This is a genomic window from Aquimarina rhabdastrellae (assembly GCA_947387485.1).
Lineage (GTDB): Bacteria > Bacteroidota > Bacteroidia > Flavobacteriales > Flavobacteriaceae > Aquimarina.
In genome coordinates, this window is sequence record CANDNT010000020.1 from 1 (window position 1) to 57,671 (window position 57,671).

General features: G+C 31.8%; 39 protein-coding genes (1 of these 39 running past the window's edge). 13 read left to right on the top strand and 26 right to left on the bottom strand.

The genetic code is table 11. From position 1 onward, the window contains the following. From ACYEKI_RS18895 to ACYEKI_RS18905, 3 genes are all read right to left on the bottom strand, one after another. Positions 1 to 5,766, bottom strand: a 5,766-nt coding sequence (locus ACYEKI_RS18895; protein ID WP_459212776.1) for a LamG-like jellyroll fold domain-containing protein, incomplete at its 3' end; no start/stop codon positions are given. 10 nt (positions 5,767 to 5,776) lie between these two features. Beyond that, positions 5,777 to 6,382 (bottom strand): hypothetical protein, encoded by a 606-nt coding sequence (locus ACYEKI_RS18900; RefSeq protein WP_459212777.1) that lies wholly within the window; start codon positions 6,380 to 6,382, stop codon positions 5,777 to 5,779. Positions 6,383 to 6,588: 206 nt separating this feature from the next. Further along, on the bottom strand, positions 6,589 to 7,722 hold the full coding sequence (locus ACYEKI_RS18905) for a hypothetical protein (RefSeq protein WP_459212778.1): 1,134 nt from the start codon (positions 7,720 to 7,722) through the stop codon (positions 6,589 to 6,591). Positions 7,723 to 8,345: 623 nt separating this feature from the next. On the opposite strand from ACYEKI_RS18905, the gene ACYEKI_RS18910 reads away from it, so the two are divergent. After that, positions 8,346 to 8,981 carry a Crp/Fnr family transcriptional regulator gene (locus ACYEKI_RS18910; protein WP_459212779.1) on the top strand — a complete coding sequence of 212 codons (636 nt, stop codon included), beginning with the start codon at positions 8,346 to 8,348 and terminating at the stop codon, positions 8,979 to 8,981. A 4-nt stretch (positions 8,982 to 8,985) separates the two neighbouring features. Next, entirely contained in the window at positions 8,986 to 9,597 is a 612-nt protein-coding gene (locus ACYEKI_RS18915) for a Crp/Fnr family transcriptional regulator (RefSeq protein WP_459212780.1), read from the top strand. A 62-nt stretch (positions 9,598 to 9,659) separates the two neighbouring features. Here ACYEKI_RS18915 and ACYEKI_RS18920 read toward each other — a convergent pair whose 3' ends face one another. Beyond that, complete coding sequence (locus ACYEKI_RS18920; RefSeq protein WP_459212781.1) at positions 9,660 to 10,832, bottom strand: metallophosphoesterase; 1,173 nt, start codon at positions 10,830 to 10,832, stop codon at positions 9,660 to 9,662. 211 nt (positions 10,833 to 11,043) lie between these two features. Here ACYEKI_RS18920 and ACYEKI_RS18925 point away from each other — a divergent pair, with 211 nt between their 5' ends. Together ACYEKI_RS18925 and ACYEKI_RS18930 are read left to right on the top strand one after the other, a co-directional pair. Further along, the gene (locus ACYEKI_RS18925; RefSeq protein ID WP_459212782.1) at positions 11,044 to 11,865 is read left to right on the top strand and encodes a sensor histidine kinase; all 822 of its coding nucleotides are present in this window, start codon (positions 11,044 to 11,046) and stop codon (positions 11,863 to 11,865) included. Next, complete coding sequence (locus ACYEKI_RS18930; protein WP_459212783.1) at positions 11,862 to 12,560, top strand: LytR/AlgR family response regulator transcription factor; 699 nt, start codon at positions 11,862 to 11,864, stop codon at positions 12,558 to 12,560. Before ACYEKI_RS18925 ends, ACYEKI_RS18930 begins: the two co-directional genes overlap by 4 nt. Positions 12,561 to 12,613: 53 nt before the next feature. Here ACYEKI_RS18930 and ACYEKI_RS18935 read toward each other — a convergent pair whose 3' ends face one another. From ACYEKI_RS18935 to ACYEKI_RS19025, 19 genes are all read right to left on the bottom strand, one after another. Then, positions 12,614 to 13,393, bottom strand: a complete 780-nt coding sequence (locus tag ACYEKI_RS18935) for a class I SAM-dependent methyltransferase (protein ID WP_459212784.1) — start codon at positions 13,391 to 13,393, stop codon at positions 12,614 to 12,616. Positions 13,394 to 13,429: 36 nt separating this feature from the next. Beyond that, on the bottom strand, positions 13,430 to 13,822 hold the full coding sequence (locus tag ACYEKI_RS18940; protein WP_459212785.1) for a group III truncated hemoglobin: 393 nt from the start codon (positions 13,820 to 13,822) through the stop codon (positions 13,430 to 13,432). Positions 13,823 to 13,898: 76 nt separating this feature from the next. Next, a complete protein-coding gene (locus ACYEKI_RS18945; RefSeq protein WP_459212786.1) occupies positions 13,899 to 16,118 on the bottom strand; it encodes a nitric-oxide reductase large subunit in 2,220 nt (739 codons plus the stop codon). Positions 16,119 to 16,120: 2 nt separating this feature from the next. Continuing rightward, positions 16,121 to 16,846 (bottom strand): iron-sulfur cluster repair di-iron protein, encoded by a 726-nt coding sequence (gene ric / locus ACYEKI_RS18950; RefSeq protein ID WP_459212787.1) that lies wholly within the window; start codon positions 16,844 to 16,846, stop codon positions 16,121 to 16,123. 74 nt (positions 16,847 to 16,920) lie between these two features. Further along, complete coding sequence (locus ACYEKI_RS18955) at positions 16,921 to 17,358, bottom strand: RrF2 family transcriptional regulator (RefSeq protein WP_459212788.1); 438 nt, start codon at positions 17,356 to 17,358, stop codon at positions 16,921 to 16,923. 77 nt (positions 17,359 to 17,435) lie between these two features. Continuing rightward, positions 17,436 to 17,876, bottom strand: coding sequence for an SRPBCC family protein (locus ACYEKI_RS18960; protein ID WP_459212789.1), 441 nt, complete (start codon positions 17,874 to 17,876; stop codon positions 17,436 to 17,438). A gap of 54 nt (positions 17,877 to 17,930) precedes the next feature. Continuing rightward, positions 17,931 to 18,419, bottom strand: a complete 489-nt coding sequence (locus ACYEKI_RS18965) for a hypothetical protein (protein WP_459212790.1) — start codon at positions 18,417 to 18,419, stop codon at positions 17,931 to 17,933. A gap of 41 nt (positions 18,420 to 18,460) precedes the next feature. Continuing rightward, on the bottom strand, positions 18,461 to 19,021 hold the full coding sequence (locus ACYEKI_RS18970; protein ID WP_459212791.1) for a hypothetical protein: 561 nt from the start codon (positions 19,019 to 19,021) through the stop codon (positions 18,461 to 18,463). 40 nt (positions 19,022 to 19,061) lie between these two features. Beyond that, a complete protein-coding gene (locus ACYEKI_RS18975; protein ID WP_459212792.1) occupies positions 19,062 to 19,550 on the bottom strand; it encodes a hypothetical protein in 489 nt (162 codons plus the stop codon). Positions 19,551 to 19,558: 8 nt separating this feature from the next. Beyond that, a complete protein-coding gene (locus tag ACYEKI_RS18980; RefSeq protein WP_459212793.1) occupies positions 19,559 to 20,533 on the bottom strand; it encodes an SH3 domain-containing protein in 975 nt (324 codons plus the stop codon). Position 20,534: 1 nt separating this feature from the next. Beyond that, the gene (locus ACYEKI_RS18985) at positions 20,535 to 20,945 is read right to left on the bottom strand and encodes a hypothetical protein (protein ID WP_459212794.1); all 411 of its coding nucleotides are present in this window, start codon (positions 20,943 to 20,945) and stop codon (positions 20,535 to 20,537) included. Positions 20,946 to 20,981: 36 nt separating this feature from the next. Next, complete coding sequence (locus ACYEKI_RS18990; protein ID WP_459212795.1) at positions 20,982 to 21,371, bottom strand: hypothetical protein; 390 nt, start codon at positions 21,369 to 21,371, stop codon at positions 20,982 to 20,984. Positions 21,372 to 21,413: 42 nt separating this feature from the next. After that, complete coding sequence (locus ACYEKI_RS18995; RefSeq protein ID WP_459212796.1) at positions 21,414 to 21,626, bottom strand: hypothetical protein; 213 nt, start codon at positions 21,624 to 21,626, stop codon at positions 21,414 to 21,416. An 18-nt stretch (positions 21,627 to 21,644) separates the two neighbouring features. Next, positions 21,645 to 22,031, bottom strand: coding sequence for a porin family protein (locus ACYEKI_RS19000; RefSeq protein WP_459212797.1), 387 nt, complete (start codon positions 22,029 to 22,031; stop codon positions 21,645 to 21,647). A 216-nt stretch (positions 22,032 to 22,247) separates the two neighbouring features. Next, positions 22,248 to 31,244, bottom strand: coding sequence for a LamG-like jellyroll fold domain-containing protein (locus tag ACYEKI_RS19005; protein ID WP_459212798.1), 8,997 nt, complete (start codon positions 31,242 to 31,244; stop codon positions 22,248 to 22,250). A gap of 12 nt (positions 31,245 to 31,256) precedes the next feature. Continuing rightward, positions 31,257 to 31,907 carry a hypothetical protein gene (locus ACYEKI_RS19010; protein WP_459212799.1) on the bottom strand — a complete coding sequence of 217 codons (651 nt, stop codon included), beginning with the start codon at positions 31,905 to 31,907 and terminating at the stop codon, positions 31,257 to 31,259. A gap of 209 nt (positions 31,908 to 32,116) precedes the next feature. Continuing rightward, complete coding sequence (locus tag ACYEKI_RS19015; RefSeq protein WP_459212800.1) at positions 32,117 to 33,235, bottom strand: hypothetical protein; 1,119 nt, start codon at positions 33,233 to 33,235, stop codon at positions 32,117 to 32,119. Between the two features lie 325 nt (positions 33,236 to 33,560). Continuing rightward, positions 33,561 to 34,631 (bottom strand): hypothetical protein, encoded by a 1,071-nt coding sequence (locus ACYEKI_RS19020; protein ID WP_459212801.1) that lies wholly within the window; start codon positions 34,629 to 34,631, stop codon positions 33,561 to 33,563. Between the two features lie 574 nt (positions 34,632 to 35,205). Next, the gene (locus ACYEKI_RS19025) at positions 35,206 to 35,622 is read right to left on the bottom strand and encodes a cyclic nucleotide-binding domain-containing protein (RefSeq protein ID WP_459212802.1); all 417 of its coding nucleotides are present in this window, start codon (positions 35,620 to 35,622) and stop codon (positions 35,206 to 35,208) included. A gap of 681 nt (positions 35,623 to 36,303) precedes the next feature. Here ACYEKI_RS19025 and ACYEKI_RS19030 point away from each other — a divergent pair. The 8 genes from ACYEKI_RS19030 to ACYEKI_RS19065 all read left to right on the top strand — a co-directional run bounded on the left by ACYEKI_RS19030 (position 36,304) and on the right by ACYEKI_RS19065 (position 45,309). Then, complete coding sequence (locus ACYEKI_RS19030) at positions 36,304 to 37,326, top strand: helix-turn-helix domain-containing protein (RefSeq protein ID WP_459212803.1); 1,023 nt, start codon at positions 36,304 to 36,306, stop codon at positions 37,324 to 37,326. A gap of 503 nt (positions 37,327 to 37,829) precedes the next feature. After that, positions 37,830 to 38,615 carry a glycosyltransferase gene (locus tag ACYEKI_RS19035; RefSeq protein WP_459212804.1) on the top strand — a complete coding sequence of 262 codons (786 nt, stop codon included), beginning with the start codon at positions 37,830 to 37,832 and terminating at the stop codon, positions 38,613 to 38,615. Further along, positions 38,599 to 40,050, top strand: a complete 1,452-nt coding sequence (locus tag ACYEKI_RS19040) for an ArnT family glycosyltransferase (RefSeq protein WP_459212805.1) — start codon at positions 38,599 to 38,601, stop codon at positions 40,048 to 40,050. Before ACYEKI_RS19035 ends, ACYEKI_RS19040 begins: the two co-directional genes overlap by 17 nt. Beyond that, entirely contained in the window at positions 40,037 to 42,511 is a 2,475-nt protein-coding gene (locus ACYEKI_RS19045) for a TonB-dependent receptor (RefSeq protein WP_459212806.1), read from the top strand. The genes ACYEKI_RS19040 and ACYEKI_RS19045 overlap by 14 nt, the downstream gene beginning before the upstream one ends. A gap of 16 nt (positions 42,512 to 42,527) precedes the next feature. Then, positions 42,528 to 43,262 (top strand): hypothetical protein, encoded by a 735-nt coding sequence (locus ACYEKI_RS19050; protein ID WP_459212807.1) that lies wholly within the window; start codon positions 42,528 to 42,530, stop codon positions 43,260 to 43,262. Between the two features lie 27 nt (positions 43,263 to 43,289). Further along, positions 43,290 to 43,970: a YceI family protein gene (locus ACYEKI_RS19055; protein WP_459212808.1), complete on the top strand. Its 681-nt coding sequence runs from the start codon at positions 43,290 to 43,292 to the stop codon at positions 43,968 to 43,970. Between the two features lie 14 nt (positions 43,971 to 43,984). Next, on the top strand, positions 43,985 to 44,566 hold the full coding sequence (locus ACYEKI_RS19060; protein WP_459212809.1) for an RteC domain-containing protein: 582 nt from the start codon (positions 43,985 to 43,987) through the stop codon (positions 44,564 to 44,566). A gap of 155 nt (positions 44,567 to 44,721) precedes the next feature. After that, positions 44,722 to 45,309, top strand: a complete 588-nt coding sequence (locus ACYEKI_RS19065; RefSeq protein ID WP_459212810.1) for an HD domain-containing protein — start codon at positions 44,722 to 44,724, stop codon at positions 45,307 to 45,309. 314 nt (positions 45,310 to 45,623) lie between these two features. Here ACYEKI_RS19065 and ACYEKI_RS19070 read toward each other — a convergent pair whose 3' ends face one another. The 3 genes from ACYEKI_RS19070 to ACYEKI_RS19080 form a co-directional block, all read right to left on the bottom strand. Beyond that, positions 45,624 to 54,542: a LamG-like jellyroll fold domain-containing protein gene (locus ACYEKI_RS19070; RefSeq protein ID WP_459212811.1), complete on the bottom strand. Its 8,919-nt coding sequence runs from the start codon at positions 54,540 to 54,542 to the stop codon at positions 45,624 to 45,626. A gap of 10 nt (positions 54,543 to 54,552) precedes the next feature. Next, on the bottom strand, positions 54,553 to 55,167 hold the full coding sequence (locus ACYEKI_RS19075) for a hypothetical protein (RefSeq protein ID WP_459212812.1): 615 nt from the start codon (positions 55,165 to 55,167) through the stop codon (positions 54,553 to 54,555). A 206-nt stretch (positions 55,168 to 55,373) separates the two neighbouring features. Further along, on the bottom strand, positions 55,374 to 56,504 hold the full coding sequence (locus ACYEKI_RS19080) for a hypothetical protein (protein ID WP_459212813.1): 1,131 nt from the start codon (positions 56,502 to 56,504) through the stop codon (positions 55,374 to 55,376). 572 nt (positions 56,505 to 57,076) lie between these two features. Here ACYEKI_RS19080 and ACYEKI_RS19085 point away from each other — a divergent pair. Further along, positions 57,077 to 57,671, top strand: partial view of a hypothetical protein gene (locus ACYEKI_RS19085; protein WP_459212814.1) — the 5' portion only. The gene runs 11 nt beyond the window's last position; the window shows 595 of its 606 coding nt (coding positions 1-595); it begins with the start codon at positions 57,077 to 57,079; its stop codon lies beyond the right edge, outside the window.

Genomic DNA, 57,671 nt, shown 5'->3' on the forward strand with positions numbered 1-57,671 from the left:
TGCATATTCTAATAAGACTTTAAAATCTTCATCTACCTCATCATTTACAACCTCTGGAATTCTAAATCTAAAATCTAACTCATTATTATCACCTCCATTTACTACCCAATCGTCTGCTGGTAAATCTGGTTCAATCTCACTTATACAAGCACCACTAAAATGCGCTGTCAAAAATATTTCATGGAAAGGCACTACACCAACTTCTTCATATTCATCTACTCTATAAGCTTGGTATACCCCTCGCTCACATTCTGTAAAAATCTGAATACCTAAATCTTCATAAGAAATATTTTCTGGTGCATCTAATCCTCTAGCAATACGCAATTGTGCTGTAATCTCTTGTGTATAACCTGTAGGTGAACTTGAATCTGGTCCAAAAACAAATTCTGATCGTGTAGTAGGTTCAAAAATAGGCGATTCGTTCAAGAAAATTTGTGCTCCTTCATTATTACTAGCAGCATTTATCCCTACAAAAACTCTATTATTGGTATTTAATACATCTGATCTTCTTGTATTACGTAGGGTTAAAGTGTATAAAATAGATTCATCTCCTGTACCAAAACCTACAGTTTTATCCACATCTAACTGTACTCCATCAATAGGCACTGTTCCTGATTCAAATGGACAACGGCTATCTCCTGCTACCGTTAAAAACATAGGGGTATCATATACAGGATCTCTACGTACTCTTACATTAAAATTATCTCCTGCATCATCATCTGTTAAGGTAAAACTATCAACTCTTGTATTTTCATTTTCTGTACCATCACTACCACCTACTACTCCTGTAATAGATAAGTTTGTGGTTAAACCTACTGTGGCTCCTAGTATATTATGTCTAGTTCTAAACTCTGTATTTACTCCTCCACTTACATTTCCTGAGTTTTGCTCACTATCGTTTACAGCTCTAGTTAATTCATAAGTAATTGATGTTCCTGACGAAAAGGAAATTTCGCTATCTATATCAGGAACATTACCTGCTGCATTAGACACTCTTCTTATATCACTAGTCGTATCTTCAAAAGTATCTCCATCATTAAATTGATTTAGAAATTCTGATCTACTAGGCCTTCTAATGATTTCTTGCCATTCTTGAGCTTCTATAAAATATCGTACTAGATCTACATCTGCATCTTCTGGACTAGGATCAAAATTAAATCCATCGATAGTTAACTGCAAATCAATTGTATTTCTTGCCGCTACACTTTCTGCTGTAGGAGGAAATAACTCATCATGTCGCTCTATAAATAAACGTTGTAAATCTGGTATAATATCATCTTCTATTTGCTGTCTCGTAAAAGCAAATGGAGTGGCTTCATCTGCTGTCATCGCCATTCTATCTGTATCGATATCTACAGTACAATTAGTCACCGTTAAGGTACGTCCTGTTCCAAAAGTTAATACTTGCGAAGTACCTATAAATACATCTGCATCCTGCCCCACATAAGTATCAAATGTAGGAGTAGAGATACTTCTTGATACAGATACACTATTACCGTTTCCTGTTGTTCTTCGATAGGTTGAATTTACACTACCCCCAATAGAAAAACCTGTTTCACTCTCTACAAACCTAGAAGACACTCCTGTCGCTAACCCAGCTCCTGCAGGTGCTACAACTGCTAAGTTGATCTGTGATGTCTCTAAAGAAACTCCTGCTGGCATACCTACAACACTAGTTGCCGTATCAAATCCTCCTTCTACTGTTTTTGAATACGTATAGGTAGCTCCCTCTGAAATAGTAGCTGAACTACCATCCCCTGGTGGATCATGTAATACATATCCTACAGTAGGATCTATTAATGTAAAATCACTATTCCCTCGTTGCGAACCTGTCACATATGCTCTTTCATTTGCATTTATATTTCGTCCATCATGAGATACCGCTACAGTAAGTTTGTTAAGATATGGAGCTACAAAATTTGGGATATTTGTAGTCGTCGTTGCAAAGTTTGCAAATCCTAAATCATTTGAATTGATACTTAGATTTCCTGACAGCATACTTCCTCCTATAGCTACTGTTGCGTCTTCAACAGGACAAGTATTTGATCCATATCGTTCAAATACATTAACTGTAAATATCATCCCTACTCCTGCTGGAACCGTATAAATAACTCCATCGTCATCGCTACATGAAGCGGTTACTAATCGCTCATCCAGTTGTGCTTGAGTCAACATTAACGTTTCTCCAATGATCTGTGCTAATTCTCCTTCTCTTAATTGATAAAAAGTAGTTTCTACTTCAATAGGATTTCTAAATTGGAAATCATAACTTAGATTACCTCTTCTCAAATCCAAAATTGGAGACTGTACTTGTCTTCCTGTATCTTCATTTGTTAAACTTACAGTATATTGCCCTGGTACTAAATCATGTACTTCAAAAACAGTATTATCTCCATTAAAGTTACTTCTATCAATCACTCTTTCATATGTAGGAAAAGCAATATCTGTACGTGTGATTGTTCCGCTCCATTCTCCTACTCCATAATTACATGGTACTACAATATTCCCTACAAAAGATCTTCGTGTTGTATTTTCAAAATTAACACTAGATACAGCATCTGTTACATTAAACACATATTGACTATCATTTATAGGATCTATTAAAGGAGCTACTTCACCTTCTCCTATCGCTCTATATCCATATTCAAATCTTCTAAAGTATCCTGAAGTTGACATATTATCAAAAAATGCGCCCCCTTGTAATACCAAAAATTCATTATCTCCAGACCCTTCATTTACAGCCAAATTAACTGCTCTTTCTCCTCTTTCATGCTCAAAAGAATACGATAAGGTTAATTCATCATCATCTGTAAGTACATCTCCATTTCTAATAGCTTCTAATATTCCAGGACTATAAGCATCTGTTCTATATTCTAAAATATCCATATTAGCTCTAGAGAAATTAATTCTAGGTTCAGTTCCTGTACCTACATTTTGTGCTCCTAGATATACCTTATCATTAATCATCAAGCCATTGTATAATGCAGTACGATAGTTATTATTTACTTTTAATGCTACCGTATTGGTATTAGGGTCTGCACTTATAGCAAAAAAGGCATATCTAGAATTACGCTCTATTGTTGCATTTAATATATCTGTGTCATTAATTACTAGATATACATGTTCATTATTTCTAAGTTCTAATCGTAACGCTCCCCAATGTAATATGGTTTGTATTGGGTTAAATGTTTCTCCTATACTTTCTTCTACTAGATCTGGTAATACAAAACCTGACCATGTAAAGCTATCGGTATCATTTAATACAATATTAGAACTACTTTCTACATAACCTGTACTTCCATCAAAATCTAAACTTGTTTGATCTGCATTTGTAGCATCATCATCTAAATCTGAAATTATATTTTGTGCTACTCGTATAGTACGTCTTCCTGGCGTAGCTGTGATTACATACACTCCATCTGCATTAGTTCGTACTTGTGCATTCGGATCTGTACTTGTTACTAAATTACCATTCACCTCTATACCTGTACCTTGTAATGAAGGAATATCAAATAGTTCTGCTGGATTATCAGTATCTGGAACACGGTATACGATACGTCCTGAAATTGGTAATGCCGAATTATCTGTAAAATTAGCCTGCTTATCCTCTGGTGTTAATGATCGCTCTATTTCTCGTACTTCATTTTCTGGCATAAAATCACCATTAGGTCTTGACGGAGTAATTCTATAGAATAATCCATTTCCAATTCCATCTATACCTTGCCTTCCTGCATTGATAGTAGTTATCCCATAACGTCCATCCATATCGGTATATGCTCCATAGGTAATTGGTGCTTGAGCTGCTGCTGCTAAACGTATTAATTCTCCTCTGCTACCATCTGCTAATAATCTTACACCACCTGATAACCTTCCTCTGGTTGTAATTGCCTGATTATATATAGTAGTAGCATCCGGTAAATCTAATCGATAATACGCTAATAAATTCTCTTCTTCCCCTGTAATGATCAAATTCTTATATCTTCCTATTTCAATAGTTGATCGTCTTCCTTTCCATATACGGATTTCATCTAACTGATAGGTATTATTTACAGCTGCATTAAAAGAAAATTCAGAACTTCTATTTAATCCTACTACAAATGGATTTGTTGTAGTCACATTTGCTGTAAACTCACTTGCCCCATTAGTTGGAGCAATTCCTCCATCAATATATAAAGCTCCTCCTTCTGGACTAAACGTAAATGCATAATGATGCCAATCGGTATCATCTGGTTTCGTTGTGGTTAAATACGTAATTGTATTCGCAGGATTAGTAGGATTTAACGATTGCACATTAATTGATGTATTGGTAATACGTATTTCTCCTACATCTAATTTAAATACAATATTTTCTCCAGAGCTAGAAGTTAGGGTTCTATACCAAAACTCTATAGTACCTCTTCCTGCTGCTTGCTCAAAAATAGTTACATCGTTAATTCCTATTGGTGAAGATGTATTGGGTCTAAACTCTAAAGCACTTCCTGGAGTATCTCCTGTTACTGGTACTGCTGTTACTAATGCATTTTGAGTAGCTACACTAAGAGGCGTTTGGATTTCACCTTCTACTACACCATTTGCAAAGACTAATCCATTATCTACTCCTGGATTACCTCCTTGGTCTGGTGTTACTGTATACTCATATAATTCATTTGGTAATACATTATCATCAAAAAAAGGTACAAAAGTCGATACTGGAAAATTTGCAGCTACCTCTTTTGTAGCTATTCTACTAGGTAAACTATTAGGATCTGCTAGATTTCTTCTTTCGATCGTATAACTAGTAATATCTCTAAGATGCGGCCAACGTAAGGTGATTCCATCTCTTCCTCCTGATACTGCAGTAAAATCTGCTCCATTTCCATCTGTTGCTTGTAACAATACATCATCCAAACCAAAAATAGGATGATCTGCCATAGTCGTTAACTCGGCTAAACGAACTCCACTAGTTCCAAATACTCTACTTGATACACGTGCACTTTGTGTTTGTATTACTGGATTAGTTACTAGTGTCATTCTATTCGTCCACGTTGTAGCTTCTAATTGAGGTAAATTATTTAATGGCGCTTCTACAAAACTATCATCTACATAAGCAATTACTAATCCTGCATTTGCTAAAGTATTTAAGTTTGTAGCATTTTCATTAAAAAAGGAACGAAAACGATTTTCTTCTATTTGTATTTGTGTTCGTCTACGATTCCAGGCTCTAAACTCTGCTATACTCAATTGATCGTGAGCCGCTATGGTAAAATATAAATACTCAGGTTGAATACTCGCTTCATACTGCATTACTGTTTGCTGTATACCGTCTATATAAATACGTAAGTTTTGTTGCGTTTGAGTCGCTCCTGGAGCAAAAGTCAATGCTATATGGTGCCATTCATTATCTTCTAAGCGAGAAGAAGCAGCTAATTCAATATCTGGAATTACAGCATTTCCTATTGTTAATTGTAATTGATCTCTTGATCCCATTACAGTAAACTCATCACTTCCTTTTTTTAAATTGGATAATCGCCATGGTTCATAAGTCTCATCTGTATCTTCTGCCCCTTTTGATGCCATGACCCAAAACTCTATCGTAGCTTGTCTAGCTATTCCCCCATTAAGCAATTCTGAGGTTAATTGTGTTTTAGTATCAAAATGAGTAGTATATCCATTTCCTCCATTAAGCATTAGTACTGGAGGCCTTTTTACTTGGGCATGAATATTAGTTAAACCCATATATATTGTCATAACCCATAACAATATATACTGTATATAATTCTTTTTCATATATTGTTATTTAGAATACATTAGTTACTCGTTGTAATCTATATTTAAATCTTCCTGCTACGGTTTCATTATCTATCACCCTAGTTAATCTTTGTCCAGAAGTATTTCTAAAAAATGTAACTGTAGGAGTTGTACCATCTATTGGAGTTTGTAATCCAAATTGTCTAAAATTCCCTACTTCTATAGATATAATCTCTGTATCTTCTTCATCTTGCATTACAAGCTCCCAACAATATAACCGTATATCATCTTCTGAAGTCAACTTTTCAAACGTTACTGGTTCATTTACATTTGCTGGAGCAAAAGTTGGATTTCCAGCTCTTTTCAAAAAATAATTTGGAGCTTTTGCAGATGCAATCAATACTATCCCTGTTCTACCTTCTATAGGCTGTAGTATAAATGATTGCAAAAAGCCATCTGTACTATTTAACTCTTCATTAGAAATAGGAGTTAATTCTGCTGCATTTGTTTCTAGATTATGATGTAACACATACGTATTACCATCACTTTGATCCTGACAGACAAATCTATATAGATAGGTCTCATTATTTTCTTGTGCTACTACACTAGTACATCCCAGTAATAATAACACCATAAATTGATATATTCTTTTCATTTTTTATTTTATTTACCTTAGATAAAGACAACAGTTATTCTGCCCATTGTTTATTTCTTTTTAAAACAATGAGAAGACCTACTAATTTAATCGTCTTATTCTATAGGATATTGATGTTCGATATATTATATTCTCGATATAATTGTCTCGTTTAAAAAAGCGAAACAATCACTCGAACTGACAAATCAAACATTCTTTTTTGATTTTTATTTATTCATTGCTGCTTCTAACGCTTCAATCTTTTTCATCAATTGTTCAATCTTTTTTTCTTGATTGATCGTATGTAATGTCAATTCTTCTACTTTTTCTACTAAAACGGTATTGATTTGGCCTACGTTCATTCCTTCTGCTACTACTTCTGCCTCAGTAGGCATATTAGGTAAGTGTTTATTTGCTTTAATATATTGTGCTACTTCTTTAAGCGGCATTAACTTATAATCTTTTGCAAATACATAATCAGGGAATGTTGTTACATTTAAACGTACTTGATCTGTTGTAATCACACCATCTTGAATACGAGTCATTTCATTTCCCCTTTGATTTAAGAACACAATTCTATCATCACCTGTATTGTTATTATCAGGTTGAAATCTTAGCATTCCGTTAGAGCTAATCAATCCTCCATCACTTCCAGAGCGACGTAAAAATAACTCTCCATCTTGAACTTTTGCCATTTCTTCATTCGATGAATTTCTAAAGCTAATTTTATCTTCTGCCTCGTTATTTACACCTGGACGTAATTCTAATGCACCTGAACTTCTATATCTTCCACTAGCAACATAAATAGCTCTTCCCCCATTAATTTCTATACCTCCTCTAGCTTGTGATCCACTTCGACCTCCTACATATAAATTTCCTGTAACAGATAATTCATTAGAAAAACGTGAAGGTCTTAATACCTCTAATCCATCATCATACGACATATTAGCTATAGTTCTTGTACTATTATTTTTACTCACCCTAAAACGGATAGGTTCGTTTGTATTATTTCTATCACTGTTTGAATGTATATCTAATCCTCTAATACTATGTAAATTTGCATAATCAGCATTATTTAATCCTCTAATTTGTAAACCTGCTCTATTAAATTCTGCAGTATAACTTCCTGCGGAGTTATTATCTAATCGTCCTATTACAAATCGTATAGCTTCTTGATTTCTATCATTATTATTATCAGCTCTAATAATCACTCCATCATTTTGGTTAATATCTTGTCCCCAACTTGGACTATTATTAACTTGACTTCCTTCTGCCGAATACGATCCTGATTGTGCATGTAAACCTAGGCCTCCTAGACCTAACATTAAACATGTTAATGCTGTGATTTGTTTCTTTTTCATTTTTTTTAGATTTTTTAAATTATTTAATCTCTCTATTTTTTTGAGATAGTGCGCTAAATTCAAAAAAAAAGATGGGTAAAAACCCGATCTAAATCACATTGGAAACTTATTTAAAGTTTTTTCATTTGAAAAAATCAAGCTGATTAACTGCTAAAAAACAACACCTTATATTTTATATACAAAACTCATTATTCTTATTTTTTAACGTTTTGTATTGTTTTCTTTAACAATTCATTTATATTTATGCAAATCCTTTTTATTTAATCACTTATAACTTTTGACTATTTTATAAGGCTTATTTAATTTTATTGAAAATTTTGTTAATCATTTAAGCAACAATTTCTTATCATTTATAAAATCATGCTATGAATTTATTATCTATACACATACTTTTACATACCATTACTTGACAACTTAATTTGATACTTATATAGTCCTAACTTTTTATCTAATACCCTCCATAACACAACAAAATAGTTCAAGCCCTTATAGAAAATATACTCTATGGTACTTTTTTCATATAAACATAGGCATATCATTTTTCTATGTACTAAGAAATGAATTGCTAAACCTTGCTTGTTTTTATTTAATCAATCATTTAGCATTAAGCTTTATTAAATTTTATGGATAACTCTACTGTAACACTCTTCAATCATATTGCTATCGAACAAGGTTTTAATTCTGCTTTGTTACAGCATGGAAATAAACAATATTTTAAGCCTAATGATGTTGTATTATCATCTGCTACATCTTCATCTTATATTGGTTTTATTACAAAAGGTCTTGTAAAAGTTACCCTTCAGGCTTCAGAAAAGCAATTCTTTTTATTTTACCTCAATGCAAAAAATAATTTTATCATCAATGATATTGACATCATGCTAGGGACGCCTATCCTTACATCTTATATAGCTATGACTGATGTTGAAATTTATTGGGTATCAAAATCTATTGTTGATAGGTGGTACGTTGACTATCCCATGTTTAAAGATTTTTCTTTTTTAACCATGCAAATCAATATGGACTCAATATTGTCCAAATTAGCAACTATTAATTCTCTTGTATTAAAAGATCGCTTATTTAATTTTTTAAGAGAATCTGCATTGCAACTAGAATCAGATACTTTTAAAGTTTTAATAAACACACTTGCCAGTGATTTAAATGCTAGTGTACAAGCTATATCTAGGGCTCTTAATCAATTAGAAAAAGAATTTAAAATAAATCGAAATCATAAATACATCACTATTTGTAATTATTATTAATATCATGCCTACTTATTTCCCCCCTTTGTTTCCTGATGAGTTAATTAAGAAATTAATTTCTATGGGGCATTGTAAATCTTATGCTCCCGGAGAAATTATTCTTACTGGTAAGCAAAAACAAAACTTAAACTATTTTATGATTGATGGTCTCGTTAAGGTCTATCTAGAAAAAAATGGTAAGAAATTCTTTATTTCTTATCAAAAAGATTCTGATTTTAGATTACTTAACACGATTTCGGCGATCTCTAATCGTGCTGAGAATTTTTCTTTTAAAGTAGTACATCCTTCAGAAATTCTCATTTTATCGAAAAAGCAAGTCTTTGAGTCTTTTCATGATTATCCCTCTTTTAAAAAACACATTTTTGATTGTTATCAAAAAGAATATCAAATGATCATAGATAATTTAAAATTCACTTTAAGTTCCTCTTTAATCGATCGCCTATATGATTATCTCAAAGTAAAAGCTGCTTTTCTTAATGATTATAAAGTCCCATACACTACTCAAGAAATTGCTGAAGATTTACAGTTTTCAAGACAATCTATTACTAAAGGATTAATGGAACTTGAACAGCAACAAAAAATTATCCGTAATATTAATACTATTATCATGCTATAGTTTATGGCTTATAAAAAAAGAAGCTTACATTAATAGTAAGCCTCTTTTTAAACCGTTTCTTATCATATCTTTTCTCTATCTCCATTATCAAGAATTCTATAATACTTCTCATTTTCTATAAGTAATCCTTCAGATCTTCCTTTAGGCCATTCATGTTGATAATCTTTAGGATGCTTTACATCTATTCCTATTATTTTTCCGTTATAGCTTCTTTTTACTTTCGATTGTATCGTGTGTCCTACTACTATTGTTTTTGCTTTAAATGATGTTATAATTTCATCTATCTGTTCTTGATCTAATTCATCTTTAAAATATCCTCTATACCAACAAATTCCTTTACGATTAGAGGTTATCAATTGTGTCAAGTTTTTGTCTCCTGTAGGATAATACACTTTATCATAATATGCACTATTAATTGCATTAATTTTTTCTATATCAACAGTAAATGCAGCTATTTCTGGATGGATTCCTCCATGAGTAAAAATGTTACCGTTAATAACTTCTATCGTATTTTTACTCACTAGCCATTTTCCTAAAAATGATGTTGCATTATACAATTCATGATGTTGTTTGCCCAAAATAGCTGCTGCTGCATAATACTTTTGGGATGCTGCTCCAAACATATCTTGCATATTCTTTAATTCATGATTCCCTAAAATATAATGCACTACACCTCCATGCTTTTTTGCTTCTTGTTCTAATTTATAGATAAACCACAATACCTGTGTTGTTGAATTCCCTCTATCCACAAAATCTCCTACTAATACTAAATGTCCTTTCTCAAAAATCCAATTCAACTCTTTATCTATAACTTTATTATAAATCAAAAAATCTCTAAAAGCTTTAAACCCACTTTCTATATCTGATACTGCTATGATAGGATTATCATCATTATAAATAGCTTTAGGTTTTTCTATTTTTGACGTAATGGTTATATCAAATGTTGATTTTTCTAAAGGGAAATAACATTGTGCCTTTATGTCTTCTTTTATATTATATTTTTCTTTTTCGATATAGAATCCATCGTTTTTATTTCCTCGAATATAATTCACACTTAAAATACTATCATTTTGATAAAACACATATGGACCATCTTTATCCAAAATCCTCATTTTAGGATCATCACTATAATGTATTGCTCCTCCTATATTTACTATAACTATAAGTCCTATGCTCATTAAAATAAAAACAGTTGCTAATACATGTTTTATATATCGTAAGATTCTTTTTTTCATGATATAAATTTTCTTATTAAAATACAGGGCAAACGTATCCTTATCCTTCTTTTTATTTTAATATTTGTGATCTATGTCTTTCTATATGAGATACACTTATACTTATTTTATGTGAACTACTTTTATCCCAGTTAAATTAATTTTAATCCCGCTGTTACGGTTGTTCGTCAACATATTTTGTCAACTTTATTTCTCCTCTTAATTTTGTTGTATGATTTCAAGTATTCTAAAAAACAAAAAACAAATCCTACTTACTATTGTTTTAATTTCTGCGATGATTCCTGTAGGTATTACTAGTTATGAAATAATCACCACAGACAAAAATTCTGTACGATTCTTTGAAGGCTATCCCACTGCTATTAGTATTACCATCTTTTCGTATTACCTTTTACTAATTCTCATTGGATTAATCTGGTTGGTGCGATATCTAATTTCTTTTTTTAGATTAAGGAATGAAATTGTTAAAAACGAATTACGTCATTTACAGAATCAAGTAAATCCTCACTTTTTTTTCAATATACTCAATAGCTTATATGGCTTAGTAGACAAAGACACCGACAAGGCTAAACAGCTTATCATTAAATTATCTGATATGATGCGTTATAGTATTTATGACGGTCAACAAGATACCGTGACAATTGCTCAAGAAATTGATTATTTAAAAAATTATGTTGCACTTCATCAAATGAGGTATCATAAAGCTGTAAATACTGCTTTTGATATTACAGTAGAAAATGATCAATTAAAAATAATGCCTTTAATGTTTATCATCCTTGTAGAGAATGCTTTTAAACACGGTGTAGAGCATTTGAGAAAAGATGCTTTTATTACTATCAAATTGCATGCTACTCAAAATTCATTATCTTTTGAAGTTGAAAATAATTTTGACAAAGAGGAAGTCTCTTCACAAAACGGACTTGGCTTATCTAATTTAAAGAGAAGATTAGATTTAGTATATCCTAAGAAGCATTCTTTATCTTCTAGTAGTACCAAAAATATTTACAAAGCACATTTAACGCTACAATTATTATGATTACTTATTTAATTATTGATGACGAGCATATCGCTCATGATATTATAAAAGGATATGCTGATCTGTTACTTAATTTAAAACTAGAAAAGCATTGTTATGATGCTATTGAAGCTATTGAATATCTAAATAATCATACTGTAGATTTAATTTTTTTAGATCTTAATATGCCTAAATTAAAAGGGTTTGATTTTTTGAAGTCTTTATCTTCTCCTCCCAAAATTATCGTTACTACTGCTTATAAAGAACATGCTCTCGAAGGTTATGAATTAAATGTTATCGACTACCTTTTAAAACCTTTTAGTTTTGAACGCTTTGTAAAAGCTGTTAATAAACTTTCTAATGTATCAGAGAAAACAACTTCTATTATATCTAATGAAGTAACACCTGATCAAAAAACTATATTTATTTACACTAATAAAAAGTATATTCAAATAACTCTTGATGCTTTATTGTATATTGAAGCTGCTGGTAATTATGTCAAAATATTTATGGATGATCAGACAATTACCATTCGTGAAAAAATATCGGATATTTTGTCTGTTCTAGACAGTTCTGATCTTATACAAGTGCACAAATCTTTTGCTGTATCAAAAAAGCATATTAATAGTATTGAAGGTAACCGTATTTATATCAATGGAAGTGTTATTCCTATCGGGAAAACCTATAAAATGCACCTTATCCAATTATTAAAATAACGATTACCCCAATACTACATATCGAACCAATTATCATGAATTATTATATCCTTTTATTTTTCACCTATTAATTGCATCCATCGATGTATAAAATAGAGTTCATCCTCCTTCTTGTAGGGTTGAAATCCTGTCATTAAGCCTCCATTTATCTCTGCATTTAAAAAAGAAGAAATCACCGTTCTAACTTGAGTTCTGCAATTTGTTAAATTAAACCAGTTTTTTAAAGACATTTCAAAATCTGTAACTGATTTGCCTATGACTTTAATACCTAGCTTTTCAAATGTTGTTGTTAATTCTAATAGATTTCGTTTTCTTGTATGCGATGGATCTCTTAATGTTTCTAATTTATCATTGAGTTCTCTAGAAAGTTCTGGAGCAGCTTCTAAATCTATGATTATTAATCTTCCTCCTTTTTTAAGAATCCTATACATCTCTGCAAGTGGTTCTTCTATAGTTGTAAAATGATGAAATGATAATCTTGTAATCACTACATCAAAGGTATTATCTATAAAAGGCATTTCTGTTACTTGACCTTTTATAAAACTAATATTATCAATTTTTTCTTTTTCTGCTTCTTTCCTTCCCTCTGCTAGCATCTCTGGAGTTAAATCATATGCAACCACTTTCTTAACATATGGTGCAATCATTCTACTACATACACCTGTTCCTGCAGCTACTTCAATAACACTTTCGTTATTATCAAGATTCAATTTTTTAATGACTTGTTGCATATACTCTAATTTATCTACTCCCGAAATATAGGAACTAAACTCCTGGGATTGATCAGAGAATGATGCTAATACTTTTTCTTTATTTTCTTTTTCTATATTCATTTTTTAATTTCTCTATATTCTATTCATTCACTTTTTTTAATTTTTATTACGATGATTCCACATCACTAGGTATTGACCTGTAGCCATTTTTCGAGCTGCATTTTTGGCCCGTATTGCTAGTTCGCCTACAAACAATTCGTCTATAGTTTCAAACCATAATTGTAGCCATTTCCCAAAATGAATCTGATCTATACTATGGTTCATATTTTTATCGACATTGATATGTTTTTGACTTGGATTTCCTTTAAATCGTGCTACTCCAAAAAGATTTGTTTCCCAAAAATCAGTGAGTTTTTCAAGATGAGCTGGCCAATGTGATTCTGGTATATGGCTATTAAAAATGTCTCCCAACATATCATCCTTCCTTATTTTGGCATAAAAACTAGTCACCAAAACTTTTATATCTTCTCTTGTTGTTATTGTTTTCATCGGTATATAACCATCCTCAATCTTTTAAATAGTTAAAATCAAGGATGGTTGTTATAAAGTATTTAGGTCAAGAGGTTTATTTTTTATTCTTAATACAGTAGATTGTTTCTTTAACAACAAACCAACAGAAATAAACAATACCTATAGAGAATACTATATCTCCTATCATTCTAAGCCATTTAAATGTTTGTACTGTTGGATCATATAATAACTCGGCATCTCTTGCAAACGAATATCCTTGAGTTATTGAGGTATAGGCCTGAATTACTCCTATAGGAAGTAAACTCAATACTACCATTAATATCAATCCTATATTTAAGAACCAAAATGCTCTTTTTACTAGTTTTTCATTCCATAATCGGTCAGAATATAAGCGTAAACAAATAAGGATGAACCCCATACCTAACATTCCATATACTCCAAAAAGTGCTGTATGTGCATGTACTGCTGTAGTATTTAATCCTTGAATATAATACAGTGCAATCGGTGGATTAATAAGGAATCCAAATACTCCTGCTCCTATCATATTCCAGAATGCTACTGCGATAAAGAAAAATATAGGCCATTTGTATCGCTGAATCCATTGATTGACTTTAAGTAAATTCCAATGTTCTCTAATTTCAAATCCCATTAAGGTAAGTGGTACGACTTCTAATGCACTAAATGTAGCTCCTAATGCTATCGCTTGTACAGGTGTTCCTGAATAATACAAGTGATGTAGTGTTCCTATAATTCCTCCTGCCAAAAAGATACTTGCCGAAGCTATTGATGCTTTTCCTGCTGTTTTCATAGAAATTATCTTCATTCTTGAAAAGATATACGCTATTACTACAGTAGCAAATACTTCAAAAAATCCTTCTACCCATAAGTGAACCAGCCACCATCTCCAGTAATTGATTACAGGTAAAGAGCTATTTTCTCCATACATCAATCCAGAGAAAAAGAACATTCCTATTGCCATTACAGCCACTAACAGTATAGTTAACAAATGCTTTGCTTCATCTTTTTTCTTTATCGCAAACAATACATGTCTACCTACCATTATCATCCATAAAATAAGTCCTACTCCTAAAAGGATTTGCCAGAATCTACCTAAATCCATATACTCATATCCTTGATGTCCAAAGAAGAAATTGGTTGTTAAATCTAAAAATTGGTGAATACCTAACCATTCTCCTAGCATAGATCCCAATACAATAATCAAAAGCGCTACAAATAAGAAATTGATTCCGAATACCTGGTATTTCATTTCTTTACCACTAATCATAGGTGCTAAGAATAGTCCTGTAGCTAACCATGTTGCTGCTATCCAGAATACTGCTAATTGTGTATGCCACGTTCTACTAACTGAGTATGGTAAAAATTCTGATAAATTAAATCCAAAAAAGGCTTGCCCTTCTACCGTATAGTGTACTGTAATAATCCCTAATACAATCTGTAATACAATTAATAATGAGATGATTAAAAAATATTTTAATACTGCTTTTTGAGATCTAAATAGTACTAGTTTTTTTAATGGATCGACTTCGGGATTAGTAACAGCTTCTCCTTTTTCATGATTTCTTATGTAATAGTATGCCAATATCCCGATAAACAGTAATAATAAGATAATCGAAAATCCTGACCATATCTGAGAGTCTGCTGTTATCGTATTTTCAATCAATGGCTCATGAGGCCAATTTGAGGTATACGTATATTCTTGATCTGGTCTATTAGTCGATGCTGCCCAAGAAGTCCAAAATAAAAACGCATTGAATTTACCTAGTTTTTCTTTATCTGTTAAAGCTCCTTTGGGAATTGCATATTCTTCATGTCCATCGGCAAATATCGTCGAATAATGAATTACATTTTCTTGAATCGCTTTTAAGCGTGCAGCAGATATAGTTACTTTTTTAGTTGACGCATCATACGTATTGGTTCTTATATCTTTAACCAATCTCGCTTTTAAGGCTGCTTGTTGCTCATTATTTAATTCGTTATAACTTGTGTTATATTCTTTTTTTGCCCAAAAATCTAATAAAAATACGGCTTCTTTATGTATCCAATCAGCAGTCCAGTCTGGCGCAACATAGCTTCCATGTCCCCATATAGATCCTACTTCCATCCCTCCTATCGATTCCCATATATTTTGCCCTTCTTGTATATCTTGTTTAGTATATACTACTTCATTAGTTTCTGCTACAACTACAGCTTCGGGTATTGGGGGTTGTGTTTGATAAATTTCGGTTCCTACCCATATCAATGTGATAAATGATAGTACTACTACACTTATAAATCCTATCCAAATTTTCTTCATTATTATAAATTATTTAGTTCGGTTTCGGTTTTTATGGCGTTTTTAAACAGAATGTTATTTTCTAAATGAATGTGCTTGTGGAGATCTTCTTCAAATTCTTTTAAGAGTGCAAATGCTACTTTGTAAGAATTACAAGCATCTTGTGGTGGCGTATAATTATTAGATAATTTTGCAATTTTTCTAAATCGTTCTCCTTCATTATCGTGTTCCTCGTGCATCATTGCTATTGGATTTTGCACGGTTCCAAAAGGTGGTTGAACTAGTGCTTCTTTATTATTTTTTGCTTTTGCAAGTTTTTTTATAAATGGAAACAAAATGAGTTCCTCTTTTTTCATATGCATTGCCAAATCGCCCGAACATTCTTTAAATAATGTCTTTATTTCTACTAATTCAGGATGTTTTTCTCCATGTACATTAGCTATTTTATCTAAATAATACATGATCTCTGGAATCTGCTTTTCTACATATAAATGATGGTTGTTATAAATATGATCTACGATATGTTCTAACGACCAGTTTTGATAATCTTCTGCTTCGCTTTTATGTTCATCCATCATTACAATTTCTGCAATCAATTCGTTCACTTCAATTGCTTTCTCTAGCGAAACCTGAGTTAAGCTTCGATTTCCGTTACAACAAAAATCTATATGGTAATCTTTAAAAATTGTAGCTGTCTTATAATTATAAGCTACAACATCGCTTACTAATGTGTCCTTATTAATGTTCATCTCTATTTTCAATTTTATGTTGTTTCTATAAAATATAAAAAGATCTTTTTATCCTTTATATAATCAAAAAAATATTATCGTTTTAACCAGAAGGTATTCTTCACTTCATCTGTATACAAGATATCATATAGCGTGTTTCCTTCAAGCATCTCTCTTAATCGTTCTCTAATTTCTATAAATTTATAATGCAAGGGACATGGTGAATTTTCATCACATTGCTTTAGTCCTAAACCGCAACCTGTATAAATACTATCACCATCTAATACACTTACAATATCACTTAATTTAATTTTCTTTAATCTAGATTCTTCAATCATAAATCCACCATAGGGTCCCTTAATAGAAGTTACTATGTTATTTTTTGTGAGAGATTGTAAAACTTTGGCCGTAAATGCTTCAGGAGAGTCTATTGCTTTTGCAATAACTTTGAGCCCAACCTTGTTTTCCATACTAGATTGCTCTGCTATAAAAATAGCTGCTCTTAATCCATATTCACACGATTTTGAAAACATATCTTTGATTTACGCTTCAAAGGTAAGAAGTGTTTTTATAAAAGACAAAAATATCCGCTATAAAATTATTCGATCTATTATTTAGTAGTATTTAAATATTCTTTTAATCTGTTTTTTATAAAATAATTCCATCCAGCTAGACAGCTTTCTCTTTTAAATTCTGGAATATCATCTGCAAAGTCTTCTATAACTGTAGCTGTTACGGTTAGTGTTGTTTGATGTTCAATTTCGATTAAATCGAAAGTAACAATAGAAACTCCATTATATCCCTCATATCTCCAATCATAAGTTATGTTTTGTAATGGAATTACTTTTGTGAGTTTCCATACATGAGGGTATATTCTATCTTCTACTTGAATAGTAAACGTTGTTTCAAACCCTTCTTTTGCTTCAAATGTAGGTATATTTTCAAAAAACCATACTTTCATCTCTTCTAGTTCACTAATAGCGTTCCATACTTTTGCTATCGGTAACGTAAAGGTTTCTATTACTATCACTGCTTCATCTGTTCTTTTCATAGTAGTAGTTTTTTTCTTTTAAAGCAGTAATATACTTATTTTATCTTTGCTCGTCTAAAGGGATTTAAAACAATCTTTAGGATACCACCTTATTTTTTTATTTTCTCCAATAACTCTATAAAGGTCTAATTTTTCTTCTATAACATAATATTTATTATTTGCTATTAACGCATCAGGATATACTGAAGCTTCTTTGCAAATTACAACTTTTGGATATTCTAGTTTATTAAAATAACTGTTATCATCTCTTTTAAAAAAACCTATCACTTCTTCTTTTTCATTCGTATCAAAAAACAAAACCTCATCATCTTTAGTTTTTTGTGTATAGTTTAATGCTATCTCAAGAGTACTTATTTGCTTATATGTTCCATGACCATTACAAAACCATTTTCTGCCCATGCATACATGATAATATGAAGAAAATGCTTCTTTTATTGCTATTTTATATTTGATATACCCCTTGCGATATACGCCCAGTATTTTAAATAAAGTATCATCTAATGTTTGCAAATCCTTATCAATATAATACTCTTCAAAATTCATTCTAATCTTATTTATGACTTCTTATGAAATAGAAATTGAATCTACTCTTCTTCCATTTTAGATATTAGTTTATCTACATTAGGCATATTTTCTAGATGGGTTTTGACTTTGGTATACAACTGTTCAAACGTTGCCTCATAATTCAATACTTTTAAAGCATATTCATAAGGGTATAACGACAACACAATTCCATTTTTATTATATTTCAAAGTCATTGAACGCAATGGATATTCTGGTTCATGATCTCTATATGATTTAAAATCAAAACTTGTTTTCATAAATTCACTGAATGCAGTAGCCAACATCCCTATTATCATAGTGTCTTCCATCTCAAATGCTTTACAATACAGCTGAAATCCCATACCATCATCTACTACCTGATCTAGATTAAGAGGATGATTAATCAGGGTTTTAACTTTTTTGTCTATTTTATTATCTATAAAATAGCTTGTTATCATTTTTAAGCTACCATCTATGATGGAGTGATTTTCTTGCTCTTCTGTATATCGTTCATCAAAATATTCTTGAGTATCAACTCCTATTTTATTTTTTTGTGTTGAGTTTTTATGTTTTGATGAAAATAATCTTTTTAAAAATTTCATTTTGATTTTTTAGGATTATAGTTGAGGAAAATAATTATTCTTATTCTCTTAAATCATTATTATAAGCCCCCTCGATTGACGATAGATCGAAATCATTTTCTGTAATAAAATCAACCGACGCCATAGTTATTGAAGGTAACTTAAGATCTTCTTGAGTCAACCCATTGTCTGCAAAATCGTCTTCACTTATGATTGCCATAAATTCTTCTTCATTTCTTGCTATCGACAGAAAGATAAAACCTGAATATATTGTAGTTGCATATCTCAATTGTTGTAAATTCATCATTCCATACTTTTCATATAGAACAACTCCTTCTGGTAACCCTTGTAGTTCTCCTATAAGCTTTGGTTTTACATACTCATGTTTATGTTCTACATATTTTTTAAGTAATAGTGCTATCTTGTTTCTTAGAATTTCTTCTGCCTTATTTTCTTGATTTTGATTTGCGTTATTATAACTAGGTCGATTGGCTCGTATTAATAAAAATTTATCCTTATTTAATCGATATAAACAGAATACTTTTAGCATTGTTTTTATTATAAAATGGGACAGGTTTTAGGTATTAACTGCTCATAATCAAAGGCATTAAAATCTTCTTTAGTACGTTCTATGATTTCTGAGTCTACAAATTCTATAATTTTTTGTTCTTTTTTTAATAGCGAAACATATTCCCCATCAAACATTACTTCTTCATCCCCATCTGCAAAACTTAATATACAATTATGTTGTATAATCTCTTTTGTGCCATTACCGTCTAGATCGATAATCCAACTCTCTAAACCATCATAACTCATATCAAGATAATTTCTAGAAGCTATAGGTATAATTCTCTTTATTTTATTTGTTTTTTCGTTGACTAAAACTAGTGTAAATGGAGTATCTATATCTTGTGTATTATCGCCTAGATCTACCTCTATATTTTTTATAAGAATATATGCTGTGTATATATTATTTAGTTTTGTTTTACCATAATAATATAGTTTATCAACAATTGCTCTATCCTGATACAATACCTGTAAAAACTCTGGCAGTTTTTTCTTTGAGAGTCGTTGTTTTGTTATGGTATCTAAGTCTACCTTACCGCTAAAAAAACTAACCTTTGGGTCATTATCAATTTCTGGAAATAAGTTTTTAAAATCCTGTAATAATGCTGAATATTCTTGATTTTCTATAAGAAAATGATCAAAAACATACCCTTCTCCTTGTTTTGTTTTTACTTTTAGCCATTCTCCTCTTATTTCTTTACTTTCTATGTTAAGGGTATCCATAGTAGTTATTTGTAAAACTTCTACCGTCGCTAAACAAGGAAGTAACGCTATAGTTTTTGCTTCTTGAGATGGTTTTTCTTTTAATCTTGTCCCTTTAATTGCCTGAACTATATGAGTTGCATTAATATCTACTTCTTTTTTCTGTTCTAATCTTTCTTCTTGTTTTTTAACCTCTTGATTCTCTTTTTTACAAGAACTATACATTAGAAGTAACAACACGAAAATTATTTCTACATATTTCATCTTAACCTGCAAAACCAAAATTTGTAATTAAAATTTGTTCATCTTTAAAACTGAACGTTATCATTATAGTATGTTCTGCTCTATGAAATCCCTCATCAATAGCTATAATTTCAAAAGAATTAAAAGACACGTTTATGCTTCCACATTGTTGTTCATCTTTATTATAATCATAATCCACTTCTGTTACCTTAAAGGCTTCTTTTAATATATCCAGTATTCTAGCATCTGTATATGTATTGCGAATTTCTGAGCTTACTTTTTTCATAATTGCAACTTCATCATTTGTATTAAGCCATTGCCTTAATTGTGCTACTTCTTTCTTTACTACAACGATATCTTTTTCTGATAAGCACTGTGGTTGTTGGCAAGAAATAGCTAATAGCATCACTATTATAGGTATGATATATCTCATATTTTTTTATTTTAATCTAAAAATGTAATTAATTCACTATTCATCTTTATTAACTGTTTCAATTAAATGATCTGAAATCTCAGTTTTCTTATAGTAAACTTCTCTCCACCACTTTACATAATCATCATCTGTTTTACCATTAATCAAATGATCACAGGTTCTTTTATTTTGAATAATACATATTGCCCAATAAAACGGCATTTCTACATTAATAAACATTACATCATCATGATCTTCTAAAGTATTTAAGAAATTCACAAAGTACTCATGAAAATCATTCATTATTAGTTCTTCTTCAAAAAAATCAGTAATGATTGCACATATTTCTTCATAGTATGCACGTCTTAAAAAGATACTTTCTTTACCATAACCATTTAGAAACTCAAACTTTTCTTCTGTAATTATATTATTCCTTGTCTTTTTCATACCCCAAACACATTATTAAGTTACCTATTAAATTCCAACTACTTATAACTTCTTTATTACTCCTAGTCCAAAAGTAATTGTCTTAATTTTAAAATCTGATTCTTTATAAAAATTTGTTATTCCGTTATAATAATTTACGCCTAATTGATTTGCTATTTTTTCACTTATATTGTGTGCTATTCCGCTTCCTAACTTAATTCCTAGTGCATAGGTATTTTCAACTGTATCATTATTTAATGCAAAAAAATTATTCATACCTCCCTCTATAAATAATCAAATTTTACCTGGTAACATATAATATCTTAATGTTATCGGTATCTCTATAAATCGATAATCTATATTCATAAATTCTGATGGAAAAAGTGTATTACAGGTTTCACAAAAGAATCTTCCTTTAAAGTCTTTATTAGAATATTCAACTGCTGTTATTATCGAAAGATTTTCTTTTAACGCATAAGCTAAACTAACTCCAATTCTATAATTAGTTTTATCATAATGAGTTGCATATTCACCATGTCGATCAAAATTAATTCGTTCACTACTTAGATTTTCTTCAATACTAGTGGTTAACCCTATGCTTAACTTACTTAAATTATTTTGTGCCTTAACTTCTTTTCCACAAATCAATGCTATAGCAAAAGTTATTACTATTCTTTTCATTTTTAAAATATGTTGTTCATCACTATATAGTTCTCAAAACCTTGACTTCTTACCTGCATTTTTTTTTTAGTGCAAGTACATCAAAACCCTTACTTATCTAACTACATACGCATTATCCCTCATCATAAAGAAGAGTTTCTTCTTTCCTTTTATAAATAATAAAGCCTCTCTAAAATTAGAGAGGCTTTATCTGGTCAAAATCTATCAAAAATTTAATTATTCAATTACCAACTTACGTTGTAATTCTTGACCTTCATAATTTAGTTTATATACATAGATACCACTTGATAACACATGTTTTTCTGCAATACCATTCCAATCAACAGTATGTAATACATTCCCTTTTACTATATCTGATACAAAAGTGTATACTTTTTGTCCTAATACATTATATAAGCTAATGTTTACATGTCCGTCTTCTGGGATACTATAACTAATCTGTGTAACATCGGTCATAGGGTTAGGTATATTTTGTCCTAAACTTAATCCTAATACACCGTTTAACACTACTTCTTCAGTTTCGCTATTAGGCGTATAATTTAACACATATGGTGTTTTCATCGTACCTAATGATACTGAGGTATCAAAATCCTCTACATTATCCAAAGTCACTATCTTCTCTCCATCAAATAACTTGAATGTAATCTCTTCATTTGATGAGCTACCTCCTATACCGATAAAGTAGTGATATTTACCTTTTACTAATTGTGTTTTTGATACTCCTCGTAGCTCTTCTCCTGCAAATGCTGCTATCATATACTCTTTTGAGGTATCTAATTGTGCTGCATTTACTACCGCTGTCATATACATAAACCTTAAGTAATCTCCTCGATCTACTTTCCAGTTTAATTGTGTTGCTGCATCTATAGTTGATAAACTTGCTTCACTCATTTTTGAAGCTTCGCTTGCTCTATCTATTAATCCACTGTAGTTTAATGTCATTGCATTTGTTACATCCATTGTATATCCATGTCCTGGTAATAAATGCGTCAAAGCTCCTACCCAACCATCTTCTGCTGTATATTCTGCTCTAAGTCCTCTACCTTCTATACGATCACCTATACTTATTCTTGATGATGATGTCAATGATCGTAATGCAAAAGCTGGTCGTTGTAATTCACTTGGTAGAAAGGCTACTGCTGTAAGTTCTTTCTCTGTTATATTTCCATCTCCTTCTGCATCACCCTTTAAAGCTATATTCGTATTAACATCTACTGGAGCTCCTGATACTATTAAGGTTATTTGATCTCTGCTTGATCGCTGTAATACATATGATTTACGTATATCTATAGTATTTGGATAACTTCCTTGCGCTATCAATATTCCATTGGCATCTGCTATAGCTATCGGGTTTAAATCATCTAGCGTCTCTGCATCTATCAATTTAGCTCCTGCAGATAATCCTTCTATAGCATCTAATGATAACGTATGTACCATAGGATTATCACTTACATTAAAACTGATATCAAAGTTTCTACCACTCACCACAATTCTACGAGTTAGCGTACTCCCTACAGTAAAAGTTACAGGCACAGTTTGATTACCTATATTTCCTCTAAAGTCAAAATCATAGCGTTCAACAATATTCTCATACTCTGTACATTCTGAAGCATTCCAGACTCTAAAACTTAGTCTCTTTCCATTGTCACTTCTATCACCAAATACAGATAATTCTACTAACCCTCTTGAATTTACATTTGTTGATCCTCTAAACTCTCCATCTATATATGCCGCTACAATATCGTTTATATCTGTAGATTGCTCTCCACCGATCATTAAACGACTCGTGAAATCAGTAGACCCTAAGAAATCCCTAGCATCAAATCCATTATCATAATCTGGTACCACACAATTGGTAGTAATCTCTAGTGTAAAACTTTCTATTCCTAAAGATTTCCCTGTAGTCGTCGGATTTGATGAATTATCAAATACCTCTGCATATACTGTTGTATTATGCATTCCTGGCGTTAAAAACGGTGCTACTACAAATTCTAAATTACGTTCTGTAGCTTGAGCTGCAAGCGATAATCTATCTCTATCAGCTCTTATATTTCTAATAGTTCCTCCATTATTCTCTCTTACCGATAACCATACAGGTAATCGTCTAAAGCGATATTCTACTGGAATTCCACCTTGGCTATTATCAAAATCAACATCATCTATAATCAGTTCTTGTCCTTCTATTTGTGTACGATCAACATCATTTTGACTCCATCGTATTGCATTTAAGTTGACAATAAAACTTCTTGAAGCACCTTCTATATTATTATCTGTAACATCTCTTAATCCTCCATCTGTTATCAGCAATGTTAATCGCGCTCCTTCTAGATTTGCCAATGAACTTAATGGTCTAATATTAAGTACTGTTCCGCCGGAAGACACATTGTGTTCAAATTCTAAGCTTGTTACCATTCTACTTACGTCAAGTGGTGCGGCTTCACCGCTATCATCATGGAAAATCTCTCCAACTTTGGTTGTAGCTCTTGCATTTCCTGTATAATCTCTAACAACTTCTTGAATACCATCAACTTCTAAGGCAATATTATCTAATACAAAGTATGCTACCAAATCAGTCTCGTTTCCTAGCAATTGACCATCTAGGTTTTGTACTATCTCTATTGGTGTTCTTGCATCTGTCCATATACGTACATCATCGATACCTCCTACATAAGATTGTCCTCCTACTTCTGGAGAAATCATTATAGATGCTGTATTAGTAACTCCTATAGTATATGATCCTGAGCCTACTGGTTCTCCATTAAAATAGATCTGTATAGCATTGCTACCATCATATACTGCTGCAACATGTGTCCATATTGATGGCTGAATTGTTTGAGTAGAACGTACCTGATCGTTGATCTCTATATGTCCTGATGGTGTTAATGCTACCTTATAATTATTCCCTTTTTGTAAGATTGGCACTGCTGTTTCTGATGGAATAGCACTAGGATTAACCCACATCTCTACTGTAAAAGCTTCTGGCGCATTAAATACAGGACGATGTGGAATTTCAACTTCTACTTCTGGTGTTCTTAATTCTGCAGAAACCAGCGCTCTTGGTAATCCTCCTAAGATTCCTCTTAAGGCTACAGAATTTAAATTAACTGTTGCTGGGTTTATAGGCCCTGAGAACGTTGCCGAAATTGATCCCGAAGTATAAATCCCATTATTTGCTGGATTTGTACTCACTAAAACGGCTGCTGTTTTGTTAATAGTTCCTGAAATAAACTCTGTAGGATTATTTCTTGCATTCGGGTTATTACTCAGCGGATCACATATAGGTACTAAACGTACGCTATAATCTCCATTAGCTAAATCCATCTCTGCAGTATATGTCACAAATCCATCTGTTTGTAAATTTGCTCTTAGCACTGCCGCGTCTAGAGTTACTAATTCTATTCCTGTATTATTTCCTGTTATAGCATATTCTATCGCTACCTGAAAATCACTAGTCTCTACAAAATCTTCTGGCTCTGTACCCTCTGGAATTTCTCCTATAATATCTAATAATCCTGGAATTCTAAACCTAAAATCCAACTGATTATTGCTATTATTGTTAATCACCCAATCTTTGATAGGTTTTGCTACTTCAGTATTATCTACACAAGGCGCGCTAAAATCGGCTGTAAAAGTAATCTCTTGTACTGGTCTTATACCACTATTAAAAGTCTCTGGTGCATTTGCTCCTGCTCCTATTAATCGATATTCATCTTGACGATAGGATTGATATAAGAATCCTTCTCCTCCTTGTTCACAGTCTGCAAAGAAACGTAATCGTATATCTTCGTATTTAACATTTTGACCAGCATCAGCAGGATTACGCTTTACTACCATACGAACTGGTGCATCTAATTCTTGTTGAACTCCTACTGGAGAATTCTCATCTAGTCCAAAAGAAAATGATGCTCGATTCCCTGCTACACTATTAAGATCTACTCCTCCTACTTCTACTTGAGCTCCATTTAAATTTGAAGAATTTATCAATTGTACATAATACACTTTACGGGTATTATCTTCTGCTAACTGTGTATTACGTAAGGTCAGTTCATATTCTATAAAATCATTTCCTCCGTTAAACCCTGTGGCATTATCTATTCTGATTTCTACTGCTTGACGTGGTTGAGTACCTGCTTCAAATGGACACATACTACGTCCTGAATAGACTCCAAACATAGGGGATCCAAATTCTGGATCTGGAACAACTGCTGTAAAGAATTGATCTCCATCATCATCATCATTAAAGGTAAAACTCTCTGTTACAGCATTACTAAAGCTATTATTTTCTGTATTTGTTCGTGTTCCTATCACTTTAGCACTAGCTCCATAAGAGAACGTTCCTCCTGCAATATTATTGGTATAACTTCCACTAAATCCTGCTCCTGCTCCACCTCCAAAGTTAGAACCATTATCTTCTGTTATAGTTCTAGTAAAAGAATAATTAACTGTTGGTCCTGCACTAAATACAAACCCACTTTGTCCTAATCTTGTAAACTGATCTAAATTATTAAGTGTTGCTGGGATTTCGTTTTCTTTATCTTCAAGTACTCTAACATTATTAATTAAGTCTTGATACGTTGTTCTATCCCTTTCTAGAACTTGATCGCTTTGAATCTTATATACTAGATTGTCTCTCTTTTTCTTATTATTAGCTACATGGTCTTTCCATATTTGGACTTGGCTTTTTAGATCATTTATATTTAAACCTTCGGTTTGATTTGCTATCTCTTTTTCTAAACCAGGAATGATCACATCTAAAATCTGTTGTTGTGTTATAACAAAAGGGGTTTGTTCTGTGATAGCAGGGACTCTAGTTTGCTCTTTTACCACTCGACAACTCTCTATCTTAATTTCATTTCCTGTACTTACAGAAACCACATCTGTAGTTCCTATAAAAACATCTGCATCTTGACCTACATAAGTATCAAAAGAAGGTGTTGTTATACTTCTATTTACAGTCACACTTCTTCCATTTCCTCCTGTATTTCGATATGAAAAACTAGCTTCTGCTGTCGCTGCTAGATCAACAACACTTCCTACTACTGTATTTTCTATTTCTAATGTAGCTCCAGCTCCTACTCCTACAAACGTTCCAGTAGACATTTTTACTTGAAAATCAAGTCCAGCTCCTATAAACGCAGATGCTGTGATATCTGTTCCTTCAGAAAAGGTATATGCCGTAGAGAATGAAGTTCCTTCATGTAAGGTTGCGGTACTATTATCTCCTGGCGGATCATGTAATACATGGAGTATAGTAGGATTAGTTAATGTAAAATCTGCATTTCCTTGTTGTACTCCCGTCACTATTGCAGCTGTAGTAAATGTCTTTGTTTCTCTAGCACTGGAAATCCCTCGTTGTGCCGTTGCAGTAAAATTACGCAAAAAGCTTTCTGATGGATCCGCAGCTACTATAAAATTAGCGCTATTAACTTCAAATTGTAATATAGCATTCCCCATTTTATTAGTAATTACTTTTTGAATACCATCACCTAACCCTCTAATTAAATCTCCATTAATATTAACTGTAATATCTTCTAGTGTACAACGTACACCATTATATTCTTCAAATACAGTAGTTACTGCTACTATTTGATCAAATTGTTTAAATACATAACGATTAGTACAACTAGGATCTATTACTATTTCATCTCCTAATTCCGTTTCTCCTTGATCATTTTGAGTATCGCTTAACTTATAAAACCTAGTTTCTACTTGCATTTCATTACGATACTCAACATCTTCAATAGCGTTTCCTTGTCGTAAATCTACGGTAGTATTTACTGTATATGTTGGATTTTGTGTACTTGTCAATGATAGTTCATAGGTTCCTGGAATTAATCCATTTACTGTAAATACTTTTAACTCATCATTAAAGTTAGCAGCGCTAATAGTACGAACAAATGACGGTTCTCTAACATCGGCTCTTGTAATCGTTCCTGTCCATTCTCCTACATTGTTATCACAAGGAATCACGATATTCCCTATTAAACTATGTCTAGTTAAATTTACAAAGTCTAATTCTGTAATCGCTTCATCTACATTGAGTGTATACGTATCTCCTTCTGGGTTATATCGTTCATTTGAGGCTATATATTCAAAATGAACATTACGCTGTAAGGGAGCTCTTGCACTATCATCAAAGCTTGCATCTCCAAAAACTCCGAAATAATTATTATTCGTTGCCCCTTCTTCTACAATCGTATTTACTGCTCTAAAACTATTCTTACTATGTTCAAAGGTATATCTTAGACTTAATCCGCTCGATACATCATCATTATTATCTTCTGCAATATTATCTCCATCAGCAATCATTCTTAACAAGGCTTCTGAGTATGCTCCTATACGATATTCTAATTCATCAATATGTCCTGCATAAAAATCTGTTTTTGAATCAGTTTCTGCTGATGCATTTTCTATATGAGTTGCTCCCAAATAAGCTTTGGTATTAAAATCTAAAGTTCCTACACCTGATGGTAAAGGGATCACATCATAATTCCCATCAAAAAGTACACGTATACTATTATCGGCTTCATTTATAGCTACAGCAAAAAACTCAAAATCATTTTCTTCTATTCCTGGTAAAGTTACTTGCTTTACTTCTTGATCATTTAAACGTACCGAAAATACTGCCTCATCTATCAACTGAACTTTTAAACTTCCATGATGTAATATAGTTTGCGTAGTTCTTACAGTTGCATTTGGGTCATTATCGATTGTTCTTCTATAAAACCCAGTCCATGTCAATTGATTTTCAGTAGTAACAAGGGATTCTTTTAACGCTGCATATCCTGTTGTTCCTTCAAAGAAAATACTGGTCTCATTTTGTTGGTCATTCTCATTTGCATTTATATGTGTGCTTTGCAATATCGTTGGATGAATAGAGAATGTTTGCCTTCCTTGTGGGCTATCAAATCTAAACGATCCATTTGAATTAGTTCCTATAGCTTCTCCTGTCTCATTATTTCTTAATACACCTCCATTTACTTCTATAGCAGTACCTGTTAATACAGGATACACTGTCTCTCCATTTCCATTATCAATTATATATTGTACTCTTCCTTGAATCTCAAAAGTCGAGATATCTACAAATTGATCGATACTACTCTCAGCTTCTGTAAATGTTAATTGTTCTGCAACTTGCTTAAATCTAGTCTCTGGACTAAATTCACGATTAGGTAAACTTGGTGTAAATGTATACCCATAATCACTATCTGTAGTTAAACCTCCTGGTAATGTAGCAAAGCTATAATTCCCGTTTTGATCTGTTACCACTCCATATGTAATTGGTGGAATATCATTATCTTGTGTTGTAAATGCACTTGATGATCTTCCTACTAATCTTCCTCTAGTACCTATTGCTTGATTATAAATCTCATGATCTCCTGTCAAATCAAAACGATAATATGCTATTAAATTAGTATCATCTGCTCCTAAGATAAGGTCTTTATACGTAAAAACTTCTTCTGGAGTACGTGTTGTTTTCCAGATACGCAGTTCATCTAATAAATAGTTATTATGTACCTCATGATTAAAAGAAAATTGAGATACTCGATTTAATCCCACTATAAAAGGTGTTGTCGTTATAGCATCTGCTCTTCTTGAGTTCTCTAAATCTGGTGCTAACCCACCATCAACATATAATGCTCCTCCTGTAGGGCTTACTGATAAGGCATAATGATGCCAGTCTGTAGCATCTCCTTTAATAGGTGCTTCTAAATATACAGCACTACCTAAATACACCTGAATCTTATCCTTATTGATTCGAATCTCTCCTGTATCTAATTTAAATACAGTATTAACATCTGTACTACTCGTTGGTGTTTTATACCAAAATTCTATTGTAGCTACTCCTCTTGCTTCTTCAAATACCTGCACATTATTGATAAATATTGGAGCGCCACTGCCTCTTACATATAGTACACTATTATTAGGTTGTGCAATAGTTCCATCATTTAATACGGCTTCAACTTTTACACCTTGTACTCCGCTTTGCCCTTCGGTTACGACTCTACCGTTTACTTCTCCATTATGGAATACAAACCCTGTATCTATTCCTTCTATAGTTTCTCCATCATTCATAGTTCCTATCACCGTGTATTCATAGATATGTCCTGGCACTATTCCTGAATCAAACTCTTCAAAAAACTCTGATACATTTGTTCTCGCTATTTCTTCTGGAGTTATCTCTATATCACTTACTACGCTAGATTCAGCACCTCCTCCAAGTTCTCTTCTTCTAACCTCATACGAAGTTGCTCCAGCTACATGAGGCCAACGTAAACGCACACTATGTGTTCCATCGATTCTAATATCCGCACCATTTCCATCACTTGCTTGTAATAAAATAGCATCTAAATTAAATATAGGATGATCTGCCATAGTATTAACATGAGCAAATTGTGTTTCCCCTTGATCTCTTCTTACTTTGGTACGTATGCTTGAATAGGATAATAACGGAATGGCTTCTGTAGGATTCTCTACCGTACTTAATGCATTATACCATCTCGCTTCTTTTAATTGTGGAAAATTTGCTACCGACACATCCTCATCTGCTTCTACATAAGCTATTACTAACCCTAAACGATTAAAATCTCTAAGCATAACCTCACTAGCATTAAACAGCGTACGAAATCTGTTATCTTCTAATTGCGCTTTAGTTCTGGCTCGGTTCCACGCTCTATATTCGGCTAGAAGCATATGATCTGTCCGCCCTGCAGTGATATATAAATCTTCTGCAGATACCGTAAAGTTTTGTAATGAAACTCTACGAACCCCATCAATATAAATACTAAATCGATTCCCAGTTTCAAAAACTAATCCAAAATGATACCACGTATCATTTTCTAATACGGCATTACCAGATAAACTAATCTCTGGAATTACAACATTACCATTAGTAATACTAATAGTTGTAGGGGTTACTCCTACTTTAAACTCGTTACTCCCATCTAATAAATTTGTAAGTTCAAACTTTTCAAATGGATTTCCATTTTCTTTTTCTAATCGTACCCAAAACTCTAGTGTTCCTTCTCCTGCTTTACCTGCATTAATAAGGTTTGTTTGCAATCGTGTTTGGGTATCATAATACGATTTATACCCTCCATCTGCTAATAACTGTGCTACATAAGGTCGCGGTGCTACATCGTCTTGTGCTATGGCTAAAAGGCTAAAGCATAGCATCCATAAATACAATAATTGTGTTTTTATTTTTTTCATATGCTTTATTTTTTAAAAAGTATTTGTAATTCGCTGCATTACAAAACGATAATCATCATTAACTTCTCTTCTTTCTAAGGTTCCATTAATGGAAGTATTATCTGTATTTCTACCTCTTTCGAGTAAAAATTCAACACGACCTCCTCTAAAACTTCCAAAAACACGATTATGTGTACTTCTGATATAAAACCTTCTTACTACAGAACTTTGTATAGAAACAATATTAGCATCATTTTCTGCATTTATATTGCCTTCTTTTTGTAATACAATATGCCATCTAAATGCATTGTTATTTTTTGCATTATTATTTTTTTCAAAAGTCACAAGTTCTTGTCTTTCTCCTGATAGAATTAAATTACCTCTCTTTAATAAATACTCTGGTTTTTTTGCTGAAGCAATCAATACTTCTCCAGGCTTCTCTTCTATCGGAATGATGATAAAAGTATCTCCATAATCTTTATTTTCGTCTAGAGTTCTTCTCGTGATATCTCTTAATACTGCTACATTTTGTTTTACATCATGAGAAAGTACTTGTGTCGAATTAGGAGAACCTTCATCTCCTTTAACACTAATAAATCGATACAAATAGGTGTCATTTTCTTGTGCTACCACACTAGAAATCCCTAGTAGTAATATCACCATAAATTGATATATTTTTTTCATTTTTTTGTTTTTATTTACCTTAGATAAAGACAAAAGGTATCCTGTTCATTGTTTAATTTTTTTTTAACAATGAGAGAACATACTAATCTAATAGTCTTATATCTAAAGGGATATTGATGTTTGATACGTTATTGTTTTCGGTACAATTTTATGTCGCTTCGCTTTATAAAATCACTCAAACTAACAACTCAAACATTTTTGTTGGATTTTTATTTATTCATTGCAGCTTCTAAAGCTTCAATTTTTTTCATTAATTGTTCAATCTTTTCTTCTTGATTGATCGTATGCAATGTCAACTCTTCGACTTTCTCTACCAGAATGGTATTGATTTGTCCTATATTCATCCCTTCTGCTATCACTTGTGCTTCTGTAGGCATATGAGGTAAATGTTTATTTGCTTTGATATAAGTTGCAACTTCTTTAAGTGGCATTAAATCATAATCTTTTGCAAATACATAATCTGGAAAAGATGTTACATTTAATCGTACTTGATCTGTTGTAATCACTCCATCTTGCATACGCACCATTTCTTGATTTTCTCCATTATAAAAAGCAATAACATCGTTTGTACCATTATTATCTGCCTCAGGTTTAAACTTTAATGGTCCATTAGATCTAATTTCTCCTCCGCCATGATTACCTCTTATCAATAAATCAATATTTCCGTCTTGTATAATAACCATTTCTTCATTTGATGAATTTCTAAACTCAATAGAATCATCTCCAGAATTATCTACATCTGCATGTAAAACTAAAGGTCCCCAACTTTGATATTGACCATTATCTACTCTAACATTTCCTGCATACACATGAATTCTTTCTTGTGGGCTACTTGTTCCTAACCCCACATTACCTTGAAATTCTGTGTTAGTTTTTAATGTCGTTAAAGTCCTCTGGATAAGTAATTTTTCTGATGTCCCTATTTTAAATCTAAAATCATCAGCTGCATGAGCTCCATTATTACCTCCATTGTCAGAATCCGCAATAAAAGTCAACCTTCCAGAAGTATTTATTTCTGAGAAAGGTTGTAATAAAAAATTGATTTTTGTTCCACTAAGAAAATCAATCCCTGTTTTATTAATTTCTGCAACATATCTATTCGTATAATTTCCACCTCCAGGATATGATTGAGCTCTATCCTCACCTACCTGAAATCTAATATTTTCGGGACCTCCATCTAGATTTACATTATCCAAATTTGATCTAATGTAAACTCCTTGATTTGAGTCCAACGAATAATAATAATGTGCTCCAATAGCGGGTCTAAATTGAGCTTCTGCTTCTTGCATACAAAATACAATTCCAATTGCAATTAAAATTTTTTTCATTTCCTTCTTTTATTTATTAAACATTTTTTATTGTTTTTCTTTTAAAACTATATCGAATACCTACAGCTATTCCCAAAAGCTATATTTAACTTAGTACAGACAGTTTTTAGAGATTAAATTCCTTTGCTATTAATAATACTAGCTTATCAAAACTTGGTATCTTCTTTAAAAATCGACTTTATTTATATAAGGAAAGATATAATCACATCTCCTTGCCTTTACAGCAATACATTTTATTCTATATGATTTGATATTAGCTTAATAATAATTGTAGTGAATCTTTAATAAGGTGTTTGGATAGCTATTATTAAACTTAAGGAAGAACTTATTTGCTAATTTTTTCTTTTAATTGTTCAATAATTTCTTTCATTTGCTGAACTTCATTTTTAAGTACTCTAAGTCCTTTAAGTTCTTTTTCTTGTTTTATGGTGTAAAGTGTTAATTCTTCGACTTTCTCTACCAATAATGAATTGATTTTTGAAACATTCATACCATTTTTCACCACATGCGCTTCAGTTGGCATTTTAGGTAAATGCTTATATTTTTGTATATACATATCCACTTCTTCTAATGGAAGTAAATCATAATCTTTTGCAAAGACATAATCTGGAAATGAGGTTACATTTAATCGCACTTGATCTGCTGTAATCACTCCATCTTGTATACGTACCATTACTTGATCTTCTCCATTATAAAAAGCAATAACATCGTTCGTACCATTATTATCTGCCTCAGGTTTAAACTTTAATGCCCCATTAGATCTAATTTCTCCTCCTCCATGGTTACCTCTTATCAATAAATCAATATTTCCATCTTGTATAATAACCATTTCTTCATTTGATGAATTTCTAAACTCAATAGAATCATCTCCGTTATTATCTACATCTGCACGTAAAACTACAGGTCCCCAACTTTGATATTGACCACTATCTACTCTAATATTTCCTGAATGCACATGAACTCTTTCTTGAGGTCTATTAGTTCCTATTCCTATAAAGTTATTTGCGATAAGATCAGCGTTAAATATAGATCTACTCGCTAGTTCAAGTCCACCACTTAATGTTGTCATACCTGCTACATTAAGACTCCCATTTAGTGTTGCGCTATTGGTTACTTCAAGACCACCATTTAATGTTGCTTTTCCAGAAAACTCACTAGCTTGATGAACTGAGAATCTATTTCTAACTGTAGTCACATTTCTATTTATCGTAAAAGCAGTTTGACTTCCCATCTCAAAAAAGAATCCTTCTACTCCAGGTGATGAAGTATCTGCATCAGCTCTAAGCAATACAGATCTACCACTGTTTACTAATAAGTCAAAGCTTTGAGCACGGGCAGTGAAGGCCCCCAACCCTAATACTATACACGATAAAATTTTAATAGTTTTTCTTTTCATGATTTTTTAGATTTTACATTATATTTTAATTTGAAAGTTCAAATCTCTTTAAAAACCATTATTTTTTTAATGATCGAAATCACGATAAAAAAGCAATCACATTGTATTTCTAGTCACCCTGTTTATCAGTAAACAAGTCAAACAACTATAAACAAATACGTTATATTTTTCTTGTTCTAATCTTCTATTTTGTTAAAAGTGTATTTTTTTATTTTTTAACATTTCTTTACTTCTTTATTCTTTTTTGATATCACAGTTTTTACTAATTATTAGATTTTAATTCTTCTATAACAACTGTGAATTTGTAGTTTAAATACTATTGTTTTATAAAAAAGAGGTGTCATCTATGATAACTCATCTAGATTTGCATAGCCTTTTATTGTTAATAAAAATCATTCAAAAGTTATGAATATAGAGGCTATGATGCTACAGTACTATTTCTCTAAAAAAACAAACCCCATTATTCATTGTTATATTAATGAATAATGGGGTTTGTTTTTATGCTTTTTAAACAACTATAGATATAATTGATAATGTACCTATAGTTTAAAGTTTTATTATTTTTATACTAAAGTTATTTTGGCTTTTTAAAAGTCATTAAACTAGGCATAATTTCAATATATCCTATACGTATAATGAGCTTTCTTTCTTCTTCTAGATTTTTCAACAGCTTATAAAGTGTCACCCTAGACATTCCTAAATCTGAATACATTTCTGTTCTTGAAAGGTCTATCTTATTAGTATTCAAAATCTCAACTTGATCTTTAAGATAACAAATCAGTTTAGTTTTAAAATCTAATCTGAAAAAGTTAGAAATATTTTCTAATAATTTTTGACTTATAAAATGATAATACATGGTCATCATCTTATTAACATTCATATTGTGGAACTTTTCTAAATTACTTAACTCCTTACTCTCTACCCAAATTACCTCACAGCTTGTTAAAGAAGATATTGCAATTTTTGCTTTTTTATTTTTAAAAGCATTCATATTAGCTATTATATTATCTTTTTTTAAATAATATAGAAGAGATTTATTGTCTATTTCGTCAAATGATACTTTAAAAACCCCATCTGTAATGAATGTTATTGTGAATGTTTATTTATCTTACTCAAGATTTTGACTTTTTCATCTTGATCATGCTCATTTTTCTTGGATGATTAAGAATTATCGCACAAATGTATATTCGGTAAAAAGAAGGTAAAAAGGATTATGGTTCGATATGAGTATTATAGACCTATTATTCTTTTTCAAAAAGACAACACACTCAAAAACAAAAAAATAACGATCATAAAAAAGTAATATGATGTAAGTTCAAAATACGTATTTTGAACTTTTGAAGTAATAACTATACGTATTATGGTCATTTATACCTGATTATTTTCAAAAACTATGACCTTATTATTATAACTTAAGCTTGCCAAAAATTTTCTTCTATAGGTAAAACAAAACCATTTTATTTTACTGCGATATACCAATATATAAAAGTCAGTTGTATTCTACAACACTATGATAAGTGTCGTAAAAAAATTACCATTAGTTTAACATTTATATTGCCATAAATTTTCAACAAATCATCTACTACTTCTAAATTCATTTTTTTATTAAAACTATTCAAACTATTTTTTATAGTATTTTAGCCCTTATACTAATAGTAGCAGGTGATTATTTATGTTAACAACAATTCAAATTATAGCTCTAATTCAAGGTGTTTTTCTACTAATTGTTCTTTTTGCCAAAAAGGATAATTATAAACGTCTTAATTTCTGGTTATTATTTGTAACCATCGCATCACTACTGCTTCATATTATAGGAGATGATGACTTTAATTTAATACAACCTGAAGCCAATTGGTACTTCTTCCATTCTCCATTAATAATTACACTTTTCTATTTACTAATTAGATACCACAACTCTAACAACAATACGTTTCAAATAAAAGATTTGTTACTTTTTATACCTTATTTTATTTATGTAATACTCCAGTCTTTTGAGAATACTCCTGGTATCAAAAACAATGCTGTTTTTGTTATTTCTGAAGGGATTATAACAACTATAATGCTATTTTATTTATCATTTATAATCCTTGATATTAAGAAAAATAAAAAAGAACAATGGATGTTATTCTTTATTGTTCCATATTTTATTGTGTATCTAGTTGATTCTGTTCCGTATTATTTTACTGGGGAACACGACGCTATACCTTTCTTAGAAAGTTATGGAATTATTGGTTTATCTGCTTTATTACTTTACATCATATTATTTAAGTTAGTAGTTTCTCCCAAAACAGTATTACCTAATAGAGAACTTAAAAAATATAAAACATCTAGTCTAAATGAACATAAGGTTCATACTTATATTAAAGAATTCCTTAGACTCATGGATGAAGAGAAACTCTTTATGGATAATTCTATTACGGTTAATCAGGTGGCAAAAAGAATGGGAATACCTAGACAACACCTTTCTGAAATATTAAACATACACATAAAATCTAACTTTCAAGATTTTATAAACAAACGCAGAGTAGAAGAATTCGTTACTTATCTACAAAATGATAAATACGCTAATTATACCATTATGGGTATTGCCAATGAAGTAGGATTTAAATCCAAATCTTCGTTTAATACTACCTTCAAAAAAATACATGGTATAACACCAAGTCAGTATAAAAAATCATTAACCTCTCCCTCTTAGTTTTATTATTCTTTTCTCTTAAAAAGTTCAAAATACGCATTTTGAACTTCAAAAACACTTATAAAAAACACTACGAAAGACATTAAAAAACAGCTATTTACAACCTAAAACACATGTAATATGTCTTTAATACTCATGTAGAACCTTCTTCATTTTTTGATTTTCTTTAGCGGCTATACATTTGAATGAAAATACTTGATAACTCAGACCAAAACCATGAGTTATTAATGTAAAAATTTCACAAATGGATTTTATAAAACTATTCCTTATTACAAATAAGAAAACATCTAAAGCGGTCACTAATAGTTGTAAAAATAAAACTAATAAAATAGGTTTCCACAAAGGCCTCTCTTTAGGTCAAGTTTTTACTATGGTATCATATAAAAAATATCATAGTACACTAATCCCTTTTTTTAATAGCCAATCTCTCTTAACTAATTCCCCTTATACATTTTAATGCCTGTGAATAAAGAAAATTACTTAAAGATTAAAATTTAATAGGCATGAAAAAATATTTTGAGTTAGTGATAGTAATCCCAGCATTTAACGAGGAGAAAAGAATAACTCTAAAAAAATACTTTGATTTTTTAAACATGCATAAAGATGTTATGCTGTGTTTTGTTAATGATGGATCTACAGATCAAACAAAAAAATTATTACATAATATAGAACTTTCATCTCATAAAAATGTAAAAATAATTGAACACAAAAAGAATCTTGGTAAGGCTACAGCAGTATTAACTGGATTTCAATTTTGTAATAAAAATATCAATTATAGTAAAATAGCTTATCTAGATGCTGACCTCTCTACTTCTCTTGAAGAATGTTACGAAATCAGCAAAAATATTGATACTACAACATCTTTTGTTTTTGGATCAAGAATCAGAAAACTAGATTCATTTATTAGAAGAAAATCATATAGATTTTTTATTGGTCGTTTTATAGCAACTCTAATATCCAAACAGTTAAAGCTACCCGTTTATGATACACAATGTGGTTGCAAGATTTTTTCTAATCTGTTAGCACACGAAATTTTTCAACAAAAATTTGTCTCTGCATGGCTATTTGATGTAGAAATTTTTCACAGAATCCAAAACATTTATGGAAAACAAGGTCTAATCAGAATCTCAAAAGAAATACCATTACGTTCATGGATTGATAAAAATCACTCAAAAGTAAGTCTCTTCTATTTCTTTAAAATTTGGTTTGAATTACTAATGATTAAAAGGATTTACACGATTAAAGAAATTAATAAAACACAAGAAATCTTAAGTGAAACTATCGTTTAAAACATATAATCAATATAACTGTATAGTCATTGTAGTTATTTTATTACTAGCTTTCAGGCTATTTTTAAACGGTATAGTTCCGTTAATGGATAAAACTGAAGCTCGTTATGCAGAAATAGCCCGGTTAATGGTAGAAACCAATAACTGGATAGTTCTTCAGATAGATTATGGTATTCCTTTTTGGGCAAAACCCCCTCTGTCCACCTGGCTTTCAGCAATTAGCTTTAAGCTTTTCGGAATCAATGAATTTTCTGCTAGACTACCTTATTTTCTGCTTTCAGTACTTATAGCACTAATGACTGGAAAATATGCCAAAAGACAAAACCTATCCTTTTGGTTACCAGCATTAGTTCTATTCACAATACCTCAATTCTTTTTACATGCAGGTGTTGTATCTACAGATACGGCACTAACATTTAGTATAACCCTTATCATGCTTTCATTTTGGGAAACGATGTCTGGAAATCGCTATTGGTACTGGAAATATTTATTTTTTATCGGAATTGCTTTAGGATTATTAGCTAAAGGCCCTCTTGTATTAATTCTTACAATTCCTCCTTTATTTTTATGGACATGGATTAATAAATATTTTAAACGAGCTTGGGTTTTATTTCCTTGGACTACTGGCGTTTTCATTGTTATCCTATTAGCACTACCTTGGTATTATCTAACAGAAAAACAATCTCCTGGTTTTATAGATTACTTTATTATTGGCGAACATTTTAAACGTTTTTTTGATTCCAATTGGAGTGGTGATAAATATGGATTTCCTAAATCACAACCTATCGGAATGATTTGGATCTTCTTACTATTATTTGCTCTACCTTGGATTCAATTTGCTATTGTCAAAATCATTAAGAATAAAAAGTTTGTGCTTAAAAATAAATGGACAAGTTTCTTAATTCTTTGGTTATTATGGACACCTTTATTCTTTACAACTTCAAAGAGTTTAATTCATCCTTATATAATGCCTGTTATGGTTCCATTGGCATTACTTATTATTTTTTGGTGGAAAGAATTTAAAAATAAAAAAAGTGCTCTTATCATAGCTTTATCATTGCCCCTAATTGCTTTAGGAGGATATGGTTATCTGTATATAACAAATCAAGTAGCATTCTATGCAAATTCAGATAAGCAATTTGTTCAAAACACACAGGATTTAGCAACACCACTATTTCATTACAGAAAAAAGAGTTATTCAGGACAATTCTATTCAAAAGGAAAAATAGAAGCAATTCAATTAGACGAAATTCAAGAACAACTCCATAATAAGATTCCTTTTACACTTATAATAAAACATAAAGATACCTCAAGAATCCCTCATACTTTATTAAAAAATTTAACCCCCATTAGTACAAACAATAAGAAAAAATGTTATGGCTTTCTCGCTAAAGACAATAACTCCTTAATAAAAATGAATAATGAAAGTAACTAGATTTATTTTTTACATCCTATTTTTTAGTGTCTCATTGGTATATGGTAAGGCTAAATTTACAGTAAAAGGACAAGTACTCGAAAAGGCAACCTCGATGCCATTAGGCTATGCTACCGTTTCTTTTACTTCTATCGGAGAACAATCCCCAAAATACGGCGGCATATCAAGTGAAAATGGAGAATTCTCATTTGAAGTAGAAACTGGAATTTATACTATTAAAGTTGAGTTTATTGGTTTTAAGCCTATTGTACTCAACAATCAACACATACTTAAAGATATCGATCTGGGACAACTATATCTCATTGAAGATACCGAACAACTCTCTGAAGTAATAGTAAAAGGTGAAAAAAAATTGTTTGAAACAAAACTTGACAAAAAAATATATAACATCAGTCAAGACTTAACAGCTCAAAGTTCTAATGCATTACAAGCCTTAAATAATGTCCCATCTGTAGCAGTTTCTGTAGACGGAAATATAACCCTTAGAGGGAATAGCAATATACGTATTCTGGTAAATGGAAAGCCTTCTGGGTTAATAGGCATTAGTAATACTCAAGGCTTAGAGCGCCTATCATCAAACGCCATAGAATCTATAGAAGTTATTACAAATCCATCTGCCCGATATGATGCAGAAGGAGCCTCTGGTATTATCAATATTATTCTTAAAAAAGGAAAAGCTTTAGGTTTTAATGGTTCTGTTCAAGCCATAGTAGGTACTCCAGAAAATTATGGTATCACCACTAATCTCAATTATAGAACAAAAAACTTTAATGTTTTTACAAATGCTAGTTTTAATTATGCAAAACGCCCCGGAAATCAATTAGTAAATACCACCTACTTTGATGAAACAACAGGAGTTACTACAGGTTTTTTAAATCAAAAACAAGATATCATCCGTGGTGGTCCCGAGTATACTATTGCTCTTGGTGCTGATTATTATTTTAATGATAAAAACACCTTAACTTTTATGGGGCTTTATGCAGCCGAAGACAATGACAATAATGGTACTTTAATATTTGATACTTTTGATAGAGATCATACATTAATTAGTACTCGATTACGAGACGAAAATGAGTTAGAAAAAGACAATAGCGACGAATATACTTTGACTTATAAATCGGTTTTTGATGAGGCAGAAGAACATCTATTAGTAGTCGAAGCTAAATATGATTCTAATACCGAAATAGAAACTGCAACTTTTAATGACACTTACACTTTTGGTAATTTCCCTGATGAACGAGATAGGACAGGTACCAATGAAAAGCAACGAAACTTATTATTGCAAGCCGATTATATATTTCCATTCTCAGAAAACGGGCAATTTGAAGCAGGATTGAGAGGTAACTTTCGTACAATAAAATATAATTCTACGGTAGAAGAATTTAATACGACTGCTAATGTTTGGGAACTAAATACCAATCTTAGTAATCGAATGGATTATGACGAGAATATTAGTGCACTTTACATACAATATGCAAATGTGTTTGGAAAATTCAATGTACTTACAGGATTGCGTTTAGAACAGACTAATATTGATGTTCTACAATTTACTTCTGCTATTAACTTTAATAAAAACTATAGCAATCTCTTTCCTTCATTTCATTTAGGATATGAGTTCACAGAAAGTAGCGAACTGAAAGCTAGTTATGGTAGAAGAATACGAAGACCAGATTTTAGAGAGTTAAATCCATTTTCAGGTTTTTCAGATGATTTAAATCTATTCTCTGGAAATCCAGATTTAGATCCTATTTTCACTAATTTATTTGAATTAGGTTATTTAAAAAACTGGAATACTATTTCTCTTGAAACCACTGGGTATTTTCAATACTCTGAAGATATCGTTCAAAGAATAACAACAAATTCTGGTCTCGTATCAGATAATAATATTCCTATTTTAATTACAAGACCTTTAAATATAGGAGACGAAAACAGGTTTGGTATAGAATTATCTTCTTTATTCCGTCCTATAAACTGGCTACATATCAATGGTACTTTTAATTGGTATCATTTTAAACAAAACGGAAGCTTTGAAAATACTATTTTGGATCCTATAAATCCAACAAACCTCATCACTCAAACCCAATCTTTAAATACTTCGTCATCAAGTTGGTTTACACGTCTATCTTCTAAAATAAAAATTCCTAAAGATATTGATTTACAAATTGCTATTCAATATGATGCTCCTTTTAAAGAAGTTAACACAACAAGACGAGATATTTTTGTAACCAATGTATCTATAAACAAAGAACTTTTTAACGGTCGCGGCGCTATTAACTTAAATGCTTCAGATCTATTTAATTCAAGAGTAAGACGTCGAGATGCGTTTAATACAACTTTTCAATCTTATTCAGAATACCAAAGGTTTGAAAGACAATTTAATCTAACATTCACGTATCGATTTAAAGATTTTAAAGAAAATAAAAATGATGAAGAGTATGACGATGACAATGATGATTTGTAAAAAGAATATCTTAAAAATGAAAAATAGAATACAAAAACTATTACTCCACTTAGTACTATTAATAGTAGTCTTTTCATGTAAGACTCCAGATTTAGTTTTATCAGAAAACTTAAATCAAAACACCACTGTATATGACGTTAAAGGACGACAAGGCTGGCACTTTAACCAAACTATTAGGTATGGCGGGTATACAACTTCTAAAGTTAAAAGAGGATGGAACTTAGGATATAATTTTCCGTTTGCAATTAGCTTTAAAGGCGCAAAAGAAAAGTTAAACTACACTCAAAGCATTCCATCTGGAAAGAGTGCAAATGTACTTTGTATCGGAAAATTTAGCGCTACAGAAATTCCTTTGATTAATGACTTCTTTGCGATTACCCTAAAACGCGAAGACTATTTTGCTGGGAGTATCAAAAATGAAACTATCAATTGGGACTTTATTGTTTATGAACCCGATGGTAACTCATTAGAGGGTATTACTTCTGGTCTTATAGTCAATCAAAACAATAAAGCTGAAAAGATAACTATACGAGCTGTAAAAAAAATAAAAGGACAAGCCAATTGGATAAACATTGATGTAAATGGATATGAATTTATTCAAAATGATAAGGCTATTGGGGCAACTTCATTACTTAATAGTGGTAGAGTCTGGATAAGCAACGATATTAATGATGAAATACGATTAGTTCTATCCTCTGTCATGACTGGTTTAATAGTAAGGCATAGCCAATCCGAAAGTTTAAACGAATAATTTTTAGCACATAAAATAAATAACAAAATGAAAAAACAAGTAACACAAACATTATCATTTATACTCTTATTTTTTGCAATTATAGCTTGCAAAAATGAAAAACAAATTGAAAAAGTAACTACAGAAACCCCTCAAATACAATTAACATATAATACTGTAGAAACTGTTGATATAGCAAAAAGCACAATTATCTGGAAAGGATACAAACTACTGGGTAATCATACAGGAGCTATTTCACTTAAACAAGGGAAATTAAATTTTGACAACGATGAGCTAACTGGTGGTAGTTTTATAGCTGATATGAACTCTATCAGAGCTACAGAATTAATGCAAGACAATGATGATGAAGAGGAAGAAGAAGAGGAAGGTGATGGAGAAGAAGGACATGATGATAGAGATGATCTAGCTAATCATTTAAAAGATGATGACTTTTTTGATACAAAAACTTATCCTGAATCAAAGTTTGTTATTACATCTATTAACAAACAAGCAAATAACTATATGATCAAAGGAGATATGACAATAAAAGATGTAACTAATACGATCTCTTTTCCTGCACAAATTGTCGATGGTTTATTTAAGGCTACTGTAAAAATTGATAGAACCGCATTCGGAATTAAATATGGTTCTGGGTCATTCTTTGACAATCTTGGAGATAATGTCATCAAAAATGATTTTGAATTAATCCTAGCGCTTAAGTTTAAGTGAAAATCGTTTAAAAATTGAAAAACTATGAAAAGATTCTGTTTGATTTAACTTTATCAATTGAAGCTATTGAAAATAAAATTCATGATACTATAGATCGAGCAGAAAAAGGTATTCAAATTTCATCAGACGTTCTTACAACTATACATATCAACAATGATGGATTTAAAAATAACAAACAAGGGATGGAGTTCTTCAGAGTTATTAAACCCAAAATTCACAGTTGGTTAATTTATTATACAAAACTGTTTAATATTGAAAGTGAACGTCCTAAAAGTATTAATAGAATACAAATACAATATCTTAATAATTATATACAATCATTGTATGTTTACTTTAATGAGCATCAAGATTTTTATAGTTATTATGAGAAAAGAGCTTTTATTTTTAATGAAGAATATTTTATAAAGGGAAAAGCTGATATAAGGCTCTTCCCTGATTCTTTTCATTTTTTTACAGATGATCAGTTTTCTACAAATCATGATATCACAGTAGCACATATAATGGCTTATGAAAGGTTGATTGTTTATTTAAAAAAAGAGATTGACAAATTAGATCATAATTCTAATGCTTTAATTCCTCAAAACTTTCAAAAATAATCTTAATGCCGCTTAGTAAAGTATCTTATTAGTTTAATTAATTCAACTCTTATACAATTCAAAAAAAAACCACAATCTACTCTAGAACATATCATTACAATGCGTTATATATAAGTTTTTAAATCTTTGATTTATTCAAAAAATTTCAAAAGGATATGATAGTTAAAACAGCTCAATACTGCTCAGAATTACTTAAGAAGTCAAGATGTCGATTATATGCTTTTCATAATTTAAATCATACTAGAGAAGTAGTCGAAAATGTAAAAGAGATTTCAAAATGGCAAAATATAAGCGATAATCATACAGAAATGATACAAATTGCTGCTTGGTTTCACGATACTGGATTTTCTGAAGTTTATACTGGTCATGAAGAAGCTAGTAAAAAAATAGCTACTCGCTTTTTAGAAAAGCATAAGTTTGATCAAAACAAAATCGAAATAATCTGCAATTTAATTGACGCCACAAAAATGCCTCAAACCCCAAAGAACGAATACGAACAAATACTATGTGATGCAGATTTAATGCATATTAGTACGCCTAATTTCTTTTATAAAAAATTGTTTTTAAGAAGAGAATGGGAACTATTTTGTGATTTAAAAATGTCTGATATCGAATGGCACAAAACAAATGCAGATTTTTTAAGGACACATTCTTTTAAAACAGATTATGGAAAAAAAGTATTAGAAATCAGGAAACAAGATAACCTAAAAAAAATAAACGAAATCCTAAAGTATTTTCATTAAACCCTTCTCTTCCTCATTTTCTTTGGCTCCGAAAAAGAGACAGTCCTTTAATTTATATTCTTAAAAAAGATTTATTTATTCTATCTCAAAGAATACTAGTAAAAATAAAAAAGGGAAAGATCATATCTCTAATGATCCTTCCCTTTCAGTACTGAATACAGGGCAAATATCGAACTTTTTAGAAAATGATGCGGAGCTAATTCTTAGTAAATCAAAGGGATTGATTATCCTTTAATTTTTCTATTTGACATAATAAATAAAGCCTCTCTAAAATTAGAGAGGCTTTATCTGGTCAAAATCTATCAAAAACTTAATTATTCAATTACCAACTTACGTTGTAGTTCTTGACCTTCGTAATTCAGTTTATATACATAGATACCACTTGATAATACATGTTCTTCTGTAATACCATTCCAATCAACAGTATGTAATACATTTCCTTTTACCGTATCTGATACAAAGGTGTATAACTTTTGTCCTAATACATTATATAAACTAATGTCTACATGTCCATCTTCTGGAATACTATAACTAATCTGTGTAGCATCGGTCATAGGATTAGGTATATTTTGTCCTAAACTCAACCCTAATACACCATTTAATACTACTTCTTCAGCTTCATTATCAGGGGTGTAACTCAACACATAAGGTGCTTTCATTGCTCCTAATAATACTGTATGATCAAAAGCTTCTTCATTATCTAATGTAACTACTTTCTCTCCATCAAATAATTTAAATATAACCTCTGCACTCTCATTGGCTCCTATCCCCATAAAATAGTGATATTGTCCATCAATTAGTTGTGGTTTGGCTACACCTCTTACTTCATCTCCTATAAATGCTGCAATAGTATATTCTCTAGAAGCATCTAATTGCGCTGCATCTACTACCGCTGTCATATACATGAATCGCGCATAGGCATTAGGATTCATTTCCCATCCTAATATATGTGCCTTATCTAGGTATGAGATTTCAACTTCTCCATTACTATTCGCTTGTCTTGCAGCACTAGCACTATTTGAGGCTACTCCGCTATAGTTTAATATACCATCATTTGTTGCCGTATAGAGATATCCTAATCCTGGTGTTAAATGTGTTAAATTTCCTACCCAACCATCGTCTTCAGTATATTCTGCACTCAATCCTCTTCGTTCTATGCGATCTCCTTCACTTATTGTTGTAGTTGTCATTGTTGTCGCAGAGGTTAATGATCGAAGCGCTACTGGTACTCTTAATAATTCATTTGGTAAATACCCTATACCGTTAAAGACATTACTACCTGCTATAGCTATATTAGTATCTACTGGTACTGGTATACCTTGAATTTGTATCATACTATTAGAAGTTTGAGTAGATCTAATGGTATATGCTTTTCTTACATCTAAACTTGTTGTATTTGGATCTGTAAAAATATACGTTCCATCTGAATCTACTGTAGCAATAATTGATTCATCAACTGCATCTGAAATTTCATCTCCACTAACTAATCCTGTGATTGAAGTAATGGATAATTTATTTGATGATGCATTATCTCTTACATTAAAACTCAATTCCTGGAATCCTGGTACTATTGGAATCCTTCTACTCAAACGTTCTCCTACGGTAAAGCTTATAGGAATTATTCTTGATCCGAATCGCCCTCTAAAACTATATGGGTATTCTTCTACAATTCCCTCATACTCTGTACACTCTGATGCATCCCAGATTCTAAAACTTAAATTACCTGATTCACCTGTATTACCAAATACAGCCAAGTTCACTAATCCATTACTGTCTACATTAGCAGATCCTCTAAATTCGCTATTAAGATACGCTGCTACTATATCTCCTTCGTCCATAGACTGAATACCTCGTCCTTCTATAAACAATTCTCCTGTAAAACTCATATTTCCTCTAAATAATCCAGAATTAAATCCTGAGCTATATGCTGGTGCTGTACAGAATACATCTACTTCTAACTGGAATACTTCTGTTCCTAAAGGTAATCCTGTTGTAGCATTAAAGGTTTCTATAAATACATTAGTTGTATGTATTCCGGGATTAAGGAATGGTGCTACTACAAATTCTAGATCTCGCTCTACTTGTAACGCTTCTATACGTTGTGTATTTCCTGCTTGTATTTCTGTAGTACCTGTACCATTTCTTTGTTCTACACTTAACCATGCTGGTAAGTTTGCAAAACGATATGTAATTGCTACTCCTCCTTCTGAATTATCTAAATCTATCGTAGTTACTCTAGAAGAGGTTCCTTGTTCTTGTCTAATTCGTATATTATTTTGACTCCAAGCCAAGGTATTACGATTGACTACAAAATCCCATGAAGCTCCTCTTACTCTGTTTCCTGACGGATCTTCTACTCTATTAGTTATCATTGCAGTTAAACTAGCTCCCTCTATTTCTTGAGGCGTAAACACAGGTATAATATTTACAGTGGTATCATTATTTGATACTTCTATATTAAACTGTAAATCTTGAACCATTCTAGTTATATCTAATGGTGCTGCTACTCCTTCACCTGTAACAAAGGTTAATCCAGTTGCTGTAGTTCCTATGGCATGTCCCGTAAAATCCCTAATAGCTTCATCTGGTGCTCCATCTTCTCCTTCTAATGCATTGTCATCAAATACAAAATACGCCATAAAATTCACTTCATTTCCTACAAGCTGACGATCCATATTTGTTACAATTTCTAAAGGTGATCGCAACTCTGTCCATATACGTACTTCATCTAATAATCCTACATACGAGTCTTCATTACTAACTCCTGCGATTTGAATTGGCTCAGAATTAGTTACTAATCCCGTAGTAAAGTTTCCTGATCCCACAGAAGCTCCATTATAATATACGGTAATGGTATTTACTCCATCATAAACTACCGCTACATGTGTCCACTCAAGTGATGATAAGGAAACCGTCGAAGTTACCTGATCATTTACTCTAATTCTTCCTTCTGAAGTTAATTCTACTTTATAGTTTCCTCCTTTTTTAAGAATTGGTACCGTTCCTGTATTTGGAAATCGCGATGGATTCACCCACATTTCTATGGTAAACGCTTCTGTAATATTAAATTCTGGTTGATGAGGAATCGTCACTTCATCTGAAATTTCTGCAAATTCTCCCGATTTTAATTCCGCTGGTACTCCTCCTAAAATTCCTCTTAAGGATACCGTACTGCTATTGACTGTAACTGGATTAATAGCACTACTAAACGTAGCCGAAATCTGTCCGCTTTCTAATATTCCTCCACTAGTAGGCGTCGTACTTACTACATTTGGTGCAGATCTAGTAATTGTTCCTGTAACATATGCTGTTGGATTCGTTCTACTAGAGGGAATATTTGAACCACCATCATCACAGAATGGGGTAATTCTAAATCTATACATTCCATCAACTAGTGCTGATACATCTGCTGTATACTCTACAAAACCAGTTCCACGACGGTCCATATGCTCTTTTAACTGATTTAAGGTTAATTCTTTTAATACAAATGAATTGTTATTTCCTGGTATTGCATATTCTAATAAGACTTTAAAATCATCATCGATCTCATCATTTACAACCTCTGGAATTCTAAATCTAAAATCTAATTCATTATCATCACTACCGTTTACTACCCAATCATCTGTTGGTAAATCTGCTTCAATCTCATTTATACAAGCCCCACTAAAATGTGCTGTCAAAAATATTTCATGAAAAGGTACTACACCAACTTCTTCATATTCATCTACTCTATAGGCTTGGTATACCCCTCGCTCACATTCTGAAAAAATTTGAATTCCTAAATCTTTATACGAAATATTTTCTGGTGCATCTAATCCTCTAGCGATGCGCAGTTGTGCTGTAATTTCTTGTGTATAACCTGTAGGTGAACTTGGATCTGGTCCAAAAACAAACTCTGATCGTGTAGTAGGTTCAAAAATAGGTGATTCGTTCAAGAAAATTTGTGCTCCTTCATTATTACTAGCTGCATTAATCCCTACAAAATATCTATTATTAGTATTTAAAGCATCAGATCTTCTTGTATTACGTAGGGTTAACGTATATAAAATAGATTCATCTCCTGTACCAAAACCTACTGTTTTGTCTACAACTAACTGTACTCCATCAATAGGCACCGTTCCAGATTCAAAAGGACAACGACTATCTCCTGCTGCAGTAAAAAACATAGGCGTATCATAGACTGGATCTCTACGTATTCTTACATTAAAGTTATCTCCTGCGTCATCATCTGTTAAAGTAATACTATCAACTCTAGTATTTTCATTTTCTGTACCATCACTACCACCTACTACCCCTGAAATAGATAAGCTTGTGGTTAAACCTACTGTGGCTCCTAGTATATTATGCCTTGTTGTAAACTGTGTATCTACTCCTCCACTTACATTTCCTGAGTTTTGCTCACTATTATTTACAGATCTAGTTAATTCATAGGTAATTGTTGTTCCTGACGAAAAGGAAAACTCACTATCTATATCAGGAACATTACCGGCTTCTCCAGGTCTTAGATTATTAGTTGTATCCTCAAAAGTAGCTCCTCTATTAAACTGATCTAGAAACTCTGCTCTACTCGGTCTTTTAACAATTTCCTGCCATCTTTGAGCTTCTATAAAATATCGTACTAAATCCTCATCTGCATCTGCTGGACTTGGGTCAAAATTAAATCCATCTATAGTTAACTGTAAATCAATTGTATTTCTTGCTGCTACACTTTCTGCTGCAGGAGGAAATAATTCATCATGTCGCTCTATAAATAAACGTTGTAAATCTGGTATAATATCATCTTCTATCTGTTGTCTTGTAAAAGCAAATGGAGTAGCTTCATCTGCAGTCATCGCCATTCTATCTGTATCAATATCTACAGTACAATTAGTCACCGTTAAGGTACGCCCTGTACCAAAAGTTAATACTTGTGAAGTACCTATAAACACATCTGCATCTTGACCTACATACGTATCAAATGTAGGAGTAGAGATACTTCTTGATACTGATACACTATTACCGTTTCCTGTTGTTCTTCTATAGGTTGAATTTATATTACCTCCAATAGAAAAACCTGTTTCACTCTCTACAAACCTTGAAGACACCCCTGTCGCTAACCCAGCTCCTGCAGGTGCTACAACTGCTAAGTTGATCTGTGATGTTTCTAAAGAAATTCCTGCTGGCATACCTACAACACTAGTTGCCGTATCAAATCCACCTTCAACTGTTTTTGAATACGTATACGTAGCTCCCTCTGAAATAGTAGTTGAACTTCCATCTCCTGGTGGATCATGTAATACATATCCTATAGTAGGATCTATTAATGTAAAATCATTATTACCTCGTTGCGAACCTGTTACATATGCTCTTTCGTTTGCATTTTTATTTCGTCCTTCATGAGACACCGCTACAGTAAGACTATTAAGATATGGTGCTATAAAATTTGGGATATTTGTAGTCGTCGTTGCAAAGTTTGCAAATCCTAAATCATTTGAATCCATACTTAAGTTTCCTGAAAGCATACTTCCTCCTATAGCTACCGCTGCGCCTTCTACCGGACAAACATTTGATCCATATCGCTCAAATACATTAATTGTAAATATCATTCCTACTCCAGCTGGAGTTGTATAAATAACCCCATCATCATCACTACATGAAGCGGTTACTAATCGCTCATCAAGTTGTGCTTGGGTCATCATTAATGTTCCGCCTATGATCTGTGCTAATTCTCCTTCTCTTAATTGATAAAAAGTAGTTTCAACTTCAATAGGATTTCTAAATTGAAAATCATAACTTAGATTACCTCTTCTTAAATCCAAAATTGGAGATTGTACTTGTCTTCCTGTATCTTCGTTTGTTAAACTCACAGTATATTGTCCTGGTACCAAATCATGTACTTCAAAAACCGTATTTTCTCCATTAAAGTTACTTCTATCAATTACTCTTTCATATGTAGGAAAAGCAATATCTGTACGTGTGATTGTTCCAGTCCATTCTCCTACTCCATAATTACACGGTACTACAATATTCCCTACAAAAGATCTTCTTGTTGTATTTTCAAAATTGACACTAGACACAGCTTCTATTACATCAAATACATATTGACTATCATTTGTAGGATCTATTAAAGGAGCAACTGCATCTTTTCCTATCGCTCTATAACTATATTCAAACCTTCTAAAGTATCCTGAAGTTGACATATTATCAAAAAATGCCCCTCCTTGTAATATTAAAAATTCATTATCTCCAGACCCTTCATTTACAGCTAAATTAACTGCTCTTTCTCCTCTTTCATGTTCAAAAGAATACGATAAAGTCAACGCATCATCATCTGTAAGTACTTCTCCATTTCTAATATCTTCTAATATTCCAGGACTATAAGCATCTGTTCTATATTCTAAAATATCCATATTAGCTCTAGAGAAATTAATTCTAGGTTCAGTTCCTGTACCTACATTTTGTGCTCCTAGATATACCTTATCATTAATCATCAAGCCATTGTATAATGCAGTACGATAGTTATTATTTACTTTTAATGCTACCGTATTGGTATTAGGGTCTGCACTTATAGCAAAAAAGGCATATCTAGAATTACGCTCTATTGTTGCATTTAATATATCTGTGTCATTAATTACTAGATATACATGTTCATTATTTCTAAGTTCTAATCGTAACGCTCCCCAATGTAATATGGTTTGTATTGGGTTAAATGTTTCTCCTATTCCTTCTTCTATTAGATCTGGTAATACAAAACCTGACCATGTAAAGCTATCTGTATCATTTAATACAATATTAGAACTACTTTCTACATAACCTGTGGTTCCATCAAAATCCAAACTTATTTTATCTGCATTTGTATTATCATCATCTAAATCTGAAATTATGTTTTGTGCTACTCGTATAGTACGTCTTCCTGGCGTAGCTGTGATTACATATACTCCATCTGCATTAGTTCGTACTTGTGCATTAGGATCTGTACTCGTTACTAAATTACCATTTACCTCTATACCTGTACCTTGTAATGAAGGAATATCAAACAATTCTGCTGGATTATCTGTATCTGGAACACGGTATACTATACGTCCTGAAATTGGTAATGCCGAATTATCCGTAAAATTAGCCTGCTTATCCTCTGGTGTTAATGATCGTTCTATTTCTCGTATTACATTTTCAGGCATAAAATCACTATTAGGTCTTGATGGAGTTATTCTGTAGGACAATCCATTACCTTGTCTTCCTGCATTGATAGTAGTAATCTCATAACGTCCATCCATATCTGTATATGCTCCATAGGTAATTGGTGCCTGATCACTTGAACTTAATCGTATTAAATTATTTATACTACTACCTGATAATCTTCCTCTAGTTGTAAAAGCCTGATTGTATATAGTAGTCGCATCTGGTAAATCAAAACGATAATACGCTAATAAATTCTCTTCTTCTCCTGTGATGATCAAATTCTTATATCGTCCTATCTCAATTGTTGAGCGTCTTCCTTTCCAAATACGGATTTCATCTAACTGATAGGTATTATTTACAGCTGCATTAAATGAAAATTGAGAACTTCTATTTAATCCTACTACAAATGGATTTGTCGTAGTTACATTTGCTGTAAACTCCCTTGCGCCATTAGTTGGAGCAATTCCTCCATCAATATATAAAGCTCCTCCATCTGGGCTAAACGTAAGTGCATAATGATGCCAATCGGTATCATCTGGTTTTGTAGTGGTTAAATACGTAATTGTATTTTCTGGGTTTGTAGGATTTAACGATTGTACACTAATTGTTGTATTGGTAATTCGTATTTCTCCTACATCTAATTTAAATACCGTGTTTTCTCCAGCGTTAGAACTTGGGGTTCTATACCAAAACTCTATTGTTCCTCTTCCTGCTGCTTGCTCAAAAATAGTTACATCATTAATCCCTATGGGTGTAGATGTATTGGGTCTAAACTCTAAAGCACTTCCAGGAGTATCTCCTGATTCTGGTACTGCTGTTACTAATGCATTTTGAGTAGCAACACTAAGAGGAGTTTGGATTTCTCCTTCTACTACACCATTTGCAAAGACTAATCCATTATCTATTCCTGGATTACCACCTTGATTTGGTGTTACTGTATATTCATACAATTCATTTGGTAACACCTTGTCATCAAAAAAAGATACAAAAGTTGATATTGGAAAATCTGCAGCTACTTCTTTTGTTTCTATTCTACTAGGTAGGCTATTAGGATCTGCTAAATCTCTTCTTGAGATGGTATAACTAGTGATATCTCTAAGATGCGGCCATCGTAAAGTGATCCCATCTCTTCCTCCTGATACTGCAGTAAAATCTGCTCCATTTCCATCTGTTGCTTGTAACAATACATCATCCAAACCAAAAATAGGATGATCTGCCATAGTCGTTAACTCGGCTAAACGAACTCCACTAGTTCCAAATACTCTACTTGATACACGTGCACTTTGTGTTTGTATTACTGGATTAGTTACTAGTGTCATTCTATTCGTCCACGTTGTAGCTTCTAATTGAGGTAAATTATTTAATGGTGCTTCTACAAAACTATTATCTACATAAGCAATTACTAATCCTGCATTTGCTAAAGTATTTAGGTTTGTAGCATTTTCATTAAAAAAGGAACGAAAGCGATTTTCTTCTATTTGCAATTGTGTTCGTCTACGATTCCAGGCTCTAAACTCTGCTATACTCAATTGATCGTGAGCTGCTATGGTAAAATATAAATACTCGGGTTGAATACTCGCTTCGTACTGCATTACTGTTTGCTGTATACCATCTATATATATACGTAAGCTTTGTTGCGTTTGCATAGCACCAGGAGCAAAAGTCAAGGCTATATGATGCCATTCATTATCTTCTAAACGAGAAGAAGCAGCTAATTCAATATCCGGAATTACAGCATTTCCTATTGTTAATTGTAATTGATCTCTTGATCCCATTACGGTAAACTCATCACTTCCTTTTTTTAAATTGGATAATCGCCATGGTTCATAAGTCTCATCTGGATCTTCTGGTCCTTTTGATCCCATGACCCAAAACTCTATCGTAGCTTGTCTGTCTATTCCTCCATTAAGCAATTCTGAGGTTAATTGTGTTTTGGTATCAAAATGAGTAGTATATCCATTTCCTCCATTAAGCATTAATACTGGAGGTCTTTCTACTTGGGCATGGATATTAGTTAAGCCCATACATATTGTCATAACCCATAACAATATATAGCGTATATAATTCTTTTTCATATATTGTTATTTAGAATACGTTCTTTATTTTTTGTAATCTATACTTAAATCTTCCTGCTACAGTTTCATCATCTATCACTCTGGTTAATCTTTGCCCAGAAGTATTTCTAAAAAATGTAACTTCAGGTACTGTACCATCTATTGGTGTATGTAATCCAAACTGTCTAAATTGTCTAAGACCTCCTACTTCTATAGATATAATTTCTGGATCTTCTTCATCTTGCAATACGATCTCCCAACTGTATAATCGCACATCATCTTCTTGAGTAAGTGTCTCAAACATTACTGGTTCACCTCCAGTTCTTGGAGCAGCAAAAGGAACTCCTGCTCTTTTTAAAAAATAATTTGGTGCCTTTGCTGATGCTATTAGTACAGCTCCTCTTCTACCTTCTATAGGCTGTAGTATAAATGATTGTAAAAAACCATCTGTATGATTTAACTCTTCACTAGAAATAGGGGTTAATTCTGCTGCATTTGTTTCTAGATTATGATGCAATACATAAGTTGTCCCATCACTTTGATCTTGACAGACAAATCTATATAGATAGGTCTCATTATTTTCTTGTGCTACTACACTAGTACATCCCAGTAATAATAACACCATAAATTGATATATTTTTTTCATATTTTTACTTTTATTCTCCTTACATAAAGACAAGAGTTGTCCTACTCATTGCTTTTTTCTTTTTAAACAATGAGAAGACCTACTAATTTAATCGTCTTATCTTAAGGGATATTGATGTTTGATATGTTATGTTCTCGATATAATTGTCTCGTTTAAAAAAACGAAACAATCACTCAAACTGACAACTCAAACATTCTTTTGGGTTTTTATTTATTCATTGCTGCTTCTAGCGCTTCAATCTTTTTCATCAATTGCTCAATCTTTTCTTCTTGATTGATCGTATGTAATGTCAATTCTTCTACTTTTTCAACTAAAACGGTATTGATTTGGCCTACATTCATTCCTTCTGCTACTACTTCTGCCTCAGTAGGCATATTAGGTAAGTGTTTATTAGTCTTAATGTATTGCGCTACTTCTTTAAGTGGCATCAACTTATAATCTTTAGCAAATACATAATCTGGGAAGGTAGTTACATTTAATTGTACTTGATCTGTGGTAATCACGCCATCTTGAATATGCACCATTACATCTCCACTTTGATTTAAAAATAAAACTCTATCATCTCCTGTGTCGTCATTATCAGGTTGAAATTTTAACTCTGCATTAGAGCTAATCAATCCTCCTTTAGTCCCTCTTCTATGTAAACGCAATTCACCATCTTGGACTTTTGCCATTTCTTCATTCGATGAATTTCTAAATTCGATACTATCATCTCCCGTTCCATCTACATCTGGATGTAATATTATTGAACCATGACTTTGATATTGTCCTCCATCAACTCTAATATTACCATTATTTATATGAATCTTCTCAGAAGGAATACTAGTTCCTATTCCTAATTGTCCATGCACTATTAAATTCCTTGTTACTGTTGCTGCACCTTCAAATATAGCTCGTTTAAAAACATAAAACTCATTGAATGACATTCTTACTATATCATTAAAGCTAGAATTATTACCTACTCTAAATAAGATAGGTTCAGCAGCATTGTTCTTATCTGAATTAGATGTGATTCTTAATCCCCTATTACTTTCAAATTCTGCATAATCAGATCCAGACAAGCCTCTCAGCAAAAATCCTTTTCTATTAATCTCGGCATTAAAATTACTTTCATTTCCACCTCCAATCACAAATCTAAAAGACTCTCGATTTCTATCATTATCACTATCAGCCCTAAAATAGATACCCGATTCTCTACTATTTACCAAATCAAAACCAGGAGCTCTATCTCTACTTGATGAAGTAGTTCCAACTCCCCCTCCTTGTGCCTGCAAACCTATGCTAGCCAAGCCTAACATTAAACCAGTTATAAGTGTAATTTTGTTTTTCTTTTTCATTTTATCTTATTTTTAATTACTAATTATTTCGATAAAACTAGATCAAAAGAAAACACTATATAACGACGTTTATCACATTGGTAACTTGTTCAGTAAATACTTTTTTATGAATAGCGTATTTTTATCTATTATTTCTAATATCATGTATAGAGCCTTAAAAAACTAAAATTCAAAACCCTACATTTTTCAAAACTATCCTCTATATATTCTATTATTATAGACCTATTATTTTTAGTTTTTTGTCTTTTATAATTATTTTTTATTAAAATTTTAATAGTATTCAAATTTCTAAATAAACAGTTCTTTAATAAGGCTGTTTTATATCACTTTCTCTGTACAGAATACACTATCTATTGTCTAATAAAAGGTTTTGTTAAAGTTTATTTTAAATCGTTAATTTTTAAGTTTTCAAATTTATTCTCTTAAAATTAAAAACACCAAAGCTTTATCAGTCTATACCCTCTAATCTTCTTTTAACTAAAGTTATATGAACAAAGTTCCTAGGTGATTTATGTAATAGTATTCTCTTATGTTTTGAAATATTTTAGATCATTGAACTAAAAAATAATATAATGAAGAAAACATCATTCCCACTAAGTTTATTTGCTATACTAGGTATGGCTTTTATCACATCATGTTCTAGTGATTTAGATCTTAATGAGCCTGTTCAATTAGACAAATCTATAGAAGTCACGGAGCACAGCAAAAACTCTCAAAACAACACTTTTGAATTCGATGGTAAACAGTACGATGCTAACGTAATGGTTATTCAACAAAGAAGTTCTATTTTTGGAGATATTACCTCAACAATTAGTTTTGGTAACACTCATTCTTTCTATTCTACAGGAGCTACCTCCTTAAGTGAATTATCACTTACGACTTCTGAAATTGGTCCAAATTTAAATGAACTATCAGGAACAGAAATTACTAATTTTGAGCATTATCGTTTCTTAAGAGATGCAAACATTGGATTTTTGCAAGTTTTTAATGGTGTATCAGAAATCACTAGTAGTCCAGGAGATCAATTTGAAACTCTTAGAGCTTCTGATCTTTCTCTTAAAGTTAGAGAAATTGACACTAATGCCAAAACTATAAAAGTAGAATTCACTGTAACAAGAGTTGATGGTGAAGTTTTAATTGGTAATTATACAGGAGCATATAATCTAT

Coding starts and splice junctions, on each gene's coding strand:
- ACYEKI_RS18920 (WP_459212781.1), bottom strand. CDS start 10,832: ATGAAAAAAAGAATCTTACGATATATAAAACATGTATTAGCAACTGTT.
- ACYEKI_RS18945 (WP_459212786.1), bottom strand. CDS start 16,118: ATGAAGAAAATTTGGATAGGATTTATAAGTGTAGTAGTACTATCATTT.
- ACYEKI_RS18925 (WP_459212782.1), top strand. CDS start 11,044: ATGATTTCAAGTATTCTAAAAAACAAAAAACAAATCCTACTTACTATT.
- ACYEKI_RS19000 (WP_459212797.1), bottom strand. CDS start 22,031: ATGAAAAGAATAGTAATAACTTTTGCTATAGCATTGATTTGTGGAAAA.
- ACYEKI_RS18910 (WP_459212779.1), top strand. CDS start 8,346: ATGGATAACTCTACTGTAACACTCTTCAATCATATTGCTATCGAACAA.
- ACYEKI_RS19050 (WP_459212807.1), top strand. CDS start 42,528: ATGAAAAATAGAATACAAAAACTATTACTCCACTTAGTACTATTAATA.
- ACYEKI_RS18990 (WP_459212795.1), bottom strand. CDS start 21,371: ATGAAAAAGACAAGGAATAATATAATTACAGAAGAAAAGTTTGAGTTT.
- ACYEKI_RS19015 (WP_459212800.1), bottom strand. CDS start 33,235: ATGAAAAAAATTTTAATTGCAATTGGAATTGTATTTTGTATGCAAGAA.
- ACYEKI_RS19065 (WP_459212810.1), top strand. CDS start 44,722: ATGATAGTTAAAACAGCTCAATACTGCTCAGAATTACTTAAGAAGTCA.
- ACYEKI_RS19080 (WP_459212813.1), bottom strand. CDS start 56,504: ATGAAAAAGAAAAACAAAATTACACTTATAACTGGTTTAATGTTAGGC.
- ACYEKI_RS18955 (WP_459212788.1), bottom strand. CDS start 17,358: ATGTTTTCAAAATCGTGTGAATATGGATTAAGAGCAGCTATTTTTATA.
- ACYEKI_RS19035 (WP_459212804.1), top strand. CDS start 37,830: ATGAAAAAATATTTTGAGTTAGTGATAGTAATCCCAGCATTTAACGAG.
- ACYEKI_RS19020 (WP_459212801.1), bottom strand. CDS start 34,631: ATGAAAAGAAAAACTATTAAAATTTTATCGTGTATAGTATTAGGGTTG.
- ACYEKI_RS18915 (WP_459212780.1), top strand. CDS start 8,986: ATGCCTACTTATTTCCCCCCTTTGTTTCCTGATGAGTTAATTAAGAAA.
- ACYEKI_RS19005 (WP_459212798.1), bottom strand. CDS start 31,244: ATGAAAAAAATAAAAACACAATTATTGTATTTATGGATGCTATGCTTT.
- ACYEKI_RS19010 (WP_459212799.1), bottom strand. CDS start 31,907: ATGAAAAAAATATATCAATTTATGGTGATATTACTACTAGGGATTTCT.
- ACYEKI_RS18930 (WP_459212783.1), top strand. CDS start 11,862: ATGATTACTTATTTAATTATTGATGACGAGCATATCGCTCATGATATT.
- ACYEKI_RS18965 (WP_459212790.1), bottom strand. CDS start 18,419: ATGAATTTTGAAGAGTATTATATTGATAAGGATTTGCAAACATTAGAT.
- ACYEKI_RS18995 (WP_459212796.1), bottom strand. CDS start 21,626: ATGAATAATTTTTTTGCATTAAATAATGATACAGTTGAAAATACCTAT.
- ACYEKI_RS19030 (WP_459212803.1), top strand. CDS start 36,304: ATGTTAACAACAATTCAAATTATAGCTCTAATTCAAGGTGTTTTTCTA.
- ACYEKI_RS18940 (WP_459212785.1), bottom strand. CDS start 13,822: ATGAAAACAATAACAACAAGAGAAGATATAAAAGTTTTGGTGACTAGT.
- ACYEKI_RS19075 (WP_459212812.1), bottom strand. CDS start 55,167: ATGAAAAAAATATATCAATTTATGGTGTTATTATTACTGGGATGTACT.
- ACYEKI_RS19025 (WP_459212802.1), bottom strand. CDS start 35,622: ATGAATGCTTTTAAAAATAAAAAAGCAAAAATTGCAATATCTTCTTTA.
- ric (WP_459212787.1), bottom strand. CDS start 16,846: ATGAACATTAATAAGGACACATTAGTAAGCGATGTTGTAGCTTATAAT.
- ACYEKI_RS19070 (WP_459212811.1), bottom strand. CDS start 54,542: ATGAAAAAGAATTATATACGCTATATATTGTTATGGGTTATGACAATA.
- ACYEKI_RS18900 (WP_459212777.1), bottom strand. CDS start 6,382: ATGAAAAGAATATATCAATTTATGGTGTTATTATTACTGGGATGTACT.
- ACYEKI_RS18905 (WP_459212778.1), bottom strand. CDS start 7,722: ATGAAAAAGAAACAAATCACAGCATTAACATGTTTAATGTTAGGTCTA.
- ACYEKI_RS18980 (WP_459212793.1), bottom strand. CDS start 20,533: ATGAAATATGTAGAAATAATTTTCGTGTTGTTACTTCTAATGTATAGT.
- ACYEKI_RS18985 (WP_459212794.1), bottom strand. CDS start 20,945: ATGAGATATATCATACCTATAATAGTGATGCTATTAGCTATTTCTTGC.
- ACYEKI_RS19055 (WP_459212808.1), top strand. CDS start 43,290: ATGAAAAAACAAGTAACACAAACATTATCATTTATACTCTTATTTTTT.
- ACYEKI_RS18970 (WP_459212791.1), bottom strand. CDS start 19,021: ATGAAATTTTTAAAAAGATTATTTTCATCAAAACATAAAAACTCAACA.
- ACYEKI_RS19045 (WP_459212806.1), top strand. CDS start 40,037: ATGAAAGTAACTAGATTTATTTTTTACATCCTATTTTTTAGTGTCTCA.
- ACYEKI_RS18960 (WP_459212789.1), bottom strand. CDS start 17,876: ATGAAAAGAACAGATGAAGCAGTGATAGTAATAGAAACCTTTACGTTA.
- ACYEKI_RS18935 (WP_459212784.1), bottom strand. CDS start 13,393: ATGAATATAGAAAAAGAAAATAAAGAAAAAGTATTAGCATCATTCTCT.
- ACYEKI_RS18975 (WP_459212792.1), bottom strand. CDS start 19,550: ATGCTAAAAGTATTCTGTTTATATCGATTAAATAAGGATAAATTTTTA.